Below are 55,070 nucleotides of genomic sequence, written 5' to 3' on the forward strand. Positions count from 1 at the left end.
TGGGCCAGCGGCAGAACGATCAGCGGCAACGCTGCCATCGAAATCCCGGCAAAGGCCGAGGGCACATATTGCTGGCCCCAGCTGAGCAGGGAAAAGGGCAGGGCGGTGTTAAATGCACCGATGGGAATGAGGTAGATCATCGCCGCCCGGCTTGGCAGGGGTCGCCCCATCGCCGCCATCAGGGACAGAAGGGCCAGCGCGCCCAGCGTGGTGCGGGCGCAGGCGACGGTCAGAGGGCCATAGCCTTCGAGTGCGATGGACACGACCATGAATGTCCCACCCCAGATCAGCCCGAGGGAGATCACGGAAAGCCAGTTCGCGGAGGTCGGTGCCTGTGTCATGCCGCGCCATATCGCGCCGCAAGGGGCTTGTCATCAGGGGATTGCAATATTGTAAGCATCGGCTTACCGTAAGTAATGTCTTACCAAGAATCACTCGCGGCGCTCGCCGATCCGACCCGCAGGCAGGTGTTCGAAACGCTGGCCCGCGCCCCCGGCCCGGTCGGTCAAATCGCCAAGAGCCTGCCGGTCAGCCGACCGGCCGTGTCGCAACATCTGAAGGTGTTGTCGGATGCCGGTCTGGTCGTGGCACGGCAGGACGGAACCCGCCGGATCTATAGCGTCGATCCAAAGGGATTGGCGGAACTGCGCCGCTGGCTGGACGGATTCTGGACCGACGTGATGGACAGGTTTGCAAGCGAAATCAATACTCTGGAGCCCAAAGATGACTGACCCCATTATCAAGACGGTGATCGTGAACTGCGATCCCGCCCGCGCATTCGATGTCTTTGCAAACCGGATTGCGGACTGGTGGCCGCTAGATGGGCATGCGGTATCGGCGGCGGCCGGGAAGGCGGCGCTGGCGGTCACGATCGAGCCGCGCGTGGGCGGCGCGGTCTACGAGACGATGCATGACGGTGGTCGTGCCGACTGGGGAGAGGTGCTGATCTACGATCCCGGGACGCGGCTGGCGATGACGTGGCACCCCGGCAACAATGGGGATAACCCGACCCGGGTCGAGGTCAGTTTTGCCGCCACCGACGACGGGCGCTGCGCCGCGACCCTGACCCACACAGGGTGGGAGGTCTGGGCCGATCAGGCGGGCCCGCGCCGGGACAATTACGACAAGGGCTGGGATTTCGTGCTGGGCGAACGGTTCGTCAACGCGATTTGACCGGGGCAGGTGGGGTGACGCACTCTATGCGCCCAGCAGGTAGATCATCGCCACAAGCCCAGCGAGGGCGCAATGGCACAGGGTGAAAGCCACACCGACCCATCGCCAGCCGCCGACCTGCGGAGTGGCCCGCGCCCGAATGAACACGGCGCGGGTCAAGGCCGCAAGATAAAGCGTCAGCCCAGCGGTCAGGAAACCCGACGATAGCGTTAACGCCCTTGGCCCAAGTGCCAGCTGAGGCAGCATCGGCAGCAGAACGGCGGCCGGAACGAAGATCAGCCCGACACCATAATTGCCGATCCAGAACGTATCGCCCAGCCCAAGCCGTCCGGCCAGCAGATCTTGGAACCAGCCGGGGGAGAAGATCCGCCGGCGCTCTTCCAATGTCTTGGCGAGGTCGTCGAATTCGGACATCCTGCTTTCCTGACTAGGCGGCCTTGAAGGCGGCATGTGCTTTGCCGGCGGCCACGCTGTCGGCGACAAAAGCCACAAGGGCGGCCCCCATTGCAAGGATAGACAGCCAGAAGGTATTGCCGAAAGAGGCGAAGGCCAGTGCAAGCCCGGCTACGACGGTGGCAATGATCGAGGCCTTTTCCCAGCCGCTGAGGTCGAGAAGCGCGAGGCTAGCCAGTTTCGGAATTCCAACCACCGCTCGCCCAAGCGAGAGCATCCGGGCAAAGCGTTCAAGATCGCTGCCTCTCTTGACTGCTGCGCCGATTGCGCCAACTTGCTTCGCTATCTTGCCGCCGCATTTGGTGCAGATATTAGCCCCGGCGCGGGCGACTGCTTTCTGGTTCAGCGACTGGTAGGCGCCGACGGCGGCCATGGCCATGGTTATCGCATCCGCAAGGCATTTGCAGACCGCTCCGATCAGCGTGTCAAGGCAGGCCTTCTTGCGCTTGGACATATTTGCCCCGAACGGCGCGGTCATCAGCACCTTTCCGTCCTGCATGAGGGTCAGCGCCTCTTCGGTTTCGATCAGGCTCATCGGGCTAAGCCCAATGTCCAGCCCCTGAGCGGTGAGTGCGGAAATCGGCTCTGGCGGGATCATGAACTGTGCCTTCAGCCTGTCCTGATCTTTGGGCGAAAGCGCGCGGATTTCCGCGCCTTCGTCGGACGCAAGCAGGTCATCCCAGGCCTGCCGCAGCACCGCGTCCGTCTCTGCGGGCGAAAGCGGGGCCTCGCGCGGGGCGGCGGCCAACAATGGCGCAGCCGTGTCGAGGCCTGCAAGGTCATCGGGATCGGGAAGGGCGGCCAACATATCGAAAAACTCCGGGTCAAACATTTCCGGGTCGTACTGAATTCCGCTTTGGGTGTGGGTAATCATTTTAGTCCCCTTTCGGGCGCTTTTTGAGAATAAATGCGTCAATCAAAGTGCCTTCAGGCTAGGATCTGGCCGCGCAGGGCGTCAATCCCGGTATTCCCGACCCCAAAACGAAAACAGCCCGCCGGATGGCGGGCTGTTCTGTTGATTTTGGACCGACTTAGTTCTTCGACTTGTCGACCATCTTGCCCTTGGAAATCCAGGGCATCATGGCGCGCAGCTTTTCACCGACCTGTTCGATCTGGTGTTCGTCGTTGATCCGGCGGGTTGCCTTGAAGAAGGGCTGACCCACGGCGTTCTCCTGCATGAAGTCACGCACGAACTTGCCGGTCTGGATGTCGGTCAGAACCGCCTTCATCCGGGCCTTGGTTTCGTCGTAGGGCAGGATGCGCGGGCCGGACACGTATTCGCCGTATTCGGCGGTGTTCGAGATCGAGTAGTTCATGTTGGCGATGCCGCCTTCGTAGATCAGGTCCACGATCAGCTTCACTTCGTGCAGGCACTCGAAATAGGCCATCTCGGGCTCGTAGCCGGCCTCGACCAGGGTTTCAAAGCCCATGCGGATCAGTTCGACCAGACCACCACACAGAACGGCCTGTTCGCCGAAGAGGTCGGTTTCGCATTCCTGACGGAAGTTGGTTTCGATGATGCCCGAGCGGCCGCCGCCGATTGCGGAGCAGTAGGACAGACCGATTTCCATGGCCTTCCCGGTGGCGTCCTGATGAACGGCCACAAGGCAGGGCACGCCGCCGCCTTTGGTGTATTCGCCGCGCACGGTGTGGCCCGGGCCCTTGGGGGCCATCATGATCACGTCAACGCCGGGCTTCGGCTCGATCAGGCCGAAATGCACGTTCAGACCGTGGGCGAAAGCAATCGCCGCGCCTTCGCGCAGATTGTCGTGCACGTATTTCTTGTAGGTCTCGGCCTGAAGTTCGTCGGGCATGGTGAACATGATCACGTCACACCAGGCGGCGGCTTCGGCAATCCCCATGACCTGCAGGCCTTCGCCTTCGGCCTTGGCGGCAGAGGGGGAACCTTCGCGCAGAGCGACGACGAGGTTCTTGGCGCCCGAGTCGCGCAGGTTCAGCGCGTGGGCATGGCCCTGCGAGCCGTAGCCCAGAATGGCAACTTTCTTGTCCTTGATCAGGTTCACATCGCAATCGCGATCGTAATAGACGCGCATCGGTTTCGTCCTTCATGCGGGTTTCGATTGGGGCGCACCCTAGAAGGGCGGCGCTGGAATGGCGAGGTGGGGCGGCGTGGTATTTTCGCGAATTGTGAAGTTGTTATTCGCGGAAATTTAAAATAGTGAAAAATTCATGCTTGATGACACCGACCGCCGCATTCTGCGCCTGCTTCAGGACGATCCCGCGCAATCCCTGCCGGACCTGGCCGAGGGGTGCGGGCTGACCGTGGGCCGCCTGACCCGGCGGATCGACAAGCTGCGCGCCGATGGCATCCTGCGGGGGCAGGAGGCGGTGATCGACTGGAGGGCGCTGGGGTTTGAGGTGGCGGTCTCCCTTCGGGTGACGCTGGACAAGACCGACCCGCGCGCCTTTGATGACTTCATCGACGGGGCCCGCGCCGTGCCCGAGGTGATCGAGATCCAGACCTTTCTTGGTCGCGTCGATGTGCGGCTGCATATCGTGGCCCGCGACCTTGCCCATTGGCAGGCAATCTACCGCGACCGGGTTCTGACCCTGCCGCATATCGCGGATATCGAGGCGCTGATGCTGGTGGCCACGGTCAAGGCAGAGGAGGCATTGCCGCTGTGATTGAGGTTGACGAGATTGACCGGACGATCCTGCGGGCCTTGCAGGATGACGCGGAGCTGACGGCCAGCCGTCTGGGCCGCCGTCTGGGCCTGTCGCAGCCCGCCACATGGCGGCGCATCCGCAGGCTTGAGGAGGCGGGGGTGATCGCGGGCCGCCGGCTGGTGCTGGACCGGGAAAAGCTGGGCTTTGGGGTGACGGTGTTTCTGGGGGTGAAGCTGGCGGCAAAGGGTCGGGTCAGTCTGGAGGATTTCGAACGTGCGGTCAGTGCCATCCGCGAGGTGCAGACGGTGGAACATGTTCTGGGGCTGTATGATTACCGCCTGCGGGTCGTGGCCCGCGATCTGGCGGATTTCGAACGGGTGCTGCGCCGCCGGATCATGACCCTGCCGGGGGTCGGCAATGTCGAGGCGAATGTGCTCTTGTCCGAGGAACGCCGCCCCGGACCTATCTAGGCAACGAACAGCGCCCGCGCCTCGCGTCCGGTGATTTCCGGGCGCGACAGCTCGCCCACCGCCTCGACCTCTTCCAGTTCGGGGAACAGGCGGATGATTTCCTCGCGGGCCTCTTCCTCGACCGCGTTCAAGGCGTAGCGGGCGGGGAACAGGCTTTCGGTTGGGGCGCCTTCGGCAAAGACGATCTGATGCCTGTCGAACAGGAAGTGGAAGTATTCGATTTCCGCCCGGGGTGCGCGCGTCACGCGGGCATCGTCGACCAGATGTTTCGCGGCGACCAGCACCTCTTCGGTGCCATACAGAAGTTCGGCCTGCGTGCCGAACACCAGCATCCGGTGATTGGGCGACACGTACAGATCGCGGTAGTTGCCGATACTGCCGGCACGGAACCGGATCGGGGCATTCATGCCGCTGGCGTCCACCTTGCGCGACCCGATCCAGCGGATCGGCTGAGCGCCCGCGTCAAGGGTGAGAACCAGATCGCCCTCGGTCAGGGTTTCTACGTATCGCGGCCCATCGGCTGTGTCGATCAGCGTTCCGCGTGCCACGCAAATCACGGCCAACAGGTTGTTTTCACCTGAAAACTGTCCGTCTGCCGGTTCTTCAGTCCCACCGTCGATCAAGCCGCTTTCATTGTAGTCGATGTCGGAAAACTGGTCGATCGTCAGGGTTTCGAGGCCCGCCGCGACATCGGTCAGGTCTTCGCCCGCGGCGATGAACAGCTGGCCAAGGTCTGGCGCGGTCGGGTCGTCCGAGGTCAGCGTATTGGCGTTGAACCCAAGGTAGGTATCGCCAAGGTCGGCGGTGGCGTTGTCGATGACGACCGACCCGCTGCTGTCGCTGGTGTAGCTGTATTTGACCGTTCCGGAGAGGTAGTCAGCGACGCTGTCATAGACCACGATCGAGGTGATCTCGCTGTCGGCGGTGATGGCGCCAGTGGGGCTGAGGTTGATGGCGGTGATGACGATGATGTCGTCGGGTTCGAACACCATTTCGCCGCCCGACACCGTGGTCTGGCCTTCGTTCAGGTAGCCGCCGTTCGGGTTGCCCTTGACCGACGCGTTGTTGAGGATGTTGTAGCCGTTAAGAACAAACTGCCCCTCCGACGGAGCAACCGCCGAAGTCCCGGTAAACCTTGCCATTTTCTGCCTCAATACCGCTGTGCGGCACATTATTAGAACCGGTTTTCCCGGCATTGTGCCCAATTTGGTGCGGAAAGATGGCATAAATAAGGCAGGTCTTTCAGGAAAGCCCTGAAACTCTTTGCCTTTGCAATTGCCCCGCGTTTGCGCCTAGCAATTGGCAACCAAGAAATGGAGAGCCCGATGACCCGCACCCCTGTCGATCCCGATGGCCTGATGGAATTTTCGGTCGTGTTCACCGACCGGTCCCTGAACCATATGAGCAAGGCATTTCAGCAGGTGATGCTGGATATCAACGCCATGCTGAAAGAGGTCTACAAGGCCGATCACGTGGCGATCGTCCCCGGTGGCGGCACCTATGGGATGGAGGCCGTCGCCCGCCAGTTCGGCAACGGGGCGCACGCGATGATTGTCCGCAACGGGTGGTTTTCCTTCCGCTGGAGCCAGATTTTCGACGCTGGCCAGTTCACCCGCGAAACCACCGTCTTCAAGGCCCGCCAGACCGGCAACGACAGCCGCGCGCCCTTTGCCCCGGCCCCGATTGAAGAGGTCACGCAGGCCATTCGCGACGCCAAGCCGGATGTGGTTTTCGCCCCCCATGTGGAAACCAGCGCCGGGATCATCCTGCCCGATGACTACGTGACCGCGCTGGCCGCCGCCGCGCATGAGGTGGGCGCGCTGATGGTGCTGGACTGCATCGCGTCGGGCTGCGCCTGGGTCGATATGAAGGCAACCGGGGTCGATGTTCTGATCTCTGCCCCGCAAAAGGGCTGGTCGGCGACCCCGTCTGCCGGTCTGGTGATGATGTCGGACCGGGCCAAGGCCCGGATGGCAGAGACCACGTCGAACAGCTTCGCCATCGACCTGAAGAAATGGCATTCGATCATGGAGGCCTATGAAAACGGCGGCCATGCCTATCACGCGACCATGCCCACCGACAGTCTGCGCGCCTTCCGGGACACCATGCAGGAAACCCGCGACTACGGGTTTGAAAAGCTGCGCGCGGCGCAATGGGCGCTGGGCAATGGCGTGCGCGCGATGCTGGCCGACAAGGGCGTCCGGTCGGTCGCCGCCGAAGGGTTTGGCGCGCCGGGCGTGGTGGTCAGCTATACCGACGATCCCGACGTCCAGAACGGCAAGAAATTCGTCGCGCTGGGGATGCAGATTGCCGCCGGCGTGCCGCTGGCCTGTGACGAGCCGGAAGATTTCCGCACCTTCCGCCTTGGCCTGTTCGGGCTGGACAAGCTTTATGATGTGGACGGCACCCTTGCCCGGCTGCGGGCGATCGTCGATCAGGTGATCTGATGGCGGGCGGCTGGGCCAAGGATGGCGCGGTATCCGAACAGATCGAAGCCTCGATCGAGGACGAACTGAAGCGGATGCAGGCCCGGCCCGCGCCGGTGGGCGACAGCCTGACCCATTGCGCGGAATGCGACGAGGAGATCCCCGAGAAGCGCCGTGTGGCGATCCCCGGCGTGAAGCTGTGCGTGGAGTGTCAGCAAGAGCGGGATGGACAGAAAAAGATCCGCGGCGGGATCAACCGCCGCGGATCGAAGGACAGCCAGCTGAAGTAGCGAGGTCAGCCTTTCACCGAGCCATCGCTTAGCCCGGAAACGAGGTATTTCTGGGCAATGAGGAAGACCACGGTGATCGGCACCCCGGACAGGATCGCCGCCGCTGCGAAGTCACCCCAGAGGTATTTGAATTCGTTCAGGTACAGCCGCGATCCGACGGCCAGCGTCATCTTGTCTTCGGACCGGATCAGGATCGAGGCCAGAGGGTAGTCATTGATCACCCCGATGAAGACCAGAACGAAGACAACCGCCATGATCGGCACCGCCAGCGGCAGGAAGATCATGCGGAAACTTTGCCAGGGCGTTGCGCCGTCGATTGCCGCCGCCTTGTCCAGCGCCGGGTCGATCGAGTCGAAGTACCCCTTGATGGTCCAGATATGCATCATCACACCGGACAGGTAGACCAGCACCAGCGACCAATGGCTGTCGATCCCGATGATCGGGGAAATGTCGCCCATGCTGTCGAAGATTGCGAACAGGGCGATCAGCGCCAGCGTGGTCGGGAACATCTGGACGATGAACAGGCTGTCCAGAAGCGCGGCCCGCCCCCGGAACCGAATCCGGCTGAAGGCATAGGCCGAGATGGTCGAGACCCCGAGAACCCCGAAGGCCGCGATCAGCGCCACCTTGACCGAGTTCCACATCCACAACAGGACGGGGTAGGGCGGTTCGATCACCGTCCCATCGGCGCGGGTATAGTCCAGCCCGAAGGCCAGATACCAATGTTCCAGCGTCGGGTTGCGCGGGATCAGTTCACCAACGGTGAAGTTCCCTTCGCGGAACGAGATGGAGATCACCACGAGGAAGGGGAACATGACCAGCGCGAGGAAGAACAGCATGAACCCATGGGCGAGGATCTTGCGGGTGCGCAGCGTGCCTTTGTGTTCGACGATCATGGGTCAGACCTTTGCTGTGGCGCGGCGCATGGCCACGAAATTGGCGTAGGCGATCAGCGAGACCAGAAGGAAGATCAGCAAGGTGATCGCCCCGGCCAGACCGAATTGGGTGCCGCTGTCGATAAAGGCGATCCGATAGGTGAAAGACCCCAGGATATCGGTTTCGCCCGCCGGGATGATCGTGCCGGGAATATCCGGCCCGCCCCGCGTCAGCAGAAGCACCAGCACAAGGTTGTTGAAGTTGAACGCGAAGGAGGCCAGCAGAAGCGGAAGGAAGGGCGGCAGGATCTGCGGCAGGGTGATGGTGAAGAATACCCGCACCGGACCGGCCCCTTCCAGATAGGCGGCCCTTTTTTGTTCTGCCGGGACCGATTGCAGGAACCCCATGGCCAGAAGCATCATATAGGGATAGCCCAGCCAGGTATTCACGGTCAGGATCATGATCCGCGCCAGCGTCCCGTCGGTGTTCCAGTCCGGCCGCAGGCCGAACAGCGCTTCGAGGATCATGTTGATCTCGCCGAAGTTCTGGTTGAACAACCCTTTGAACACGAGGATCGAGATAAAGCCCGGCACCGCGTAGGGCAGGATCAGAAGGATCCGGTAGGCGGCTTTGAACCGCATGTGTTCCCATTGCAGGATCACCGCCAGCGTCAGCCCGATCGCAAAGGTCAGCACGACCGAGGCAACGGCGAAAACCACCGTCCAGATGAAGATGCGCGCCATCGGGGCCCGGATCCCGTCCGAGGTGAGGATCCGTTCGAAGTTCGCGAAACCGATATTCGTGCGCCAGCCCGGCGGTACGGTTTCGCCCGCGTCGGTGACGTAGAACCCCGTGTCATGGTCCGGGGTGAGGATGGCGCCGGTTGCGACCTGCAGCAGCGATCCGTCCTGTTGCAGGGTGTATTCCGGGGTGACGCTGGCAAACTCGCGCAGACCCGCATTGCGCAGCGGCGTGCCATCGGGAAGGGTCACCTCGACCTCGGCCAGCCCGGTCCGCAGTTGCACCGCCGCCCGGCGTTCCAAGAGGTCGGCGGGTGGGGCGGGCACAGGCGATGCGGCGACGCTTGCCGGGGTGCCGTCAAGCGCGACCGGATCGGACAGAAAGCCGCCCGTGTCATCGCCGAAATAGATGCGGTATGCGTCGCCTTCGGCGGCAACGGCGAAGGGTTGTGCGGTCGCGGGATCAACCGTCTTACGTGACAGGATCACCTCTTGCGCCCGCTCAAACGTCAGCAGGTTGAACGACCCGTAATTCGTGAACCCAAGGTAGATCGTGTAGAGAATGGGGAAGACCACGAAGAGGGCCATCGTGGCGATGCCGGGAAAGATGAACCGCGCGAAGTAATAGCGCCGGAACCCGAAGATGAAGAACAAGCCCAGTGCAACCAGCGTCAGAACCACGCCGAACAGCGGTTGGCCGATCAGGTAGACCGTCCATGCGGCATAGAGCAAGACCAGTGTGAGCAGGCCCACGGCGGCCAAATAGGCCAGTGTGGCTACGGAAAACGGCCGGGCAGCCGGCTGTGCGCTATCAATCTGGGACATGGAACCATCCGTCTTCGGGAAGGGGGGCGGGCCGCGCTGGCCCGCCCGTTTGGTCGTGCCGCGCGGCTTATTCGCCGAGGATGCGGGCAGCGGCGTCGTTCAGCGCGTCTTCGACCGAGGCCGCACCCGAGGTGATGTTGCCCAGTGCCGGGCCCATCGCGCTCCAGAAGGCGCCCATTTCGGGGTTGGACGGCATCGGCACGCCGACGGCGGCGTTGGCCAGCGTCGCGGCGACCTTGGGGTCGGCCTGTGCGGAACCGGCAGAGATGTCGGCCAGCGCGCCAAGGTTGCCACCCGCGTTCCAGGTGGCCAGGCCTTCGTCGGTCAGGATGTAGTTTTCCAGCAGTTCAACCGCCAGATCCTGGTTCGGCGAAGCGGCGTTGACGGCGGCGGAATAGACGCCAAGGAACGCCGGGGAGACCTGACCGTTGACGGTCGGGATCGGGGCCACGGCGATGTTGCGGCCAGCGCCTTCGTAGCCGGACCACGACCACGGGCCGTTGATCACCATGGCGACCTCGCCATTGGCCATTGCGCCGTCCATGACGCCATAGTCCACGCCCTCGGGCAGAACGCCGTTGTCGAACAGCGACCGCAGCACGTTGCCGCCGATCATTGCGCCGTCGTTGTTCACGCCGGTGGTGGAGCCGTCATAGACGCCGTCGACCTTCTGGAAGGCAAAGCCGCCATTGGCCATCAGCATCGGCATGGTGAAATAGGTGTTGTTGTAGTCCCACAGGATCGGGGCCACGCCTTCGGGCAGGTCCAGCGCGGCGATCTCTTCGAAGGACGCCGGGGGCGTGTCGATCAGGTCGGTGTTGTAGACAAGGCCGATGGCTTCGACGGACACCGGGTAGCCCCAGACGTTCCCGCCCGAGGTCACGGCGTCCCATGCGGTCGGCAGGATGCCGTCAACGACGCCGGCCGAGGGGGTGACCGGGGAAATCAGGCCACCAGCGGCCCATTCGCCGAAGCGGTCATGCGCCCACAGGACGATATCGGGGCCGTCACCGGTGGCTGCGGCTTGCTGGAACTTCTCGGTCAGCGGGTCGACGACTTCGACCTTCACTTCGATGCCAAGGTCGGCGGTGAACGCCTCGGCGGCAAGCGCGAGGTTCTCGTTGCCCTTGTCGCCACCCATCCAGATGGTGATCACGCCATCTTCGAATGCGGCGGCCGGAAGGGCCGTGGTCATCAGCAGCGCGGCGGCTGCAAAGGTCTTGGTTGCGGGCTTCATGGTCTCTCTCCCAGAGTTGATAAGGTGCGGGCGGCTGCCCGCGGTCTGCACTTCAGCCTTTCGTTGCGGCGAGGGTGATCCCCGCCCCATCGAGATAGGCAAAGCCATTGGCACCAAGGGACAATTGCCCCCCGGCGATGGTGACATACTGCGACGGCCCCACTGGGGCGGCCGTGCCGGTGATCTTCAGCGTGACGGGCGTTGCCGACAGGTTGAACAGGCAGGTCAAGACCTGCCCCTTCGCAACCCGCCGGAAGGCGAGGACGGGTTCCGGCAGGTCCAGAAATTCGGTCTTGCCGCTGTGCAGGGCAGGGGCGGATTTCCGGAAGGCGATGGTGTCGCGATAGGCGTGCAGCACGCTGTCGTTTGCGGCCTCTTGCGCGGCGACCGTGCGGGCCAGATGCGGCGGTTTGACCGGCAACCAGGGCGTGCCGGTGGAAAACCCGCCATGCGCGCCGTCATCCCAGACCATCGGCGTCCGGCAACCGTCGCGGCCCTTCACCTCGGGCCAGAAACGCAGGCCGGGTGGGTCGGTCAGTTCGGAATATTCCAACTCTGCCTCGGGCAGGCCCAGTTCTTCGCCCTGATAGATGCCGATGGTCCCTTCGAAGGCCATCAGCAGCGCAACCGACTGCCGGGCCAGCGCGTCGTGATCGACGGAATGTTCGGCCCAGCGGGTCACATGCCGGGGCACGTCATGGTTGGAAAAGCTCCACGAGGGCCAGCCATCGGGGGCCGCCGCCTTATAGGCCTCGATCGCGCCCCGGAAATGCTTGGCCGAAAACCCGGGCGACAGCATTTCGAAGTTGTAGCACATGTGCAGCCGGTCGGTTCCACGGGTGTATTCGCCCATGATCTTCATGCCGGTTTCGCCGCCGTCCCCGACCTCGCCCACCATCATCCGGGCGTCATAGCTGTCGGTCAGGGCTCGCATCCGTTGCAGAAAGGCGATGTTTTCGGGCTGGTTCTTGGACCGGGTGTATAGCTGCCAGCCATAGGTTTCGCGCGGTGGGTTCTTGGCGGCGTCCGGGTTGGCGGGGTTGTCGCGCTGGGCGGCGTCGTGGAAGTAGTAGTTGACGGTGTCCAGCCGGAAGCCGTCCACGCCCCGGTCCAGCCAGAACCGCATCACGTCAAGGATCGCGTCCTGCACATCTGGGTTGTGCATGTTCAGGTCGGGCTGTTCGTTCAGGAAATTGTGCAGGTAGTACTGCTTGCGCCGGGGTTCCCATTCCCAGGCGGGGCCACCGAAGACGGACAGCCAGTTGTTGGGCGGGGTGCCATCGGGTTTCGGATCGGCCCAGACGTACCAGTCGGCCCGGTCGTTGGTCCGGCTGGCGCGGCTTTCGCCGAACCAGGGGTGCTTGTCCGACGTGTGAGACAGCACCTGATCAAGGATCACCTTCAGACCAAGGCCATGCGCCTTGTCCACCAGCGCGTCGAAATCATCGAGCGTGCCGAACAGCGGGTCGATGTCGGTATAGTTCGACACGTCATAGCCCATGTCCTTCATCGGCGAGGTGGCGATGGGGCTGAGCCAGATCGCATCCACCCCGAGAGAGGCGACATGATCGAGCCGCGAGATGATTCCCTTCAGGTCTCCGAGCCCGTCCCCGTCCGAGTCCTGATAGGACCGGGGGTAGATTTGATAGACAATCGCGCCGCGCCACCAATCGGACATTTTCGGACTCCTTCCCTCACTGATTCCTGCCGCTTTTAGCAGCGGAGGTTCAAAATTCAAAACGTTTTAAATTCTGCGCTGCAGCGTGGTGGAAAAAATTTGATGTGTGCAAAGAAAACAGGTGAAATGTAGTTTCAAAACGTTTTATAGAACTGTCCATGACAACGCTAAAGGACATCGCGAAAGAGCTGGGGCTGTCGCCTGCGACGGTCAGCCGTGCCTTGAACGGGTTCCCCGAAGTGGGGGCCCGAACCCGCGCGACTGTCGAAGAGGCCGCAGAGCGGATGGGATATCGCCCGAACCCGCTTGCCAAGAAGCTGGTGTCGGGGCGGTCGGGCATGATCGGGCTTGTCCTCAAGCCCGATGGCTCGTCGCAGGCGGATCCGACGTTGCACGAAATCATGTTCGGCCTGTCCGACCAATTGGCGCAGCGCGACATGGATCTGGTGTTTCATGCGTCGTCGTCGGACGACCTGCTGGAGCCTTATAAGCGGCTATTGGACAAGAACATCCTTGACGGGTTCATCCTGAACGCGCCCGAGGAGGATGACCCGAGGATCCGGTTCCTGCAGGAGCGCGATGTGCCTTTCGTGGTCCATGGCCGGGCGGCCGGGCATGACTATGCCTATTACGATATCGACAACCGGGGGCTGGCGCGGGACTCGGTCGACCTGCTTTTGAACCTTGGGCACCGGCGGATTGCGCTGCTGAACGGTCAGGCGGGCCGCAGCTATGCCCAGGACCGCGAAGCGGGCTATCGCGACGCGATGGGCCGCGCCGGGCTGACCGTGCCGGAGTTCGCGGTGCAATACGGACCAGCGAACGAGGACCACGGTTATACCAAGGGCCTTGCGCTGCTGTCGGGGCGGTTCGGGCCGCGCCCGACCGCGATTTTCTGCGTCTCGACCCCGGTTGCCGCGGGTCTGTACCGCGCTGCGCAGGACATCGGCCTGTCCATTCCCGGTGACCTGTCGGTCATCGCACATGACGATGCGGTGCCGCAGATGCGCGCCGTCAATTTCGAACCGGCGCTGACCGTCACCCGGTCGCCGCTGCGCGACGCCTGCAAGCCGCTGGCGGCCAAGATGGAGGCGCTGCTGAAAGGTGCCCCGGCCGATATCCTGCAAACCCTTGCCCCTGTCGACCTGATCGCCCGGAATTCCACCGGGCCCGTTCCCACCGAAGGAGAGACCCCATGGTAACCGACACAGCCCTGTCCGTGGATCACCTGTTCAAATCCTATGGCCCGGTCAACGTGCTGAAGGATATTTCCGTCAGCATGGGCAAGGGAGAATTCCTTGTCCTTGTCGGCCCGTCGGGTTGCGGGAAATCCACCCTGCTGAACTGCATCGCCGGGCTGGAGGAAACCACCGGCGGGCAGTTGCACATCAATGGCCGCGACGTGACCGAACTGCCGCCGCGTGACCGCGACATTGCGATGGTATTCCAAAGCTACGCGCTTTACCCGACTATGTCGGTGCGCGAAAACATCGGCTTTGGCATGAAGATCCGCAAGATCGCAAAGGCGGAAATGGATGCGAAGGTGGATGAGGTGGCCAAGCTGCTTCAGATCGATCACCTTCTGGACCGCAGGCCCAGCCAGCTGTCGGGCGGTCAGCGGCAGCGGGTGGCCATGGGCCGTGCCCTTGTCCGCGATCCGGCCCTGTTCCTGTTCGACGAACCCCTGTCCAACCTTGACGCCAAGCTGCGGGTCGAAATGCGGGCCGAGATCAAGCGCCTGCACCAGACCACCGGCGCGTCGATTGTCTATGTCACCCACGACCAGATCGAGGCGATGACGTTGGCGACCAAGATCGTGGTGCTGAAAGACGGGATCGTGCAGCAGATCGGCACGCCCGAAGATATCTATCACCGCCCGGCGAATACCTTTGTCGCGGATTTCATGGGCTCCCCGCCGATGAACCTGCTTCCGGCCGAGGTGGTGGGGGGCGACACGCTCAGGCTGGATGACAGCCATAGCATTGCCGGGCTGCCCCTGCCCGAAGCCGCGCGCAAGGCTGGCCGGGTCACGCTGGGCATCCGGCCCGAGACGTTCACTGCCGGGTCCGCCCTGACCGTGGCCCCGACCATGTCGGAAAACACCGGGTCGGATACCTATCTATCGTTCCGGCTGGGTCAGACCACGCTGACCGCGCGACTGCCCTGGCATTTCCAGGTTGCCGATCGGGTGGGTCTGGACCTTGATCCGGGGCGGTTGTGCTATTTCGACAGCACCACCGGCGAAGCGCTTTCGGCCTAGGCCGGGGCGGCGGGGCGCGCGGCGGGTCTGCGCGCCATAACCGCCGCAAGTCCGATGCCGGACAGGATGTGCCACATCCCCCAGAAGGCGGCGACAACGGCCATGCCCCCCAGCCCCCCGAAGAAGCCGAAGATCAGGATCAGCCCAAGGCCGGAATTCTGAATGCCGGTTTCGATGGTGATCGCGCGCCTATCGAAAGCGGACAACCCCGCGACGGTCGCCGCGGTATAGCCCGTGGCCAGCGCCAGCCCATTGTGCACCAGAACCAGCGCCGCGACCACGCCCGCATATTGCAGGAACAGCGCCCAATTGGCGGCCAGCGACAGGGCGACGAAGGCGATGAAGATACCCATCGACACATATTGCATGGGCCGCCGCAGCCGGGCCGACAGGTCGGGCCGCCGAACGTTGACCGCCATGCCCACACACAGCGGCAGCACCAGCATCAGCCCCACGGTGATCGCCACCGACATCGGGTCGATCGAGGTTTCCCGCAGGATCGCCCGCGTCGGAGCGTAAAGACTGCCCCAAAAGGCGATGTTCAGCGGGGTCATCACGATGGCGCTGACGGTTGAAAAGGCGGTCATCGACACCGACAGCGCTGCGTTCCCGCCTGCCCGATGGGTGATGAAGTTCGAGATATTCCCGCCCGGACAGGCGGCGACAAGGATCATGCCCAGTGCGATCGACGGCCGGGGCGCGGTTGCCATGACAAGGCAAAGCGTCAGCGCGGGCAACAACAGGAACTGCGACACGAGCCCGGTGATCAGCGCCTTTGGCGTTTGCAGAATCCGTTTGAAATCGACCGGCTTCAGCTCCAGCGCGATGGAGAACATGACGATGGCCAGCACCGCGTTCAGGATCGTCAGGCTGGTTGGTGAGAAATTCAGGACAACATCGTCAATGGCAAGATCGGTGGGGGTCATTGCCTCTCCTGTTCGGTCGTCTGCGACTTGTGTTTCGCCCGACTGTGATACAGCTTTGCCCAAAGTCCAAGGAAATCCGGGTATCGTCCTGTCTGGGGTGGTTTGTTCCCGGGAGGCAGGACAACAGACCAAAGGGGCAGGCGTGGCGGGCAAAGGGCAGGCACATCCGATCAACGAATTGCTTCAGGCCCGATTGCGGATGGCCGACCCGAACGATTGGCGGATCACCGCGCTGCGCCGTCTCTTGCAAGGGGTGGATGGTCTGTCGCGGGGCCTGACCGGGCAGCCGTTCTTTGCCCTGCGCGAAACCGCTGAAATCCTGACCGAACTGGATGGCCGCACCGGCGACGCGCTGATCCGCGCCCTGCTGGAGATGAAGGGCGGCACGACCGTCCGGCCGCATGGGCTGTCACATGTGCCAACCGTTGGCCCGGTGGTGATCGCGTCGACCCATCCCATCGGCACTTTCGATTTCATCGCCCATGCCGCCGCCCTTCTGGATCGCCGCCCCGACCTGAAGGTCGTCGCGGGCCGCGAGGCAGAGCGGTTTCTGGGCCCCGACCGCATCGTTGCCGTGGATTTCGACAAGCGCGACAAGGTGCTGACCGCGCGCCAGACCCGCGCCGGGATGCTGGCGCATCTGCAGGCGGGCGGGGCGCTTCTGGTGTTTGGCTCGGGCCGGGTGCCGGGGCAGAAACGGGGCCTTTTGGTCGAACGCCCGTGGCGCACCGGGGTGACCCATGTGTCCGACAAGGCGGGGGCGCTGATCGTCCCGGCTTCGGCCGATATGCGCAATTCGCGTCATTTCTACCGGACCCGGACGCTGGCAAAGGTGCTGAGCGGTGGCAACGAAGAGGTCGGCCACAGAGTTGCGACCCTGCGCTATGGGTCCGAACTGATCGCCAAGCTGGGGGGCACCTATGATGTGCACTATGGCGCGCCCCTGCCGCCGGGGACCGCGCCAGAGGTGCTGAAGGCCGCGGCAGAGGGGCTGGTTCCGGGGCTCTATGTGCCTGCTGACAGGCGTGTGTAGTCCGCCCGAACTACGGTTTGAACCGTCGACGAACAAGAGGCACGAGGCCGCCCGGGTGGGCGGGCGTGTACCGGGCCGTAAGCGTCCCGGCGGGGACAAAGTTACACCTAGCCCCGCGCCCCAAGCCCCATCTGCATCAGGGTCTTGCGGATCGGTGCAGCGCCGTAAAGCGCCTCGATCCCCTTGGCCCGAAGGTCGCGCAGCAGGGGGCTTCCGGCGATAGAGGCCCGGTTCAGCGCATCGACACCGCGCACCCGCAAGACCACCTCCGGATGCCTGCGCCGGTCATAAGCGGCCAGCATCTGCGCGTCGCCCAGACCCTCGGGCCGGGCCGCGGCAAGGTCCAGCAGGCAGATCATATCCGCCAGCGACATATTCAGCCCCTGCGCCCCGATGGGCGGCACCACATGCGCGGCCTCGGCCACCAGTGCGACCCGCTCGGCCACCATCCGGTCGGCGATCTGCCCGATGATCGGCCAAACCTGCCGGGGCGAGGCAAGCGTCAGCGGACCATAGACCCCGGCGGACCGTTCCGTGGCGGCGGCGTTGAAGTCAGCCTCGGACAGGGCTGCAAGGCGCAGCGCCTCGGCCCCGTGGTCCATCCAGACGACGGCAGAGCAGGGCCGCCCGCCATGGTCCGGCAGGGGCACAAGGGTGAAAGGGCCGCCGGTGCGGTGCACCTCGGTCGAGACATTGCCATGAGGCGCGTCATGGGTAACGGCAAAGACCACGGCCTTTTGGCCATAGCGCAGGGTCTTCACCCCGATGCCCACGGCCTGCCGCACCGGCGAGGCGCGCCCATCCGCCCCGATCAGCAGCCGGGCGCGGACCTGCGTGCCGTCGGTCAGGGTGGCAATCGCCTCTCCGGTCCGGGTCAGGACGGATTTGAACCCGGTGCCGGGGCGAAAATCGACGTTGTCCAATTCCGCCAGCCGCGCCGCCATTTCCCGGCGCAACAGCCAATTGGGCAGGTTCCAGCCAAAGGGCAGGTCCGAGATTTCCTCGGCCACGAAATCGCGGGTGACGCGGGGGGTGGGTTCTGCGCCGCCCGCATCGACGATGCGCATGGTTTCCAGCGGCATGGCATGGGGCGCCAGCCGGTCCCAGAGGCCCGCGCGGTCCAGAAAATCGCGCGACGGCTGCAAAAAGGCGGTGGTGCGCAGGTCCGCGCCCTCGGCATCGGCGGCCGTGACGGGCGGGGTAGGGTCGACGCAGATCACCCGGAACCCGGCCGTGCCAAAGGCCGCCGCGGCGGTCAGCCCGGCAACTCCGCCGCCGGAAATCAGGATATCGGTGTCGATGCGTGTCATGGGGCGCAGGTTACGCCCGCGCGGGGGCGGCTGAAAGGCCCGTCAGACCAGCTGCGACAGAAAAGCCGACAGGTCGGCGGTGTGGTGGTGGATATGCGGCGCGGGCAGGGGATCGGGGCCGACATGAACGGTGCGCATTCCCAGCGCATGGGGGACGGCAAGGTTGCGGATGTCGTCTTCGAACATCGCGGCTTCGACCGGGGACAGGCCATCAAGGGCAAAGACCGCCTCGAACGCGGCCTGTTCGGGCTTTGGGCGGTAGGCGGCATGTTCAATGCCATAGACCGCATCGAAGATCCCTTCGAGCCCGCGGGCGCGCAGCACCTTTTGCGCATAGGGCCGATCGCCGTTGGTAAAGACGACCTTGCGGCCCGGCAGGCCCGTGATCCGGGCCGCAAGGTCGGGATCGGCGGGTAGGCCGGAAAAGTCGATGTCATGCACCTCTTCCAGAAACGGCACCGGGTCCACCCCGTGTTCATTCATCAGCCCCGACAGCGTGGTGCCGTAGCGCGCCCAATAGTCGGCGCGCAGGCGATCGGCATGGGCCTCGTCCACCCCCAGTTCGCGCTGGATCCAGACCGACATCCTGGCCGAGATTTGGTCGAACAGGCGGGCGGAGGGGTGATACAGCGTGTTGTCGAGGTCAAAGACCCAGACACGGACATGAGAGAAGGAGGCGGCAACCATGCGCCAGTGATAGCGCCGGGCGTGGTGGGTTGAAACCCACCTTACGACATAGGATGGGTTCGGGAGGCGACGCGTTCTCGGCCGTAAGGTGGGTCTTGACCCACCCCCCTGACGTTTCGCCGCAACATCGCCGCTTGATCGCCGCGCCCCTTCGGGGCAACATCCCGCGACCTGTAGGAAGGGATGTCATGCAAGACCCGAAGCCCGCGCAAAAGGACGCCTATGCGCTGATCCTCGAAGCGATCGACAGCCATGTTTACAAGCCCGGTGACCGGCTGGTGGAAAGCGATCTTGCCGACCGCTTTGGCGTGTCCCGCACTCCGATCCGCGAGGCGCTGCAGCGGCTTGAGACCCAAAGCCTGCTGACCCGCGACGGGCGGTCGCTGATCGTGGCCTCGCTGGACCATACCCAGATGGCCGAACTTTACGTGGTCCGGGGCGAGCTGGAGGGGCTGGCGGCCCGACTTGCCGCCTCCCACGCCACGCCCGAAGAGGTCCGCGTGCTGCGCGACATGCTGGAGGCCGACCGGGCGCTTCTGGGCGATCCGTCGGCGCTGAGCCGGGCCAACAAGCGGTTCCACAAGCAGATCCATCTTGCCAGCCACAACCGGTTTCTTGTTCAGCAGTTGGACCTTGTGCACCGGTCGATGGCGCTTCTGGCCACTACATCGCTGGCGGCGGAAGGCCGGGGCGAGGATGCGCTGGCCGAACATGAATCCATCGTCGCGGCCATTGAGGCAGGCGACGGCGATGCCGCCGACAAGGCGCTGCGGGCCCATATCTCGAAGGCCTTCGTGACCCGGCTGAAGCTGGACGCGGCGGCGGTCGAGCGCAAGGGCTGAGGGGGCAGGGGGCGCTGCCCCCGGCCTTCGGCCTCCCCCGGGATATTTATTGACCCAAAGAAGGGGGGCGTCAGGGCGCCTTGCCGGGAAATATCCCATGGCTGGTCTTGTCCCAGTAGAAGGGTTTCCAAAGGAGTTCGCCCAGCCCTTTCCATGCGGCCAGCGCGGCCAGCGGGAAGTAGAAATGCAGGGTCGGCGCCCATTTGATCAGCCACGGCTTGTCCGCGCGGGTGACGGCCGTTGCCGCAGTTGCGATGTTCAGCACCTCGGCCATCAGGAACACCGACCCCAGCACGACAAAGGCCCAGCCGGGGATCAGCCCCAGAAGCGGATGACCGAAGCCCAGAGGCAAGAGCCAGAACGACCAGAGCACCGGGGCCAGCGCGAATTGCGTGAGCGTGCCGAGAAACAGCAGTTGCACGCCGAAGAACCGCCAGGCCCCAAGATCGCGCCAAAGCTGCCGGGGGCTGCGCATATGCACCGCATAGGTCACGGCATAGCCCTTGAGCCAACGCGACCGTTGCTTGACCCAGGGCCAGGCGCGGCAGTTCGCCTCTTCCCCGGTGACGGTCTGGATCAACTCGGTCCGGTAGCCGTGCCGTGCCAGCCGGATGCCAAGATCGGCGTCCTCGGTCACGTTATGCGCGTCCCAGCCACCCAACTCCTCGAGCACATCGCGCCGGAAGAACAGGGTTGTGCCGCCCAGCGGGATCACCAGCCCCAGCCGTTCCAGACCGGGCAGGACGATGCGGAACCATGTGGCGTATTCCAGCGCGAAACAGCGCGACAGCCAGTTGGTGCCGGCATTGTAGAAGTCCAGCACCCCCTGCAGGCAGGCGACGGACCGGTCGCGCTGGGCAAAACGGGCGACGATCCGGCGGATCTGGTCGGGGGCGGGGGCGTCTTCGGCGTCATAGACCCCGATGATCGAGCCGCGAGCGAACCCCAGCCCATAGTTCAGCGCCCGTGGCTTTGTCTTCAGCGTGCCCGGCGGCACCACGATGGACCGCATCCAACGGGGCAGGTTGGTGTCCCGCAGCACGCTTCGGGTGGTCTGGTCGTCCTCTTCCAACAACAGGCAGATGTCGAGAAGTTCGCGCGGGTAATCCAGTTTTGCCAGCCGCGCGACAAGGTGCCCGGCGATGTCCTCTTCCTTGAACAGGGGGACCAGCACGGTGACGATGGGTAGCCGCAGCGGTTCGGCGGCGGGGGCCGCATCGTCACGCCGGTCCCGCCGCATCACCAGAAGGGCGGCCAGTTTCAGCCACATATGCAGCACGAGCGTCAGCACCGCCCAGCCGTAAAGCAGCGCCACCGACAGACCCGGCGCGACCAACCAGAAGCCGAGGCAGGCCAGAAGGCCCCCCGCGGTCCAGAGCGTCGCCCGGCGCGGGTTCCACGTCCGGCAGCTTTCGGGATCGGGGACAAGCTGTTCGGCCCGGTCGATCAGCGTCCCGCTGGCGATCTGTTCCAGGGCCGCATCCAGCGCCTCGTCCGTGGTGACGGCGCAACGGACCGTCCCGAATGCTTGCCGCAGAAGGTCGCCATGCCGGTCGAGCAGATCCGGCTGGCTGGTCAGCACCACCACCTGCCCGCCGATCCGCCGCCAGGGCAGGATGCGGGTGGTCTGGCAGGCCTCGGGCGAGAACTGGTGCAGAAGGCGCGGGTCGGGCGGGGTTTCGGTCGGGTCTATGACCCCGGTGCCGGCGACATCCGCCTCGGCCGCGGCGATGGTAGCGGCGGGGATGTAGAGCCCGAGCCGGAAGGCATCGGCCAGTCGCGCCTCGCGCCGGACCGCGTCCCGTTCGGCATCCGCGATCTTGCGCGCCGAACTTCCGCCCTGCCGCAGCACGGCCCGGCCAAGCGCGGTTGCGGGCTGCGGCCCCTGCGCCGTGCCTCGTCGTTCGCCGATTGTCGTCAGAAGATGCAGCATTCTGCCGCGCCCTTTCGCCTGTCCCGGCGGCAAGGTTTGCGCAAGCTTGGTTAACGGGCGGTTAAGACGGGTCTCGAAGGGCTTTGCACCCTGCCGTCTCTTGCTCCGCCCCGTCCTGCGCGTTAAACGCGGGCGGAACGCGAAATCGACACATAAGGGATGCCCCCATGTCCATCGACATCGAAACCGCCCGCCGGGTGGCCAAGCTGGCCCGGATCAAGGTGGAAGAGGATCGCCTGCCGGCGCTGGCGCAGGAGTTCAGCGCGATCCTTGGCTTTATCGAGCAATTGAACGAGGTGGACGTGGACGGCGTGGAGCCGATGACCAGTGTGACCCCGCAGCGGCTCAAGCGGCGCGATGATGTGGTGACCGACGGCAATCAGCAGGCTGCCGTTCTGGCCAACGCCCCCGATGCCCGCGAAGGGTTTTTTGCCGTGCCGAAAGTGGTGGAGTGAGCCCCATGTCCGACCTGACCAAACTGAAGATTTCCGAGGCCCGGGACGCGATGCGCAAGGGCGACGTGACCAGTGTCGAACTGACCGAGGCCTGCCTGTCGGCCATCGACGCCGCGGATGCGCTGGGTGCCTTCGTGCACAAGACCCCCGAGATCGCGCTGGAGCAGGCCCGCGCCGCGGATGCCCGCAAGGGTGCGGATGCCCCGTCGCTGAACGGCATTCCCCTTGGCATCAAGGATCTGTTCTGCACCAAGGGCGTCGCCAGCCAGGCGGCAAGCCGGATTCTGGAAGGGTTCAAGCCCGAGTATGAATCGACCGTCAGCAGCCAGCTGTTCGCCGATGGCGCTGTCATGCTGGGCAAGCTGAACATGGACGAATTCGCCATGGGCTCGTCGAACGAGACCTCTTGCTATGGCAATGCGGTCAACCCGTGGAAGGTGGACGACGTGGCCCTGACCCCCGGGGGGTCGTCGGGCGGGTCCGCTGCCGCCGTGGCCGCCGACCTGTGCCTTGGCGCGACCGGGACCGACACCGGCGGCTCGATCCGCCAGCCTGCCGCCTTTACTGGCATCACCGGGATCAAGCCGACCTATGGCCGTTGTTCCCGTTGGGGCATCGTCGCCTTTGCCTCGTCCCTGGATCAGGCCGGCCCGATGACCAAGGACGTGCGCGATGCGGCGATCATGTTGCAGGCCATGTGCGGCCATGACCCGAAGGACAGCACCAGCGCCGATCTGGCCGTGCCGGATTTCGAGGCCGCGCTGACCGGTGACATCAAGGGCAAGACCATCGGTATCCCCAAGGAATACCGGATGGACGGGATGCCCGCCGAGATTGAAAAGCTGTGGGCCGATGGGGCCGAGATGCTGAAGGACGCCGGTGCCAATCTGGTGGATATCAGCCTGCCGCACACGAAATACGCGCTGCCCGCCTATTACGTGATCGCCCCAGCCGAGGCATCGTCGAACCTTGCCCGCTATGACGGGGTCCGCTTTGGCCACCGCGCCAAGCTGGCGCAGGGCGACGGCATCACCGAGATGTATGAAAAGACCCGCGCCGAAGGGTTCGGGCCAGAGGTCCAGCGCCGCGTGATGGTTGGCACCTATGTGCTGTCCGCCGGGTTCTATGACGCCTATTACAACCGCGCCCGCCGGGTCCGCACCCTGATCAAGCAGGATTTCGAGACGGTCTTTGCCGAAGGCGTGGATGCTATCCTGACCCCGGCCACCCCCTCGGCGGCCTTCGCGCTGGGCACGACCCACGCCGATCCGGTCGAGATGTACCTGAACGACGTGTTCACCGTCACGGTGAACCTTGCCGGTCTGCCGGGGATCAGCGTGCCGACCGGGCTGGACGCCAAGGGGCTGCCGCTGGGCCTGCAACTGATTGGCCGCCCGTGGGAAGAGGCCGATTTGCTGAACATCGCCTATGCGCTGGAAGGCGCAGCAGGCTTTGTAGCCAAACCGCAGAAGTGGTGGTAAAGGCAAAGGTCAGAAAATTCCGAGGTAGGAAAGACCGGTGAAGAAGTTCTTGATGATGGGGGCAGCCGCGCTTGCGCTGGCAGCCTGTGACACGGCAGTGCCCGACAGTGGGCGCGGCGTGGGGTTTGACGATTACACCGCCTACGAGCTGGAGCGCGCCGCCGCCGAAGGCCGGGGTGCCCTGCCTGCCGCGCCTACCGTGTCCGAAGGGGCGATCCCGTCGTCCGATCTTGCCAGCGCCGGGATCGGCGCTCAGATCGACGAAGTTGCCGCCGCAACAGGCCGGACGCAGGGCATTGATGCCTCGCCCACCAATGCGGCGCCTGCGGTCATCAACAATTCCGGCATTTCCGACGAACAGGATTTCGACGCGGTTGCGGGTCGCGAAAGCATCGAATCCGATGCCGAGCGCCTGAGCCGCATGGCTGATCAATACCAGATCGTCGATCCCGGCGCGGTGCCCACGCGGCACGGCGATGCGGGCCCGAACATTGTCGAATACGCATTGAACGCGCCGAACGCGAAGGGGCAGGAATGGTATTCCCGCTTCGTCATGTCGGGGCAGGGCCGGTTCCAGCGGAACTGCGCCAAATATGCGTCCCCCGACGAGGCACAGCGCGATTTCCTGTCGCGTGGCGGTCCGGAACGTGACCCGAAGGGCATTGACCCGGACGGTGACGGCTTTGCCTGTGGCTGGGACCCGGAACCCTTCCGCGCTGCTGTGCGCGCCGCCCAGCAAGAGGCCGGGAACTGACCCTGCGCAGGGTCGATAGCCCGAACTTTGGGCCCCGGCGCGACGGGGCCACGCCGGACATGGTCGTGATCCACTATACCGCGATGGCCGATTGCGCCGCCGCGGAACGGGCGCTGTGTTCGCCCGAGGCGGAGGTCTCGGCCCATTACCTGATTTCGCCGCAGGGCGCGGTGACCCAACTGGTGCCCGAGGCCGCCCGCGCGTGGCACGCAGGTGCGGGGGCATGGGGCACGGTGACCGATATCAATTCCCGGTCGATCGGGATCGAGCTGTCCAATACCGGCGCCACCCCCTTTGCCGCGCCGCAAATGGACGCGCTGGAGGATCTCCTGCGCGGGATCATGGCACGCTGGCCGGTGCCGGCCGGGCGGGTGATCGGCCATTCCGATTGCGCGCCGGGCCGTAAGATCGACCCCGGCGCGCGGTTCGACTGGCGCAGGCTGGCGCGGCAGGGGCTGGCGGTGTTGCCCGAGGCGGTCGACATCGACGGCCCGCCAGACGATCTGGTCGGGGCGACCGACGCCGCGCTTGTGCGGGCCGGATACACGGCCGATGTTCCGCCCGAAGTGCGGCTGGCCGCCTTTCGCCTGCGCGCCCGACCGGCGGCGTCCGGCCCTTGTGACCTGACCGATCTGGCGCTGGCCCACGACATGGCCACCCGCTTTCCCGTTGACGTGGACCAGACAAGCGCCTAGCAGTCGGGCCGCGCGGATGGCCGGATGGCCGCGGCAGGGCGCAAGCCCGGTCGAGGAAAGTCCGGACTCCAAAACGGCAAGGGTGCCGGGTAACGCCCGGCGGGGGTAACCCCAGGGAAAGCGCCACAGAGAACAGACCGCCCCGGTTTGGCCGGGGTAAGGGTGAAACGGTGGGGTAAGAGCCCACCGCGCGATGGGCAACCAGAGCGGCACGGCAAGCCCCACCCGGAGCAATGCCAAATAGGGGCCTCGCGCCGGTGTGATCGGGCAACCGATATCCCGGCAGGGACGCCTGACCCGAGAGGCCCGGGTTGGCAGCCAGAGGCGGCGTGGCAACACGCCGTTCAGACGAATGGCCATCGAACCGGGGCAACCCGGGGAACAAAATCCGGCTTACAGGCCATCCGCGCGTTTTTGCCTGCCAATTTTGCCCTGCTTGCCGGGTTTCGTGGTTGACTCCGCCCCGCGCGCCGGTAAAAGGCGGGCTTCATACGAGATTTACGCGATGTGCCCGCGACGGGCCCGCGATCAGGAGAGATGAGACATGGCGAAGCCGACCACCATCAAGATCCGCCTGAACTCCACCGCGGGGACCGGGCATTTCTACGTCACCAAGAAGAACGCCCGCACCATGACCGAAAAGATGGTCGTCAAGAAATACGACCCGGTGGTGCGCAAGCACGTTGAATACAAGGAAGGCAAGATCAAGTAAGATCGCGCCGATCCCGGTAACGGATCAGGGCCGCGCCGCAGGGCGCGGCCTTTTTCGTGTCAAGAGATCAGCAGCGCCGCGCCGGTCAGGATCAGCCCCGCCTGCGCCAGAAGCGTCGCCAGCATCCCCCAGAATCGCAGCCGCCAGTGCAGCCCGTGAATCGCGAAATAGGCGCCGTGGGACATTCGTCCCAGCGTGAACAGACCCGCCAGCCCCCACAAAAGGCCGGGGGCGGCCCCGTTCATTTCGGCAAGGCCAAGCAGGATCAGGGCGATGGGCATCTGTTCGGCGGCATTTGCCTGCCCCCGGATTGCCTTGGCCATGGCCCGGTCGTCGCCATCGCCCAGAACGATCTTGTGTCGCCTGCGCCCGCGCACCACCCGCCACGTCAAAAGCTGGAACAGCGCCCCGTTGATCACGGCGGCGCAAAGGGTGACGGGGAGGGCGAGGTGTTCGATCATGGGGCCGAGCGTGCGCCACGGCCGCCCCTCTGGCAAGCGGCGACGCTGCGTCAGGGGATGGTGGGTTGAAACCCACCTTACGTTTCAGGGGCTCTGCCCCTCTGGCCCTTTGGGCCATTCACCCCGGGATATTTACTGACCCAAAGAAGGGGGCTGGACTGAGGGTCGATTCTTCTTTGGGTCAAAAATATCCTCTGGGGGCCATGAGTTTTCAGGATGGGGGGGCGAAGCGCCCCCGGGTAAGGTGGGTCTTGACCCACCGCCCTGAAACGAAAAGGGCCGCCCCGAAGGGCGGCCCGATTTTGTGCGTTCAGGTCGGGATTATTCCCGGTTCCCCAGCAGTTGCAGCAGGAACATGAACATGTTGATGAAGTCGAGGTAGAGGTTCAGCGCGCCCGAAATGGCGGCCTTGCCCAGCCACTCCTGGTCGCCGTGATGGGCGTGGGCCAGGTAGGTCACCTTGATCTTCTGGGTGTCATAGGCGGTCAGCCCGGCGAAGATCAGCACGCCGATCACCGAGATGGCAAAGGCCACGGCCTCGGAGGCGAGGAAGATGTTCACCACCATGGCCACCAGAAGTCCGATCACGCCCATGATCAGGAACGCGCCCCAGCCCGAGATGTCTTTCTTCGTGGTGTAGCCGTAAAGCGACAGGCCGCCGAAGGCGATCGACGTGATCAGGAAGACCTGAATGATCGAATAGCCGGTGAAGACAATGAAGATCGAGCTGAGCGAGATGCCCATCAGCACGGCGAAGACATAGAAGGCGATCTGCACCCCGGCTGCGGACAGTCGGTTCATCGCGGCGCCCATGCCGAACCACAGGAAGGCCAGCGGCGCGAACATCACGACCCATTTGAGCGGCGAAATGTAGAGCGCCTCGCCCAGACCGGTCAGGTATTGGCCCGGCCGCAGCATCGCGGTGGCCCCGGTCGGGTCGGTCGTCACGGCCAGTCCGGCAATCGCCCAAGCGGCAAGAAAGGTGATGAACATGCCGACGGACATGGTGCCGTAGACCTTGTTCATATGGGCGCGCAGCCCTGCATCGATTTCGGCGGAGCGGACGCCTACACCCGCCCGGACCGTCTGAAAATCAGCCATGGAAACCTCCGGTTAGCCTTTTGTTGTCAGGGCCCCGCCCGGATGGGCAGGGCCTTCGGCTAAGATATTGGCTGTATGGCCCCGGTTTTCAAGTTGTTCCGGCCCGAAATCGGCAGGAATCGTTAGCGCTGCCAATGGGTGGGAACATCCCAGACGGGGCGGCGTGCCTCTGCCTCGGCCTCGGCGCGGGTGATCCCCATGTCGCACAGCCGCGCATCGTCGAGATCGCGCAGCGCCGACCGCTGCCGCCACAGGGCGATCATCTGGGACAGGCGGGCCACCAGCCCGAGCGGTGCCGCACGACGGGGGGCGGGGGCGCAATGGGTAATGATATGGGTCATGGCATTCTCTTTCGTGATGCTGGAAAGCTGACGCTTCAGAATGCTTGATATATCCTTCAATCAGCGACATAATGAAAATGAATGTTTTTGGATTTATATATCACAGGCGGTGATGAATGCCCCGAAACCTTGACCTGACCGCGTTGCGGTCTTTCGTGACGGTCGCCGATTGCGGTGGGGTCACTCGCGCGGCGGGCCTGATGAACCTGACCCAATCGGCGGTGTCGATGCAGTTGAAGCGGTTGGAAGAGGCGCTGGACCTGCCGCTTCTGGACCGGTCGGGCCGTGGTATCGCCCTGACCCCGGCCGGAGAGCAGCTTTTGGGCTATGCCCGCCGGATGCTGCAACTGAACGACGAAGCGCTGCGGAAGATGACCGGCAGCGATTTCGAAGGCGTGCTGCGGCTGGGTGTGCCGCATGACATCGTCTACCCGGTCATCCCGAAGGTTCTGCACCGCTTTGCGACCGATTACCCCCGGGTAAAGGTGCAACTGGCCAGTTCCTTCACCCGTGTGTTGCGCAGCCAGTTCGAACGCGGCGAGCTGGACGTGATCCTGACCACCGAAGGCGGGGTCGATCAGGGCGGCCAGACCCTGACCACCTTGCCGCTGGTCTGGGTCGGAGCGCCGGGCGGGCAGGCGTGGAAGCAGCGCCCGCTGCCGCTGGCGTTCGAAGAACGGTGCCGGTTCCGGCAAGAGGTGCAGGCGCAGTTGGACCGCGCCGGCGTGCCGTGGGAAATGGCCGTCGAAAGCGAATCCACCCGGTCGATCGAGGCGACGGTCAGCGCCGATCTGGCGGTTCACGCCATGCTGGAAGGCACCGAGGGCCAGATGTTCGAACAGATCTCTCACAACGGCACGCTGCCGGACCTGGAGCGGATCAACATCAATATCTACGTCGCGGAAACGCTGGGCGGAACGGTGCAAGAGGAAATGGCGGATCAGATCCGCCACGCCTATCGCGCCATGGGCAGCGGGCCGGACCTGCGCGCCGTGGGCTAGCGGACTGTGGGCCCCCTTAACATCCCGCCCAAAACCGACTAGACCCCGGCCAGTTCAGCGTCAGGAGCCAGCCATGATCCCCACCTCGTTTCCCCAGAAAGATGAAATCGCCCGGTTGACCGCCGGAATGCTGATCGAAGTGGGGGCGATCCATTTCAACGCGGCAGAGCCCTTCACCCATGCCAGCGGCAAGAAGGCCCCGACCTATGTGGACTGCCGCAAGCTGATCTCTTTCCCGCGCATCCGGTCGACCCTGATGGATTTCCTGTCGGTTACCATCATGCGCGAAGCCGGGTTCGAGGCCTTTGACAACGTGGCGGGCGGCGAGACCGCGGGCATTCCCTTTGGCGCGCTGGTGGCCGACCGGCTGGCCCTGCCAATGACCTATGTCCGCAAGAAGCCCAAAGGCTATGGCCGCAACGCCCGGATCGAAGGGGTGATGACCGAAGGTCAACGGGTGATCCTGGTCGAGGATATGACCACTGATGGCGGGTCGAAACTGTCATTCGTGGATGCGATCCGCGAGACCGGCGCGACCTGTTCGGCCACGGCCGTGATCTTCTTCTACGGGATCCATAAGGGGGTCGAGGAAACGCTGGCCGATCACGGGGTTCAGCTGATCCATCTCTGCACCTGGTGGGACGTGCTGGAAGAGGCCCGGCGGCGCGGGGCCTATGATGCGGAAACGCTGGACGCGGTCGAAGCCTACCTGCGTGACCCGGCGGGCTGGTCGGCGGCGCACGCCTGATATTTGGCAGCACTGGCCTTCTGCAAGGGAGGCCACGCGGCCTGTGGCCCAGTTGTGAGAGTAGCAAGCCACTGGCGTAATGACGGGGCGTTCCGCGCCACCTGCGGTCGGCTTGCATCCAAATGACAAAGGTTGCCAAATCTTTTCCACAGCCCTGTGCACAAATCGGACCGGGGAATCGCCCAAGCGCGTCCCGCCCTCGTGCATCTTGTGACAAATGCGGTGGGGTCTGCTATATCTGGTGCTGGGATGGTACGGCCCGAGTTGTCCACAAGACTATCCATAGGGCTATCCACGAGAATACCAAAGTGGCGCAAGCGACATCCGCCCGCTATGACACGCCCAAGGAAAGTCGGGGCAGGACATGAACGAGATCACAGTCTTCAATGCGAGCGGCACGGGCGAGGCAAGCGCGGATTCGATGCCCCATTCCATTGAGGCGGAACAGCAGCTTCTGGGCGCGATCCTGACCAACAACGATATTTTCGACCGGGTCGCGGCGATCATCGGGCCAAAGCATTTCTACGAACCCGTCCATGCCCGCATCTTTGAGACCGCCTCGGCGCGGATTTCCAAGAACGCGCTGGCGTCCCCGGTCACGCTCAAGACTTTCCTTGAGGACGACGAGGGGCTGAAGGAACTGGGCGGCCCCGCCTATCTGGCCCGTCTTGCGGGGGCCGCGATATCCGCCTTCGCCGCGCGCGACTATGCCCAGATGATCTATGACCTTGCCGTGCGGCGCGAGCTGATCCGGCTGGGGCAGGACATTTCCGGACGCGCCGCCAAGGTCGAGGTGGCCAGCGACCCGAAAGAGCAGATCGTCGCCGCCGAACAGGCGCTGTACCAACTGGCCGAGCAGGGGACCTCCGAGGGCGGGTTCCAAAGTTTTCTGAAGGCGGTGACCGATGCGGTCAATGTCGCCAACGCGGCTTATCAGCGGGAAGGCGGGCTGGCGGGCGTCTCCACCGGCCTGATCGACATGGACAAGATGCTGGGTGGTTTGCACAAGTCCGACCTTCTGATCCTTGCCGGCCGCCCATCGATGGGGAAAACCTCGCTTGCCACCAATATCGCGTTCAACGTGGCCAAGGCCTATCGCAAGGGCAAGTTGCCGGATGGGTCCGAGGGAGCCGTGGATGGCGGCGTGGTCGGGTTCTTCAGCCTTGAAATGAGCGCCGAACAGCTGGCCGGCCGGATTCTGGCCGAGGCGTCGGAAATCTCGTCGCACAAGATCCGGCAGGGCGATATGGACGAAGGCGAGTTCCGCCGCTTTGTCGATGCCGCCAAGCAGTTGGAAGCCTGCCCGCTGTTCATCGACGACACCGCCGCGATTCCGATTGCGCAACTTGCCGCCCGGGCGCGGCGGCTGAAGCGGACCCACGGGCTGGACCTGCTGATTGTCGACTATTTGCAGCTGGTGCGCGGCATGTCCGACAACCGGGTGCAGGAAATCGGCGAGATTTCCATGGGTCTGAAGGCCATCGCGAAAGAGCTGAACATCCCCGTCATCGCCCTGTCGCAGTTGTCGCGTCAGGTGGAAAGCCGCGACGACAAGCGCCCGCAGCTGTCCGACCTGCGGGAATCCGGGTCGATCGAGCAGGACGCCGACGTGGTCATGTTCGTGTATCGCGGCGAATACTACAAAGAACGCGAAAAGCCCGATGACAACAATCTTGAGGCGATGGCGACCTGGCAGGAGGATATGAACCGCCTGCATGCCAAGGCCGAGGTGATCATTGGCAAGCAGCGTCACGGCCCGATCGGCACGGTGGAGCTGTCGTTCGAGGCGCAGTTCACGCGCTTTGGTAATCTGGTCAAACCCTGGCAGGCACAGGGCGGTGGCGACTTCGGCTAGTCGCCACCCGACCGTTTTCATCCCCAAACGTTAGACAGGATACCGTGCCCGGCACGGTCCGTTCGGCGCGTGGCCCGCGCCCATCCTCCATTTGCAGGAGTCACTACTCCGGTTTTCCGCCCCGCGATTCTCGGGGGCGGGCTGTTTTTCGTGAACACGGGAAGCACAAATGTTCACAGAAAATGTGCAAAGTTTGGCGATGCCCTGTCGCTCTCCCTTAGGTGGTGCGCGGCCTGACATCCACGCCGCCAACTCCGAAACATTCTTAAAAGTGAATTATAACAAATGATTATATGCAATTGCCGTTTTGATATTCGTCGGGTTGTCGCGACCTCTGGCGCTGAAATTCTGGCGCCCTGAACATCTCTTCGCCCAAAAGAACAAATGTATTGACAGATGTGGCAATGTTCACGATGCTGCATCGTCAAAGAGGGTTACTGCCGGGAAGTGATGCTGGAAACCTAGGAAAATAGGCCATCAGCGGAACCTTCCACGCCGACCGACCGTCTAGAACAAACGAGCGTCTACTTGTTCAAAATGTTCGTTTGATCTGGTCGAGGCCGGCAGTGAGGGAAAAGGAGACGCCAGATGGCAGAGATTTTCGATCACGCGGGAAATCCGGTGAAACACGGGCGGGCCCGGGTCAACGGTATCCGCATGCACTATGTCACCGCGGGGCAGGGCGAGCCGCTTCTGCTGATCCACGGCACGCCGAAGACCAGCTTTTACTGGCACAAGCTGTTCCCGCTGCTGACCGAGCATTTCACCGTGGTGGCCCCCGACTTGCGCGGGTTCGGCTATACCGACAAGCCGCCGGTTGCCGAGGGCTATGACAGCGGCACCAACGCCAAGGATCTGGCCGAACTGATGACCTATCTGGGTCACGATACGTTCCATGTGCATGGTGAAGATCGCGGGGCAGAGTTTGCCTATGTCCTAGCGGCGACCGAACGCGAACGGGTCAAGACCCTGTCGTTCTGCGAAATGCTGCTGTCCGGCGAGGGTCTGGAAGAGGCATCTTTCTTCACGCCCGACAATATCTCGGCCCAGTTCCGCCAGAACGGCGTCTGGGTCTGGCACATCCCCTTCTTCTGGATCCCGCACCTGCCCGAGATGCTGATTCAGGGCAAGGAACGCGCCTTCTGGGAATTCTGGATCAAGGCCGAAACCTGGAACCCGAACGCGATCACCGAAGAGGCGATGAACGAATGGGTTGCCTGCCTTCAGGCCCCCGGCGGGCTGCGCGGCACGCTGGAAACCTACCGCGCCGCCTTCAAGAACGCCGAGATTGTGCGCGAGTTGCGCAAGACTAAGCTGACCCTGCCGATCATGACCGTCGGCGCGCCGGAATTCTTCGGCCCGCTGGTCGAGGCGCAGATGGCCCGCCTGTCCGAAGGCGTGGAACGCGCCGCGGTCTTCGAGGAATGCGGCCATTCGCTCGCGCTCGAAGCCGAAGGTCGGCTGGCAACCATGCTTCGCGAATTCATGCTGGGCCGCTGACGCGGCGGCCCGGACACGGAAAAGACCAAACTTCGAACCCGAGGAGGAACAGATGAAGTTTACCCGCAGAACCCTTATGTCGACCGCCGCCGCCGTGGCGCTGTCGGGACTGGCCCTGCCGACGCTTGCGCAGGACAACATCGGCGATGTGCGCCACCCGCTGTGGTACACCCCGCCGACCGAGCGGACCCTGGAGTTGGCCAAGATCGACGACCTGAGCCAGACCGTGGTCAGCCACGGCCCCCGTGGCGAGGAAGGCGTGCTCTACACCGAGATCACCCTGACCGACGAGCAGATCGAGAAGATCCGCGCCGGCGAATTCACCGCCGCCATCTCGATGGGCTGGCTGGGCGATGACTGGGCCTCGCAGCAGCTGATCGGCCTGAAAGAAACCTTTGAAAACCTTGGCATCGAAGTGGTTGCCGAAACCAACGCCAACTGGGATGACGCCCGCCAGATCGCCGACCTTGACGCGATTTCGGTCCTCAAGCCCGACCTGCTGGTGTCGATCCCGCTGAACACCGCCACCACGGCCAACGCCTACCAGAGCATCGCTGATGCGGGCACCAAGGTGGTCTTCATCGACCAGGCCGCCGACGGGATGCAGCCGGGCGAGGACTATGTGTCGGTGATTTCGTCCGACAACCTTGCGCTGGGCATGTATCTGGCCGACCTGCTGGCCGAATCCATCGGTGGCGAAGGTGACGTGGCTGCGATGTTCTACGCCAACGACTTCCACGTCGTGAACCTGCGCTACATCGGCTTCATCGCCCGTCTGATGGTCAAGTATCCCGACATGCAGCTGATCGCGACCGCCGGTCACGACAACCCCAACAAGGGGCAGGAAGTTGCTCAGGCCCTGCTGGCCCGTTACCCCACGCTGGAAGGCGTCTACGGGTCCTGGTCGATCCCGGCCATGGGTGCCGCTACCGCCGCCCGTATCGCGGGTAAGGATCCGGCGACCTTCCACATCGTGAACGAGAACTTCGACCAGATCGTCGCGGCCGACATGGCGTCGAACGGCTACATTGCCGGGATTTCGACCCAGCAGCCCTACACCCAGGGTGTGACCGAAGCGACCGCCGGTGCGCTTGCCCTGATCGGGGAAAGCCTGCCGTCCTATATCTCGGTGCCGCCGCTGGCCGTGTCCCGCGATAACCTGGCAGAGTCCTACGAGACGATCTATCGGACCCCGCTGCCCGACGTGATGATGGCCGACCTCAACAATTGATGCGGCTGGCCGGGCACCCCCCTCCCTTGGTGCCCGGCCCATTTTCCTTTCAAGACGCAGGAGGCAGAGATGCAACCGGACGTTCTGACCATGCGGGACATCGACAAGTCCTTCAACAACGTGCCCGTCCTGCGCCGCGCCGGGTTTTCGCTGCGCCGCGGTGAATGCCACGCGCTGATGGGCGAAAACGGTGCGGGCAAGTCGACGCTGATGAAGATCCTGACCGGCGTCTATCGCCGCGACGCGGGCATCGTCGAAATCGACGGGGAAGAGGTGACATTTCACGCCCCGCGCGACGCCGAAGCCGCCGGGATCGCGATGATCTTTCAGGAATTCAGCCTGATCCCCACATTGACCGTCGCCCAGAACATCTTTCTTAGCCACGAACCGAAGCGCGGCCGTGGCGCCTTTATCCGCGATGCGGAAATGGTGCAGCGCGCCCGCGCCATCCTTGAGGAATTCGGCGAAGACATCGACCCCCGCGCCCGCGTGGAAGAGTTGAGCGTCGGCGCCATGCAGATGGTCGAGATTGCCAAGGCCCTGTCCAAGAACGCCCGGATCATCGTCATGGACGAGCCGACGGCGTCGCTGTCCGAAAGCGAGGTGGAAACCCTGTTCCGCCTTGTGCGCCAGCTAAAGGCGCAGGGCATTTCCATCGTCTATATCTCGCACCGCATGGCCGAGATCTTCCAGATCTGCGACCGGATCACCGCGATGCGGGATGGGCGCGACATGCTGGTCGCCGAGACCGCCGAGGTCACGATGGAAGAGCTGATCCGCGCCATGCTGGGATCGGATAGCAGCGCGACCCTTGAATGGATCCCGCGCGAGGTCGATCAGACCAGTCCGCCGGTTCTTGAGGTGGAAGACCTGAGTGTTGCCGGAAGTGTCCGCAATGTAAGCTTCAACGTCCGTCCGGGTGAAATCCTTGGCCTTGCCGGGCTGACCGGATCGGGCCGGACCGAGATCGTCGAGGCGATCTTTGGCGTCCGCACTCCGACCGGTGGATCAGTGCGGATCGACGGCCGCCCGGTGCGCAGCAACCGCGATGCGATCCAGGCCGGGGTCGGGCTTGTTCCCGAAGACCGGCGGACGCAGGGGCTGGTTCTGGACCATAGCCTGAAGGACAACGTGATCCTTCCGAACCTGCGGCGCTTTACCCGCAGGGGACTGGTGCAGGACAAGGCCGCGCGCCGCGCCTCGGAAGCGCAAATTCATGACCTGAAGATCAAGTCCGAACATACCGAACAAGAGGTCCGCCTTCTGTCGGGCGGCAATCAGCAAAAGATCGTCCTGTCGAAATGGCTGGAACGCAATCCCAAGGTTCTGATCCTCGACGAACCGACCATCGGTGTCGATATCGGGGCGAAATCGGACCTTGTCCGCAAGATCCGCGAAATCGCCGACGCCGGAACCGCGGTCATCGTGATTTCCTCCGAGTTCGAGGAACTTCTGGCGATCAGCGACCGGCTTCTGGTCATCTATGATGGCGCCGTGATCGACGACATCCCCCGCAACGACGTGCAATCTGAGGAGGCTCTTCACCATGCAGTCCAAGGCTGAACCCATGCCGCAGCAGCGGCGCCTGCCCACGCTGGGCCGTATCTCGTGGCGCGAGAATATCGTTTACATCTGTTTCGCGGGCGTTCTTGTCTTTTTTGCCCTGACCATCGGCGACAAGGGGTTCCTGACGGTTTCGAACCTGTTCAACATCGCCCGGACCACGGCGATGATCGCGGTGATCTCGGTCGCGATGACCTTCATCATTTCGTCAGGCGAATTGGACCTGTCGGTCGGATCGACGGCGGCACTGTCCGCGCTGGTTTCGGCGCTGGCGATACAGGCCGGTTATGGCTTTGTCGGCGGCGTTATTGCCGGGCTCTTGTGCGGCGTGGCTGTCGGGCTGGTCAACGGGTTCTTCGTGACCGTGATCTCGATCCCGTCGTTCCTTGTGACGCTGGGGATGATGCAGCTGGTCCGCGGGATCGACATGCGCATCACCTATACCAACCCGGTTCCGGTCCGGAACGAGATGTTCGACGCGGTCTTCGGCCCCGGCACGATCGGAGTGGTTCCGATCCTGTTTCTTTGGGCGCTGGGTGTCGCGGCGGTTGGCCATATCGTGCTGCGCTATACCCCCTTTGGTCGTCAGGTTCTGGCCAGCGGCGGCAACCGCGTCGCGGCCCGCTATTCCGGGATCAACACCAACCGGACCAAGGTCATCTGCTTCCTGATCACCGGGATGGGCGCCGCACTGGCGGGGATGCTCTGGACCGGGATGATGGGCACGGCCCGCTACAATTTCGGCGAAGGGGCAGAGCTTGCCGCGATTGCCGCCGTGATCCTTGGGGGCACCAGCCTGTTCGGTGGCAAGGGCACGATCGTCGGCACCTTTGTCGGCGCCCTGCTGATCGGCACGATCAACAACGGCCTGATCATCATGGGCCTCGATGTGTCCGAACAGATGATGGTTGCCGGTGCGATCATCGTGCTTGCAGTGGCCTTTGGAAGGAAACCGGCCCGGTAACACGGGCCGGCCAGGCCGGAACAGGATCGGGCGCGGAACCGTGGGTTGGTTCCGCGCCCGTTCTCGTTCCAGGCGGTCAGGAAAGGGTGGCGATCTCGGCCTCGGTCTGTGCCTTGGTCCAACCCAGCGGCGGGCCGATCAGGGCGGCCACCTCTGCCGCGACCTGCGGTGTCAGGTCGCCCGACAGCGCCACAAGGGTCCGGCGGCGCAGCAGATCGGCCAGCGTGGCGACCCGTTCATGCCTGACGAGCCAAAGCAATTCGCGGTCCGAATAGCCGGGCAGGCTGCGTAACGGGGTTTCCCCCGACAGGGTCGCGGCCATGTCTTCGGCCCGCGTGCCGTAGCGGTCCAGCAGCGCGGCCGCCCGCGCCCGATCAAGACCAGCGTGCGTGGCGACGCGGTCGATCCAGTCCGCGCGGGCTTTCTCTGTGCGGGGGTATCCCTTGCCGCCACCGATCTGCATCTCGCGGGTGTTGCATTTGCGCGGCCGGCCCAGAAGGGCCAGAATCTTGTCGGTCTCCTGTTCGGCAAAGCCCCGGAAGGTGGTCCATTTGCCGCCGATCAGGCAATGCACCGGCGTGCCGCCCGGCAGGGTCAGCTCGGCGATGGAATGGTCGCGCGTGACCGCGCCCACGTCCGAGGCGGCATTTGGCAGGGGCCGGACCCCGCTGAACCGATAGTGGATCTGATCCTCGGTCACCGGGATATCGGGAAAGACCTCGGCCACGACGGCGCAGAGATAGGCGGCCTCGGTCGCGTCGCAATGCGCCGCGTCGGGGTCGTCGATGCGGATGTCTGTCGATCCGATCATCACCCGGCCCTGAAAGGGATACAAAAGGTTCACCCGCCCGTCGCCCGACCCGAAATAGACCATATGGCCATTCAGGGCGTCGAACAGGGCGGGGTTGTCCACCACCAGATGCGCGCCCTTGGACCCGCCCATCAGTCGGGCGTTGATCCCCAGGGTCGCGTTGACCCGGTCGATCCAGGCCCCGGCGGCATTGATGATGATCCTTGGCCGGACGCTGCGGGTTTCGCCGCTGTGGCTGTAGCGGATGATATCGCCCTCGGCCCCCAGAAGCGTGACATGATTCAGGGCGCGTGAGGCGGGGTGCAATGCCTCGCCATCGAGGACCAGTTCCAGCCCAAGCCGTTCCGCATGGCTGATCTGGCCCTCGTAATAAAGGCCCGCGCCGATAATGCCGCGATCCATCCCGGCGATAGCCTTGTCCAGACCACGGCGTGACAGCATCCGGTGCGCGGGCATGGCGCGGAACCGCCGCCCATAGATATCGTACAGGGTCAGCCCCAGCCGGGTGATGATCGCGCCCCGGTCATTCAGCTTTGCCTCGCGCCCGAAGAAGCGCAGGACCGAAGGCAGGATGCCGCCAAACCGGCTGCGCACCGGCAAGACAGAGGGCAGGGGGCGGACGTAGTGGGCGGCGTTCGACAGCAGCCTGTTGCGTTCCTCGGCGCTTTCCCGGACCAGCCGGAATTCGCCGGTTTCAAGGTATTTCAACCCGCCGTGCATCAGCCGCGACGACCCGGCCGAGGCCCCGGCGCAAAAGTCGGTCCGTTCCAGAAGAAGGCAGTCTATTCCTTGCGCGCAGAGATCGCGGAAGGTGCCACAACCGTTGATGCCACCGCCAAGGATCAGGACATCGACGTCCTGCACCTCACTCATCGCTGATCGCAACCTTGATGGCTGCGCCGCTTTCGGCGGTTTCAAAGGCGGTCCCGATATCGTCCAGCGGGTAGCGATGGGTGATCATCGACCCAAGGTTCAACCGTCCGGTCGCGATCATGTCGAAGGCGCGGTCATAGTCCTTGCGCGACAGGCCGAAGGCCCCGGTCACGATCAATTCGTTGTAGTGGATGGCGTTCACGTCCATCTCGGCAGTTTCGCCTTTCGAAAAGCCCGCGAAAAGGCTGATTCTTCCACCCATGGCGGCAAGGTCGGTTGCCTGGCGGGCAAGGGCAGGAATGCCGATGGCGCAGATCACCACGTCGGCCCCGGCGCCGCCGGTTTCGGCCAGAACGCGGGATTTCACGTCTTCCGCAGTCGGGTCGATGGTCGCGTCGGCCCCTGCGGCCAGCGCCGCGTCCCGCCGATGGGCGTTCGGGTCGGATGACAGGATGCGGCGGGCGCCCCGCAGTCGGGCAAGATGGACATGCAGCAGCCCGATCGGCCCGGCGCCGAGGATCACCACGGTGTCGGCGCTGGACAGGCCCACCTTGTTCTGGCCGTTCAGGACACAAGCCAGCGGTTCCACAAGGGCCGCCTCGGCACAGGACATGTGATCGGGCAGTTTGCGCAGGTTTCCGGCGGCAATCGCCGCGGCGGGAATGCGGATGTATTCGGCGAAGGCACCGTCGATCTGATAGCCGATGGCGGTACCGTCAAGGCAGAGGTTCTCGCGGCCGGTCTTGCACAGGTGGCATTGGCCGCAGCCGATGAAGGGGCACAGCCCGACCCGGTCGCCCATGGTCAACCCGGCATGGCCGCCGGTGTCGACGATCTCGCCCGCGAATTCATGACCAAGAACCGAGGGGTAGCGCACCCCGGCGGTCTTCTTTCCGCGATAGATCCGAATGTCCGTGCCGCAGATCGTGGCCGAACGCACCCGAACAAGGACGTCGCCGTCCTCAAGCGCGGGCCGGTCTGCCGAACGGAGGCTCATTTCATTGGGGGCTGCTAGGATGGCGGCTTTCACAATTGTAATCCTCACGACGAGACAGATGTGTGTAGATGTATACAAATGTCCGGCACGTGCAACAAAAATATTGCGTATCTGGCTGAAACTGTGCCGATAGGGCGCAATGCGCGCTGAAAATCCATGATAATGGGGGCTTACCGTGCAAACAAAAGTTATAACAGATAAATAAATGTGTTGACGCAGGGTTAGAATCTTCGGATAGTGCCCAGCAGACGACATGCCGGAGACCGAAATGCGCTACGATTATGCATCCACTGGGTTCTACACCTTCGATTGCCTTGGCTGGCCGGTCACGGCGATCCCCCCGGGTGGCGGCACATATTTCGTGGACGAGCTGACGCTGGCCGTTTCGGGTGCTGCGGGCACTGCGGCGATCGTTGCGGCGAAGGTTGGCCTGAAGACGCTTGCCGTGGGCGGTGTCGGCGATGACCTGATGGGCAAATGGGCGCTGGAGCGGATTGCGGAACTGGGCGTGGATGCCTCGCAGATCGAGGTTTGCAAGAATGCCCCCACCTCCAGCTCTATCGTGTTGACCCGCCCGGACGGATCGCGCCCGGCCCTGCACCTGAAAGGGGCGACGGGGGCGTTTGTCGTGGAGGAAAGCCGTTTTGACACGGTGACCGACGCCAAGGTGTTCCACCTGGGCGGGGTTGGCCTGATGGATGCGATGGACGGGGACCGGAACGCGGCCCTGATGAAACACGCCAAGGCCCGTGGCTGCATCACCACTGTCGATGTCTTCGCGGGGTCGCAGGACGATCTGCCCGACGTGCAGGCGGTGCTGCCCTATACCGACTACTTTATCCCTTCGATTGAAGAGGCCGAGGCGCTGAGCGGACTGACCGACCGGCGGCAGATGGTGGAGTTTTTCCACGATCTGGGCGCGACCTGCTGCGTCTTCACCCTTGGTGCCGAAGGAGCCTATTACCACCATGTCGACGGGACCGAATTCACCCTTCCGGCCTTTGACATCGACGTGAAATGCACCTGCGGCTGTGGCGATGCCTTTAACGCGGGCTTTGCCGCCGGTGTTGTGCGCGGCCTGTCGCCCCGCGACGCGGTGCGCTTTGCCCAGGCCTGTTCGGCGCTGAATGCCACTGGCCTTGGATCGCAGGCCGGGGTCGTGGACCGCGCCCAGGTCGAAACCTTTCTGAAGACCCAACCGCTGCGCGCCCCCGCGCGCGAGATGGCCGAGGCCTGAGCCCCGGATGACCGACTACCAACGCCGACTGATTTCTGGAGGAGAAAACATGAAAACCAGTCTCAAGACCGGCCTGCTGGCCACCACCTTTGCGGCGATGTTGCCGTTCGCCGCTGCCGCGCAGGATCAGGTCGACCTGATCACGCCGGTCGAAGACGAACTGACCTTTGTGTTCGTACCCAAGGTCATTCACCCCTGGTATGACGTCGTGGCCGCTGGCGCGGAATACGCCGTTGCCGAATTCGCCGAGCGCGGGATCGAGATCAAGGTGATCTGGGACCAGCCGCCGCAGGCCGACGTCGCCGACCAGAACCAGCGGATCGAAGCCAACATCGGCCGCCAGCCTGACGGTCTTGCCGTGGCCTGTCTTGACCGCGCGACCAACGTGCAGCTGATGAACGAGGCCGTCGAGGCTGGGATCAACGTCATCAACTTCAACTCTTTCTGCGACGACGCGTTCCCCTTCATCGGGCCGAAAAGCAGCGTCCAGGATGGCTATGACCTTGGCATGTATCTGGCCGAGGAACTGGGCGGCGAAGGCAAGGTGGCAATCCTGTCCGGCAGCCTGACCGCATCGGACCACGTCGAGCGGATCACCGGTTTCAAGGACGCGCTGTCGGGCTTCCCGAACATGGAAATCGTGTTTGAACAGCCCGATGATGACATCCTCGAAAAGGCCGTCACCCTGACCGAGAACCTACTGCAGGCGCATCCGGACATCGACGGCATCTTCGCGTCCAACGCCTCGAACCCGATCGGTGCCGCACGCGCTGTTCAGAACGCGGGCCGCGCCGGTGAGATTGCCATCGTCGGCATGGACGACCTGCCCGAAGCGGTGGAGTTTGTCTGCTCTGGCGTGATCGACGCGCTCAAGGCGCAGCGCCAATGGGATATGGGCTACTGGGCGGTTTACTACATGGTGGCGATGAACGAAAATCACACCATCCCGATGTTCCACAACACCGGGTCGCGTTTCCTGACGCAGGCCGACTGCAACTAAGATCATGGCCCGGGGCGCGTGACACATGCGCCCCGGATCACCCCTCTGACCCGGACCACCGACATGACCGATCAGCCCCTCTTCGAAGCGCGCAACATCACCAAAACTTTCGGCCCTGTCCGCGCCCTGAATGATGTGTCGCTGACGCTGTTCCCGGGCGAGGTGCATTCGATCATCGGCGAGAACGGTGCGGGTAAATCCACCCTGATGAACATCGTCTGTGGGCGGCTGCGCCCGACCGAAGGCCAGCTGTTCGTCAATGGCGCCGAGGTGCAGTTTCACTCTCCGCTCGAGGCGCAGACCCACGGCATTGCCATCGCGCCGCAAGAGATCAACCTGGTTCCGCATCTGAGCGTGGCCGAGAATATCCTGCTGGGCGCCCAGCGTGGCCGCGCGGCGGCGATCGACTGGAAGGCGACGGTGCGTGATGCGACCCACTACCTGCACGAAGTGGACAATTCCATTGATCCGCGGGCCCGTGTGACAAGCCTGTCGAAGGCGCAGCAGCAGCTGGTGCAGATCGCCCGCGCCGCCGCGACGCAGGCCCGGATCATCATCTTCGACGAACCCACCGCGATGCTGACCTATCGCGAGACCGAGATGCTGATGGATTACATCCGCCGCATCACCGCCGAAGGCCGGTCCGCCTTTTACATTTCCCACCGGTTGGACGAGGTCCGCGACCTGTCGCACCGGATCACCGCCTTGCGTGACGGCGTTCATGTCGGCTGTATCGGCCCCGAGGAAGCGACGCGCGAAAAGATGGTGACGATGATGGCGGGGCGGCCAGCCAAGGTCGGCGGCCATTCACTGCGCGACATGAGCGACCGACCCACGGTTCTGGAAGTTCGGAACCTGTCGCGCGATCACGAATTCGAAGACGTCTCTTTCGACCTGCGCGAGGGCGAGATCCTTGGTGTGTCCGGCCTGATCGGATCGGGGCGCACCGAGCTTGCCAAATGCCTGTTCGGCGCGACCCGTGCCCGGTCGGGCGCGGTGCGGCTGGATGGCAAAGACGTCGCCTTTCACGCGCCGATCGACGCGATCCAGGCCGGGCTGATCTATCTGCCCGAAGAGCGCAAGCAAGAGGGGATCTTTCCCCTGCTGTCGATTGCCGAAAACACGGCGCTGCCAACGATTGACCGCTTCGGCGGACTTCTGACCATCCGCAACCGCGAGATGATGGAAGAGGTGGGCAAGCTGGCCGCGCAACTGAAGGCGAAGTTCAATTCGCTGCGCGATCCGATCACCAGCCTGTCCGGCGGCAACCAGCAGAAATTCATCATCGCCCGCTGGCTGATGCGCGATGCCCGTGTCCTGATCATGGATGAGCCGACGCGCGGGATCGACGTGAACGCCAAGCTGGAGATCCAGACGGTGCTACGCCGCCTGACCGAAGAACGCGGCCTGTCCATCATCCTTATCTCCTCCGAGATGGAAGAGCTTCTGGACGTGGCGGACCGGATCCTCGTGATGCACGAGGGCGAACTCAAAGGCATCGTGGATCGCCGCGATGCGACGCAGGAAGGCCTGCTTGAACTGGCGATGAGCTGACGCCGGAAGGGATTTGATATGATGCAGGATGTGAACATGGATACCCCCCTGACCGAAACCCCGGCCCGTCGGGAAAAGTCCCTGATGGCGCGGTTCTGGCAATGGGAGGCCAGCGGCATTCTTGTCGCGCTGGTGGTGCTGACCGTGGCGCTGTCGATTGCGGCTGACAACTTCCTGTCGTCCTACAACATGACCGTTGTGGCCCGGCAGGCGGCCTTTGTCGGTTTGGTCGCGCTGGGTCAGACCCTTGTTCTGCTGGTGGGCGGGATTGACCTGTCGGTCGGCGCGGCGGCGGGGCTTTCAGCCATTGTCGGCTCCATCGCCCTGACCCAATGGGGCATTCACCCGTATCTGATCATTCCTTTCACGATGGGGTTCGGGTTCCTGCTCGGGTCGATCAATGGGGTGTTTGTGGCCGGGCTGCGGCTCAATCCCTTCATCGTGACCCTTGCCACCTGGGAAATCTTTGCTGGGATGACCTTGGTCATCACAAAAGGCTATCCGATCCGACCCTTGGGCGAAAAGTTCACCGTCTTCGGGCAGGGGGAACTGTTCGGGGTGCCGCTGCCGGTCCTGATCTTCATCCTGCTGGCCGCCGTCCTTGTCTGGATGCTGCGCCAGACCCGGCTGGGCCGGAACATCTTTGCCGTCGGCGGCAACCGCGACGCGGCAGTGCTGGCGGGTATCCGTGTGGGCCGGGTCGAATTCGTGGCCTATGGCATGGCCGGGATGCTGGCCGCGCTGGCGGGCATCCTGTTTGCCAGCCGCATGGACGCGGGTCAGCCCTCGGTCGGTGAAGGCTGGCTGATGGGTGCGATCACCGCGGCGATCCTTGGCGGCACGTCCTTGCGGGGCGGGCAGGGGTCCATCGTGGGCACCGTGCTGGGTGCGCTGCTGCTGGCGGTGCTGGCCAACGGGACGGTGCTGATGAATGTCTCGGGCTTCTGGCAACGCGTGATCGTCGGTTGTGTCGTGCTTGTCGCGGTGCTGGTCGACCTGCTGCGAAGAAAGGACTGACTATTCCTTTCACTGTTGCTAAGAAGAACGCCACGGCGGGCGCATTCCGCAACGAGGCGAGGACGGGACCGCAGATGAGTGACGCGGACAACGGGGAAGACCTGAAGACAAGGGTCGCATGGCTCTACTATGTCGAAGGGATGACCCAGGACGAGGTCGCGCAGCATGTGGGGCTGAACCGCGCGCGGGTGTTGCGCATCCTTGCCAACGCCCGCAATGACGGAACGGTCCAGATCCGTGTCACCACCCGGCTGTCACACTGCGTTGAACTTGAACGCCGGTTGGAGGACGTCTGGGGGCTGGAGCGCGCGGTCGTCGTGCCCACGCCGCAGGATGCCGCTGATACCTCGCGGGTGATCGGGCGCGAGCTGGGCAATTTCATCTCGACCAGCGTGACCCCGGATATGTCCATCGGTCTTGGCTGGGGCGAGACGCTGACCCGCGGCGTGCCCGCAATCGAACCGATGACCGTCGATGGGATCAAGGTCATCTCGCTTCTTGGTGGGCTGACCCGCGTGGAAAAGGTGAACCCGTCCGAATTCGCCTGGCGGGTGGCTGACAAGCTTCAGGCGGAATGCTTCATGATGGCCGGGCCGGTCTTTGCCCCGGACGCCACGACCCGCGACGCGCTGATGGCCCATTCGGGCATTCGCGAGGTGCTGGGCAAATCCGCGAACCTTGACATGGCGATCCTGTCGCTGGGCGACCTGACCCCGCATTCCATCTTCGTGCGCTACGGGCTGCTCAGCGCCGAGGAAATCGCCTCGCTTGAAATGGCCGGGGCGGTCGGTGACGTGCTGTGCCGCTTTGTCGATGCCGAAGGGCATATCGTAGACCATCCGGTAAACGACCGGGTCTTTGCGGTGCACCCGCACGATCTGCGACGGGCGCGCAAGATCGTCCTTGCCTCGGGCGGTTGGCACAAGGTGAAGATCCTGCGCGCGGCGCTGCGAATGCTGTCGCCCGCCGTGCTGATTACGGATGAAGAGGCGGCCAGCCGCCTTGTGATGGACGTCTGACCGGGCCTAGCCCGGCTTCTTGTCGACTTCCATCGGGCGGGCCGCCGCGGCAAGGCGCGGATCGTCCCGGTGCGGTTTGAATACCGATGGCATGGTCCAGTTCGGCGTTTCCCCGGCGAAAAGCTCCAGAAAGGCAATGGCGCTGTCCACGTCGTCCTGCACGTTTTCGCGGAAGGACCACCATGTGCGCAGGTCGCCCATTTCCGGGGCGGTGTCTTCGTGCAGCTGGAAATCCTGTTCCAGCACCGCGTCGCGGACCGCAAGGCAGAAACGGACATAGACGAACCCTTCGGGCCAGAACTCTGACGGGGCTTCGCTCTGCTGTGCCTCGGGCGCGCTGCGCAGGGTCAGGGGCGCGTGCCGCACCAGTTCCCGCAGCATCAGCCCTGAGGCGAATGTGACATAGTCGAACCGGTGATCGCGGGCGCTGTCGCGCTGTGCCTCGAACGCCCGATACCAGGCCGAGAAGGCCGCCATCAGCTTTTGATCGTCCAGCGCGAAGCGGGCGCCGGTTCCGGCCTCTGCCTCGGTCACGAAATCGCGGAAGGTCGACAGGAACCAGCGGGCGCGGCGGATCGCCCGGCGGACCGGCTCGCCGCCCTGTTTGAGTGTGCTGAGCGTTCCCGGCATGTCAGATCCGCCCCGCGCCGGACACCAGCAGCGCCTGCAAGGTCGCGGGATCGGTCCAGCAGGCACTGGCATCGGGTTCCAGATCGGTGGCGATGCCGGCGGCGATGTGCAGAAGATCGGCCTCGGTCACGTCGCCCCCGGCCCGGTCGGCCAACAGCCAGAGGATCGCGGACAGCAGGGTCCTGCGCCGCGCCGCCGTGGCATCCGGCGCGGTGTCCGACAGGAAACCCGGTGCCTCGCCAAAGGGCGGGTGGTCATCCATCGCGGCAAGGAACCGGGCGGCCGCATCGGGCCCGCCACGGGCCGAACGCCAGCAGAGCGCGACAACCGTTTCGCTGACCAGCGGGGCCGGGGATTGCGCGGTGATCGCATGGGACAGGGCCGCGGCCATATCCGACGACGCCCCGTTCCCAGACCGCAGGGCGGCTGACGCGCGTGCAATGACGTCAGCCGGAAGTTCGGCATCTTGCGCCTCGGTCCCGGTGATATCCTCTAGCGCGTGGCGCAGGGGCGGGGGCAGGGCATCCAGCGCCGGACCGACCACGGACCGCGGCAGCAGCCCGGACTGCCGCACGCCGCGCAGCAGGTCGCGCAGGGGCAGGGCAAGGGTCCGTGGGCTGGGTGGCGTCGGCAAGGGTTTCATCCGGTCAGTGATCCTGTGTCCCAGTCTAGGTCCGAACCGGCGTGTTTTCCATGAAGGAAATCGTTGCGGCCAGGTCGGTGATGACGGCCTGCGATCCAAGGCCAAGGGCGTTCTGGGCCGCGCTGGCCTGCCCGAAGCGGATGCAATCCTCGATCGACCGGTCTAGGTGCAGCCCGGTCGCGACGCCGGCGTTAAAGCAATCGCCACAGCCACAGGTGCACACGACGTTGATGTCATAGGCGGGGATATCGACCTTGCGGCCCTGCGCGTCGCGATACATGGCCCCCTGTGCGCCCAGTGTCATGATGATCGCGCCCACGCCCTGATCCAGCATAAAGCTGCAGATGTCTTCGAAATCGGTCAGGCCGGACAGGGCCATGGCCTCTTCCTCGGACGGCATGAAGTAATCCGTATGGGCCAGAAGCGGGCGGATCTTTGCAAGGTCGTCGCCGGTCGATGCAAAGACGTCCAGCGTCGTGACACAGCCGCGCGCCTTGGCCGCCGCCAGAATCTCGGCGTTGCGGCCGTTGTCCATCCTGTCCATGAGCCCGACCCCGCCGATGTGCAGGATCTTGGTGTCCAGCACCCGGTCGATCCGGTCATCGCCGATATAAAAGCCGCCGGTGGCCCCCTTCTTGTGCAGCGCCGGGCGCGCGCCGTCGGGCCGCGTCGTGACGATGCTGGAGGAGGTGGCGAATCCCTCGATCCGCTGCATCTGGTCGGTGTCGATTCCGTAATGGGCCAGTTTCATCATCACCCAATCGCCCATGTCGTCATGGCCGACACCGCCCACCGCCTGAACGTTCAGCCCGTGCTTGGCGGCAACGATGGCGGCACAGCCCGCAGCGCCGGATACCGCCAAAGCGAAATCCTCGACGAAATAGGTCCCACCGCCGGGGGGGATCTGGGTCACCGGGCGGCACAGTGCATCAAAGGTATAGAAGCCCAGTGATGTGTAATCGAACGTCATTTCCAGTTCCTCCACGCAGATCAAGGGCTGTTTGCCCCCGATCAAAGCGCGAGTCCAGCCTTAGAACAGATGACATGAAAATGAACGAATGTGCAACAATGAAGGTGTGAAATTGGGGAAATCTTTGCCTATGTCGAACATAATGTTTGACATAAGAACGAAAGTTCACAATGGTGACCACAAGTTCAGAACGCATCCGATATGCTGAAAGGGTCCACAGAATGGCTTCAAACATTGCACTTACCGGCCTTGCGAAGGATCTGGCCGCCCGCGCCGATTCGGGGCGCCCGGTCCGGATTGGCCTGATCGGCTCCGGTGAAATGGGAACCGACATCGTTACTCGCGCCGGGATGATGGACGGTGTCGATGTGGCCGCGATTTGCGACATCAACCCCGCCGCCGCCCATAAGGCGGTTCAGATCGCGCGTCAGGGCGCGGGCCACAGCGCCGACGCCAACACCGCCGACGCGCTGAACGCCACCATCGAAGGCGGGCTGACGGCCATTGCCGACAACGCGGATGCCATTCTTGAATCCGGCCTGATCGACGTTGTCATTGACGCGACCGGTGTTCCGGCCGTCGGGGCCGAGATCGGCCTGCGGGCGATGGAGCGCGGCAAGCACCTTGTCATGATGAACGTCGAGGCGGATGTGACCATCGGTTCTTACCTGCGGCACGAGGCGGAGCGGCTTGGCGTCGTCTACAGCCTTGGGGCCGGGGACGAACCGTCGTCCTGCATGGAACTGATCGAGTTCGCCACCGCCATGGGCCACCGCATCGTCTGCGCCGGCAAGGGCAAGAACAACCCGCTCAACATCGACGCGACCCCGGACGCCTACGAGGAAGAGGCGGTTCGCCGTCACATGAACCCGCGCCTGCTGGTAGAGTTCGTCGACGGGTCCAAGACGATGGTGGAGATGTCGGCGATTGCCAATGCCACGGGCCTGATCCCCGATTGCGACGGGATGCACGGACCGGCGGCCGGGCCCAAGGATCTGGCCAAGACCCTGATCCCGGCGCGCGATGGCGGTGTCCTGTCGGATATCGGCCGGGTCGATTTCTCGATCGGGAAGGGGCTGGCCCCCGGCGTCTTCGTCGTGGTCGAGGCCCAGCATCCCCGCGTCCATGAACGGATGAGCGACCTGAAGATGGGCGATGGCCCCTACTTCTCGTTCATCCGGCCTTATCACCTGACCTCGCTCGAGGTGCCGCTGACCTGCGCCCGCGCCGTTCTTTACGGCAAGGCCGACATGGTCCCGCTGGATCGCCCTGTGGCCGAAGTGGCCGCCGTGGCCAAGCGCGACCTGAAGCCGGGCGAGAAGCTCGATCAGATCGGGGAATACACCTATCGCGCCTGGGCGATGGAAGCGAACCGGGCCCGCGGGCTGAAGGCGCATCCGGCCGGTCTTCTGACCGGGGCCACCGTGACCCGCGCAATCCGCAAGGGCGAGTTGCTGACCCAGGACAACGTGGCGCTGCCAGCCGGATCGAAGATCGCCGAGCTGCGCCGCCGCCAGGATGAAATGCTGTTCGGCAAGGAGCTGGCACATGCCTGATACCGCGAATTCCGATACCAACCTGCCCTATGCCCTGCGCGCCTATTCGCGCGAGGATCTGGTCGGCGCCCTACGCAAGATGTTCCTGATCCGCAAGTTCGAGGAAGGCGCCGAGGACAGCTATACCCGCGGGTTGATCCACGGCACCATGCACCTGAGCATCGGGCAAGAGGCGTCTGCGGTCGGGTCCTGCATGTCGCTGACCGACGCGGACAAGATCACCTCGACCCACCGGGGGCATGGGCACTGTGTGGCCAAGAACGCCGATCTGGGCCGCATGTTCGCCGAATTCTTCGGCAAGGAAACCGGATACTGCCGGGGCCGGGGCGGGTCGATGCACATCGCCGATGTGGAAAAGGGCAACCTTGGCGCCAACGGGATCGTGGGCGGTGGCCTGCCCATCGCAGTGGGCGCGGCACTGACCGCAAAGCGGCTGGGCACTGGCGCGGTGACGATCTGTTTCTTCGGCGACGGCGCGAACAACGAAGGCGCGTTCCACGAGGCGCTGAACATGGCGTCGGTCTGGAAACTGCCCGTGGTCTTTGTGTGCGAGAACAACAAATACGGCATGTCCACCTCGATCGAGCGGTCGACCTCGGTCAAGAATATCGCGGATCGGGCGGTCGCCTATTCGATGCCGGGCGTCACCGTGGACGGGAACGATTTTTCCGCCGTGACCGAAGCCGTGGACGCCGCCGTGGCCCGGGCCCGCGCAGGCGAAGGCCCGAGCCTTGTCGAGAACCTGACCTATCGCTGGCGCGGCCATTCCAAGTCTGACCGCAACCGGTATCGGACCAAGGAAGAAATCGCCGAATGGATGGAGCGTGACCCTATCCGCCGCATGGCCGATCTTCTGGTGTCGCACGATATCCTGAGCGAGGCCGAGGTGGGTGCGCTGGAGGCCGAGACCGAACAGGAAATCCGCGACGCGATCGCCTTTGCCAATCAAAGCCCCGCACCGCTGATCGAAGACGCGACCCGCTTTGTCTATACCGAGGAGATGGCGTGATGAACGCGATGGACACCCCCGAAGCCCGCGAACTGTCCTATGCCGAAGCGATCCGCGAGGCGATGGACATCGCGCTTGAAAGCGATCCGCGCGTGGTCCTGATGGGCGAAGATATCGGCGTCTATGGCGGTGCGTTTCAGGTCACCGGCGATCTGGTGCACAAGTATGGCACCGACCGGGTCATGGACACGCCGATTTCCGAACTGGGCGGCGCGGGTGTTGCCGTGGGTGCGGCCCTGACCGGCCTGCGGCCAATCTTCGAGTTTCAGTTTTCGGACTTCGCGGCGCTGGCGATGGAACAGATCGTCAACCAGGCGGCCAAGCTGCGCTATATGCTGGGTGGCGCGGTATCGGTGCCGCTGGTGATGCGGTTTCCGGCCGGGTCCGGCACGGGTGCCGCGGCCCAGCATTCCCAAAGCATCGAAGCCTGGCTGGCGCATGTGCCCGGCCTGAAGGTGGTCCAGCCCTCGACCCCCGAGGATGCGAAGGGCCTGCTTCTGGCGGCGCTGGAAGACCCGGACCCGGTGATGATCTTCGAACACAAGATCCTTTACAAATCCAAGGGTCTGGTCCCCGCCGGCCACTACACCACACCCATCGGCAAGGCCGCGATCCGGCGCGCGGGCACGGACCTGACCATCGTCGCGACCTCGATCATGGTGCACAAGGCCCTTGCGGCCGCCGAAACCCTTGCTGCCGAGGGGATCGAGGCCGAGGTGATCGACCTGCGCACCGTCCGCCCGATGGACCGCGAAACGGTTCTGGCGTCAGTCCGCAAGACTGGCCGTCTTTTGTGCGTCTACGAGGGGGTCAAGACCCTTGGGGTCGGGGCAGAGGTGTCGGCTATGGTCGCCGAAAGCGATGCCTTCGATTTCCTTGATGCTCCCATCGTCCGGCTGGGCGGGGCGGAATGCCCGATCCCCTATAACCCGGATCTGGAAAAGGCCGTGGTGCCGCAGGTGCCGGGCATTCTGGACGCGGCGCGCGCTTTGGCCAAGGGGCGGATCTGATGCCTACCGAAGTCATCATGCCCAAGGTCGATATGGATATGACCGAAGGCACCATCGTCACCTGGCACGTGGCCGAGGGCGAGGCTGTCGAGAAGGGACAGCCGCTGTTCGACATCGAAACGGCCAAGGCCGCGATGGAGGTTGAAGCCCCGGCCGATGGCCTGTTCCATCATCCGGTTGCAGAAGGCACGGTGGTGCCGATCGGTCAACCCGTTGCCTGGCTTTACGCCGCCGGGGAAGAGGTCGGGCCGCCGCCCGCCGTTGCCGCGCCTGCCGCCGCTGCTGCCCCTGCTGAACCGGCGCTTGCCGGGGCCGAGGTTTCGGCACCGTCCGAGCCGATGCGCGCACCCGAGCCGCCGATGTCCCGGCCCGCGCCGGTCGCCGACCGGCCCCGCGCCACCCCCGCGGCCCGGTCGCTGGCGCGGCAGGGCGGGATCAGCCTTGACCGTATCCCCGGAACCGGACCGTCAGGCCGGGTGCAGGCGGGCGACGTTCGGGCATGGCTCGACTCGGCGGCCAGCCCGTCACCGACCCTTCCCGCCGTGTCCTACGAAACCGGGGCGCTTGCGGTGCATCGTTCGCGGGGCGGGACCGGCACGCCGGTTCTGCTGATCCACGGCTTCGCCAGTGACAGCACGTCCTGGGTCCCGCTCGAGGCGCATCTGAAGCATCGGCCCCTGATCCGGATCGACCTGCCGTCGCACGGCAAGTCGCCGCGTCTGCGCATCGACAGCTTTGCCGACCTCGCCGCCGAGATCCGCCGCGCCTTCGACGGGCTTGGGGTCGAAAAGGTGGACCTGATTGGGCACAGCCTTGGCGGGGCGCTGGCCCTGTCGCTGGCCGACACCCGGCCCCGGTCCATCGCCTCGTTGACGCTGATTGCCCCCGCGGGCCTTGGCCCGCAGATCAACGGCGACGCCCTGACCGGGATTTGCCGCGCGACGCGGGTTGAAAGCCTTAAACCCTGGCTGGGTGCCCTTGTCGCCGACGACAGCCTGATCTCGGACGCCTATGCCCGCGCGGCGATGGCGTCGCGCAACGATCCCGCCCAACGTGCGGCGCAGGCCCGGCTTGCCGATGTGGTCTTCCCCGATGGGGTGCAAAGTTTCGACCTCAAGGCGGCGCTTGACCGGCTGGACATGCCGACCCGGATGATCTGGGGCAGGCAGGACGCGATCCTGCCGTGGAAGCACGCGCTGCGGGCACCGGGGCAGGTGGCGCTGCACTTCTTTGATGGGGTCGGCCACATGCCGCAGTTCGAATGCGCGGAGGAGGTTGGAAAGTTGCTGCGCGCCGCACTATGATGGCGCGCAACACCGCGAACCCGGAACGGAGCCACGATGCCAGACGACCTGAACCCAGCGCAGGAACGCGCCGCGCTCGATCCGCATAACCAGACCCGGATTCGCGCCGCATGGCTGTATTACATCGAAGGGCTGACCCAATCAGATGTGGCCAAGCGGATGGGCGTCAACCGGATCATGATTACCCGGCTTCTGTCCGAGGCCCGTCGCCGGGGCGAGGTGATGATCCGCATCGAATCCGAACTGACCCCGCTGATCGACCTGCAGGGGCGGCTGGAAGACAAGTTCGGGCTGGAACGGGCCATCGTCGCCCCGATGAACGACCCCGAGAGCGACCCGACGCGGGTCATCGCCGCGGCTGCGGGCAGCTATGTCTCGGGGTTGATGAAATCGAACATGACTATTGGTGTGGGCTGGGGCCGCACCCTGCATGCGATGCTGCCCTATGTCGAAGGGCAGTCGCTTGAGGGGGTGCGGATTGTCTCGCTTCTGGGCGGGATCGCGCAGGCCCGGCGGTTCAACCCCGCCGAATTCGCCTGGCAATTCGCGGAGCTGTTCGATGCCGAAGGCTACCTTATCCCGGCGCCGGCCATCGTCGACTCTCCCAAGACCAAGCACGCGCTGCTGGAACATTGCGGGCTTGAGCAGATCATGTCGATGGCCGAAAACTGCGACGTGGCGCTTCTGTCCTGCGGCGGGATTTCCAGCATGACGACGTCCTACCGGCTGGGCCATGTGTCCGAGGCCGAACGCCTGTCCCTGATCGACGCGGGTGCCGTGGGCGATGTGCTGTACAATTTCCTCGACAAGGATGGAAAGCTGGTCGACCACCCGGTGAACCAGCGGGCGATTTCGATTTCAGTCGACCGGTTGGCGCGGATCGAAAGCAAGGTGCTGATCTCGGGCGGGCCGGAAAAGGTCGAGATGATCCGGGGCACGATGAATTCGCTCCGCCCCAGCGTGCTGATCACTGACGAGCTGACCGCCGCGACCCTGCTGGAGTAGGGGCCTTCGCGGTCGCGTCGCGGCCGGGGCGATGTTGGTGCGCGGCGGGCACCCAATCGGCCGTGTCACGGTTCCAGAACCGGTTGGGGTTGTCCTCGTCCTGTCCCCGGCGATGCAGGGTTCTGCTGGCGGGCCACAGGGTTATCACCGGTTCCTCATAGGGATGGGTGGCGTAGATCGCGGCGACGACGGCGGGGGCTTGTTCCGTCTTCAGGAATATCCGCAGTTCGATGCAAGGCACGCTGACCGGGGTCTGCGTGGCCGCGTTCCGCCCGCTGCCCAAGGATCGGAAGTCCTGCCGCCCTTCGGCGCTGGCAAAGCTGACCGCGTCATAGTCGCCCCAGGTCAACGGGGCCGCGTCCCGGATGGCGGCCAGAACCCGCGCTTCGCTTTCAGCCGGAACCTGACAGGCCAGCATCAGCCCGGTTTCGACCGCATAGCGTTGGGTTGCGGGGATCATGCCCGGATTCCCAGTTCAGCGTCGAACCAGTGCCGCCCGCTGTCCGTCACGATGATTTCGCGCCCGGCGCCGCGTGCGACCTGTCCTTGCTCCAGCAAGTGCCGCAAAAGCGTGGTCGCGAAGGGGCCGGACAGGTGATACCGGCGTTCCGACCAATCCAGACAGGGCCGCATGGACCCGGGTTTGAGGCCCTGTCGGGCGGCCCAGTCCCGGCCCTTTTCGGTCAACGCCGGGCTGGTCAGGTCGGTCAGATATGCGCGCGCAACCAGCGCATCGGCCATCGCCACCCCCAGCCGACCGGCAAGGTGATTGTAACAGCAGCGCGCCGCCAGTTCGGCCGCAGGGGCGCGGCGCAGGGCAGGGCGGGCGTCGGGCCGGGCCAGCGGCAGGGCAGACAGGGTTTCAAGCATCTCGGCCACCTTTGACCCCGCGATCCTGTGATAGGTGAACCGCCCCGACCGTTTCGTGATCACCAGACCGGCGGCGACCAGATGGGCAAGGTGCCCGCTGGCGGTTTGTGGGGAAATCCCGGCACCATGGGCGAGTTCCTTGTTCGTATGGGCGCGGCCGTCCATAAGCTGGCACAGCATCCGGGCCCGGCTTTGGTCCGATAGGGCGGCGCCGATGCGCACGATCTGCGGGTCTGTGTTCATGGGAGGACCCTAGCACCCGACCGGGCCAGGGTTGCAGCCGAATTGATACGGTCCGGGCCGAAGCGTCAGCGATGCGCGGGCCGCGCGCAGCTTCCCCCTTGCCGCCCCGTGCCCTGCCTGCCAAAAGGCGGACCATGACTTCTGGTATCCTTTCGATTGATCTGGACGCGATTGCCGCGAACTGGGCCGCGCTTGACGCCAAGACCGGGGTGGAAACCGCCGCCGTGGTCAAGGCCGATGGCTATGGGCTGGATGCGGGCCGCGTCGCGGGCCGCCTGTTCCACGCGGGCGCGCGCCGGTTTTTTGTCGCCGTGGCCGAGGAGGGCGCTGCCGTCCGCGCCGCTGTTGGCGATGATGCGCATATCTACGTCTTTTCTGGCCATTGCCGGGGCGACACGGAAATGATCGGCGATCTGGGCCTGATCCCGATGCTGAATTCCATGGACCAGATGACCCGCCATTTCGAAAGCCTGCCGGGCCACCCGTTCGGGGTGCAGCTGGACACGGGCATGAACCGGCTGGGTATGGAATGGGACGAATGGGCTGCCGTCGCCCCGATCGCGCTGGAACAGGGGCCGCAGCTTCTGATCAGCCATCTGGCCTGCTCGGACGAACCCGACCATCCGATGAACCCCTACCAGCTGGACCTGTTCCGCCGGATGACCGACGGTAC

56 protein-coding genes and 1 other RNA gene (2 of these 57 cut by a window edge) are annotated in these 55,070 nt (G+C 64.3%); 34 read left to right on the forward strand and 23 right to left on the reverse strand.

Going from position 1 to position 55,070, the window contains the following annotated elements:
• Positions 1-341: the beginning of a DMT family transporter gene (locus tag EU803_RS02740; RefSeq protein ID WP_129679508.1), read on the reverse strand. 562 nt of this gene lie to the left of the window's left edge; the window shows 341 of its 903 coding nt (coding positions 1-341); its start codon is at positions 339-341; its stop codon lies off the left edge, out of view.
• Between the two features lie 75 nt (positions 342-416).
• Between EU803_RS02740 and EU803_RS02745 the strand changes: the two genes are divergently transcribed.
• Both EU803_RS02745 and EU803_RS02750 read left to right on the forward strand, forming a co-directional pair.
• Positions 417-731, forward strand: coding sequence for a metalloregulator ArsR/SmtB family transcription factor (locus EU803_RS02745; protein ID WP_129679510.1), 315 nt, complete (start codon positions 417-419; stop codon positions 729-731).
• The gene (locus EU803_RS02750; protein ID WP_129679512.1) at positions 724-1,173 is read left to right on the forward strand and encodes an SRPBCC domain-containing protein; all 450 of its coding nucleotides are present in this window, start codon (positions 724-726) and stop codon (positions 1,171-1,173) included. The genes EU803_RS02745 and EU803_RS02750 overlap by 8 nt, the downstream gene beginning before the upstream one ends.
• Positions 1,174-1,197: 24 nt before the next feature.
• Here EU803_RS02750 and EU803_RS02755 read toward each other — a convergent pair whose 3' ends face one another.
• The 3 genes from EU803_RS02755 to ilvC form a co-directional block, all read right to left on the reverse strand.
• Positions 1,198-1,587 (reverse strand): hypothetical protein, encoded by a 390-nt coding sequence (locus tag EU803_RS02755; protein WP_129679514.1) that lies wholly within the window; start codon positions 1,585-1,587, stop codon positions 1,198-1,200.
• 13 nt (positions 1,588-1,600) lie between these two features.
• Positions 1,601-2,500, reverse strand: a complete 900-nt coding sequence (locus EU803_RS02760) for a hypothetical protein (RefSeq protein WP_129679516.1) — start codon at positions 2,498-2,500, stop codon at positions 1,601-1,603.
• A 157-nt stretch (positions 2,501-2,657) separates the two neighbouring features.
• A complete protein-coding gene (gene ilvC / locus EU803_RS02765) occupies positions 2,658-3,680 on the reverse strand; it encodes a ketol-acid reductoisomerase (protein WP_129679518.1) in 1,023 nt (340 codons plus the stop codon).
• A 136-nt stretch (positions 3,681-3,816) separates the two neighbouring features.
• Between ilvC and EU803_RS02770 the strand changes: the two genes are divergently transcribed.
• On the forward strand, positions 3,817-4,272 hold the full coding sequence (locus EU803_RS02770; RefSeq protein WP_129679520.1) for an Lrp/AsnC family transcriptional regulator: 456 nt from the start codon (positions 3,817-3,819) through the stop codon (positions 4,270-4,272).
• Entirely contained in the window at positions 4,269-4,724 is a 456-nt protein-coding gene (locus tag EU803_RS02775; RefSeq protein WP_129679522.1) for an Lrp/AsnC family transcriptional regulator, read from the forward strand. Before EU803_RS02770 ends, EU803_RS02775 begins: the two co-directional genes overlap by 4 nt.
• On the opposite strand, the gene EU803_RS02780 is transcribed toward EU803_RS02775, so the two are convergent.
• A complete protein-coding gene (locus EU803_RS02780; RefSeq protein ID WP_165352759.1) occupies positions 4,721-5,866 on the reverse strand; it encodes a Hint domain-containing protein in 1,146 nt (381 codons plus the stop codon). The genes EU803_RS02775 and EU803_RS02780 overlap by 4 nt on opposite strands.
• Positions 5,867-6,049: 183 nt before the next feature.
• Between EU803_RS02780 and EU803_RS02785 the strand changes: the two genes are divergently transcribed.
• Positions 6,050-7,171 carry an aminotransferase class V-fold PLP-dependent enzyme gene (locus EU803_RS02785; RefSeq protein ID WP_129679526.1) on the forward strand — a complete coding sequence of 374 codons (1,122 nt, stop codon included), beginning with the start codon at positions 6,050-6,052 and terminating at the stop codon, positions 7,169-7,171.
• Positions 7,171-7,440, forward strand: coding sequence for a DksA/TraR family C4-type zinc finger protein (locus tag EU803_RS02790; RefSeq protein WP_129679528.1), 270 nt, complete (start codon positions 7,171-7,173; stop codon positions 7,438-7,440). Before EU803_RS02785 ends, EU803_RS02790 begins: the two co-directional genes overlap by 1 nt.
• A 5-nt stretch (positions 7,441-7,445) precedes the next feature.
• On the opposite strand, the gene malG is transcribed toward EU803_RS02790, so the two are convergent.
• The 4 genes from malG to EU803_RS02810 form a co-directional block, all read right to left on the reverse strand.
• Positions 7,446-8,336: a maltose ABC transporter permease MalG gene (gene malG / locus EU803_RS02795; RefSeq protein WP_129679530.1), complete on the reverse strand. Its 891-nt coding sequence runs from the start codon at positions 8,334-8,336 to the stop codon at positions 7,446-7,448.
• 3 nt (positions 8,337-8,339) lie between these two features.
• Positions 8,340-9,881, reverse strand: a complete 1,542-nt coding sequence (gene malF, locus EU803_RS02800; RefSeq protein ID WP_129679532.1) for a maltose ABC transporter permease MalF — start codon at positions 9,879-9,881, stop codon at positions 8,340-8,342.
• Between the two features lie 67 nt (positions 9,882-9,948).
• A complete protein-coding gene (gene malE / locus EU803_RS02805) occupies positions 9,949-11,118 on the reverse strand; it encodes a maltose/maltodextrin ABC transporter substrate-binding protein MalE (protein ID WP_129679534.1) in 1,170 nt (389 codons plus the stop codon).
• 52 nt (positions 11,119-11,170) lie between these two features.
• Positions 11,171-12,796 carry an alpha-glucosidase gene (locus EU803_RS02810; RefSeq protein WP_129679536.1) on the reverse strand — a complete coding sequence of 542 codons (1,626 nt, stop codon included), beginning with the start codon at positions 12,794-12,796 and terminating at the stop codon, positions 11,171-11,173.
• A gap of 158 nt (positions 12,797-12,954) precedes the next feature.
• Here EU803_RS02810 and EU803_RS02815 point away from each other — a divergent pair, with 158 nt between their 5' ends.
• Positions 12,955-13,998, forward strand: coding sequence for a substrate-binding domain-containing protein (locus EU803_RS02815; protein ID WP_129679538.1), 1,044 nt, complete (start codon positions 12,955-12,957; stop codon positions 13,996-13,998).
• Positions 13,992-15,056, forward strand: coding sequence for an ABC transporter ATP-binding protein (locus EU803_RS02820; RefSeq protein WP_129679540.1), 1,065 nt, complete (start codon positions 13,992-13,994; stop codon positions 15,054-15,056). The genes EU803_RS02815 and EU803_RS02820 overlap by 7 nt, the downstream gene beginning before the upstream one ends.
• Here the strand turns inward: EU803_RS02820 and EU803_RS02825 are convergent.
• Complete coding sequence (locus EU803_RS02825) at positions 15,053-15,982, reverse strand: bile acid:sodium symporter (protein WP_129679542.1); 930 nt, start codon at positions 15,980-15,982, stop codon at positions 15,053-15,055. The two genes, EU803_RS02820 and EU803_RS02825, sit on opposite strands and share 4 nt — an antisense overlap.
• 142 nt (positions 15,983-16,124) lie before the next feature.
• Between EU803_RS02825 and EU803_RS02830 the strand changes: the two genes are divergently transcribed.
• A complete protein-coding gene (locus EU803_RS02830; protein WP_129679544.1) occupies positions 16,125-17,015 on the forward strand; it encodes a 1-acyl-sn-glycerol-3-phosphate acyltransferase in 891 nt (296 codons plus the stop codon).
• Between the two features lie 107 nt (positions 17,016-17,122).
• Here the strand turns inward: EU803_RS02830 and EU803_RS02835 are convergent, their stop codons facing one another.
• Positions 17,123-18,325, reverse strand: a complete 1,203-nt coding sequence (locus EU803_RS02835; RefSeq protein WP_129679545.1) for a UbiH/UbiF family hydroxylase — start codon at positions 18,323-18,325, stop codon at positions 17,123-17,125.
• 42 nt (positions 18,326-18,367) lie between these two features.
• A complete protein-coding gene (locus tag EU803_RS02840) occupies positions 18,368-19,012 on the reverse strand; it encodes a pyrimidine 5'-nucleotidase (RefSeq protein ID WP_129679547.1) in 645 nt (214 codons plus the stop codon).
• Between the two features lie 188 nt (positions 19,013-19,200).
• Between EU803_RS02840 and EU803_RS02845 the strand changes: the two genes are divergently transcribed.
• The gene (locus tag EU803_RS02845) at positions 19,201-19,854 is read left to right on the forward strand and encodes a GntR family transcriptional regulator (RefSeq protein WP_129679549.1); all 654 of its coding nucleotides are present in this window, start codon (positions 19,201-19,203) and stop codon (positions 19,852-19,854) included.
• A gap of 70 nt (positions 19,855-19,924) precedes the next feature.
• On the opposite strand, the gene EU803_RS02850 is transcribed toward EU803_RS02845, so the two are convergent.
• The gene (locus tag EU803_RS02850; protein WP_129679551.1) at positions 19,925-21,787 is read right to left on the reverse strand and encodes a glycosyltransferase; all 1,863 of its coding nucleotides are present in this window, start codon (positions 21,785-21,787) and stop codon (positions 19,925-19,927) included.
• Between the two features lie 167 nt (positions 21,788-21,954).
• On the opposite strand from EU803_RS02850, the gene gatC reads away from it, so the two are divergent.
• From gatC to rpmG, 6 genes are all read left to right on the forward strand, one after another.
• The gene (gatC, locus tag EU803_RS02855) at positions 21,955-22,242 is read left to right on the forward strand and encodes an Asp-tRNA(Asn)/Glu-tRNA(Gln) amidotransferase subunit GatC (RefSeq protein WP_129679553.1); all 288 of its coding nucleotides are present in this window, start codon (positions 21,955-21,957) and stop codon (positions 22,240-22,242) included.
• Between the two features lie 5 nt (positions 22,243-22,247).
• Positions 22,248-23,723, forward strand: coding sequence for an Asp-tRNA(Asn)/Glu-tRNA(Gln) amidotransferase subunit GatA (gene gatA / locus EU803_RS02860; protein ID WP_129679555.1), 1,476 nt, complete (start codon positions 22,248-22,250; stop codon positions 23,721-23,723).
• 37 nt (positions 23,724-23,760) lie between these two features.
• Positions 23,761-24,477 (forward strand): hypothetical protein, encoded by a 717-nt coding sequence (locus tag EU803_RS02865; protein WP_242494257.1) that lies wholly within the window; start codon positions 23,761-23,763, stop codon positions 24,475-24,477.
• 2 nt (positions 24,478-24,479) lie between these two features.
• Complete coding sequence (locus EU803_RS02870; protein ID WP_347400076.1) at positions 24,480-25,172, forward strand: N-acetylmuramoyl-L-alanine amidase; 693 nt, start codon at positions 24,480-24,482, stop codon at positions 25,170-25,172.
• Positions 25,173-25,184: 12 nt separating this feature from the next.
• An RNA gene (gene rnpB, locus EU803_RS02875) (RNase P RNA component class A) lies at positions 25,185-25,584 on the forward strand.
• A 132-nt stretch (positions 25,585-25,716) separates the two neighbouring features.
• Positions 25,717-25,884 carry a 50S ribosomal protein L33 gene (rpmG, locus tag EU803_RS02880; RefSeq protein WP_058315632.1) on the forward strand — a complete coding sequence of 56 codons (168 nt, stop codon included), beginning with the start codon at positions 25,717-25,719 and terminating at the stop codon, positions 25,882-25,884.
• Between the two features lie 59 nt (positions 25,885-25,943).
• Here the strand turns inward: rpmG and EU803_RS02885 are convergent, their stop codons facing one another.
• The 3 genes from EU803_RS02885 to EU803_RS02895 form a co-directional block, all read right to left on the reverse strand.
• A complete protein-coding gene (locus EU803_RS02885) occupies positions 25,944-26,345 on the reverse strand; it encodes an MAPEG family protein (RefSeq protein WP_129679559.1) in 402 nt (133 codons plus the stop codon).
• A gap of 321 nt (positions 26,346-26,666) precedes the next feature.
• Positions 26,667-27,446, reverse strand: a complete 780-nt coding sequence (locus EU803_RS02890; protein WP_129679561.1) for a Bax inhibitor-1/YccA family protein — start codon at positions 27,444-27,446, stop codon at positions 26,667-26,669.
• A gap of 122 nt (positions 27,447-27,568) precedes the next feature.
• Complete coding sequence (locus EU803_RS02895) at positions 27,569-27,787, reverse strand: DUF1127 domain-containing protein (protein ID WP_129679563.1); 219 nt, start codon at positions 27,785-27,787, stop codon at positions 27,569-27,571.
• A 116-nt stretch (positions 27,788-27,903) separates the two neighbouring features.
• Here EU803_RS02895 and EU803_RS02900 point away from each other — a divergent pair, with 116 nt between their 5' ends.
• From EU803_RS02900 to EU803_RS02930, 7 genes are all read left to right on the forward strand, one after another.
• Entirely contained in the window at positions 27,904-28,788 is an 885-nt protein-coding gene (locus EU803_RS02900; RefSeq protein WP_129679565.1) for a LysR family transcriptional regulator, read from the forward strand.
• Between the two features lie 73 nt (positions 28,789-28,861).
• Positions 28,862-29,536, forward strand: coding sequence for an orotate phosphoribosyltransferase (locus EU803_RS02905; protein WP_129679567.1), 675 nt, complete (start codon positions 28,862-28,864; stop codon positions 29,534-29,536).
• A gap of 364 nt (positions 29,537-29,900) precedes the next feature.
• Positions 29,901-31,391 (forward strand): replicative DNA helicase, encoded by a 1,491-nt coding sequence (locus EU803_RS02910; RefSeq protein ID WP_129679569.1) that lies wholly within the window; start codon positions 29,901-29,903, stop codon positions 31,389-31,391.
• 588 nt (positions 31,392-31,979) lie between these two features.
• Positions 31,980-32,891 carry an alpha/beta hydrolase gene (locus EU803_RS02915; RefSeq protein WP_129679571.1) on the forward strand — a complete coding sequence of 304 codons (912 nt, stop codon included), beginning with the start codon at positions 31,980-31,982 and terminating at the stop codon, positions 32,889-32,891.
• A gap of 52 nt (positions 32,892-32,943) precedes the next feature.
• Positions 32,944-34,122: a substrate-binding domain-containing protein gene (locus EU803_RS02920; RefSeq protein WP_129679573.1), complete on the forward strand. Its 1,179-nt coding sequence runs from the start codon at positions 32,944-32,946 to the stop codon at positions 34,120-34,122.
• 69 nt (positions 34,123-34,191) lie between these two features.
• Entirely contained in the window at positions 34,192-35,685 is a 1,494-nt protein-coding gene (locus EU803_RS02925) for a sugar ABC transporter ATP-binding protein (protein WP_129679575.1), read from the forward strand.
• Positions 35,686-35,689: 4 nt separating this feature from the next.
• The gene (locus EU803_RS02930; protein ID WP_129679577.1) at positions 35,690-36,649 is read left to right on the forward strand and encodes an ABC transporter permease; all 960 of its coding nucleotides are present in this window, start codon (positions 35,690-35,692) and stop codon (positions 36,647-36,649) included.
• A gap of 76 nt (positions 36,650-36,725) precedes the next feature.
• Here the strand turns inward: EU803_RS02930 and EU803_RS02935 are convergent, their stop codons facing one another.
• Entirely contained in the window at positions 36,726-38,333 is a 1,608-nt protein-coding gene (locus tag EU803_RS02935; RefSeq protein ID WP_129679578.1) for a glycerol-3-phosphate dehydrogenase/oxidase, read from the reverse strand.
• Complete coding sequence (locus EU803_RS02940; RefSeq protein ID WP_129679580.1) at positions 38,326-39,330, reverse strand: alcohol dehydrogenase catalytic domain-containing protein; 1,005 nt, start codon at positions 39,328-39,330, stop codon at positions 38,326-38,328. The genes EU803_RS02935 and EU803_RS02940 overlap by 8 nt, the downstream gene beginning before the upstream one ends.
• 268 nt (positions 39,331-39,598) lie before the next feature.
• On the opposite strand from EU803_RS02940, the gene EU803_RS02945 reads away from it, so the two are divergent.
• The 5 genes from EU803_RS02945 (at position 39,599) to EU803_RS02965 (ending at position 45,157) form a co-directional block, all read left to right on the forward strand.
• A complete protein-coding gene (locus EU803_RS02945) occupies positions 39,599-40,567 on the forward strand; it encodes a sugar kinase (protein WP_129679582.1) in 969 nt (322 codons plus the stop codon).
• A 49-nt stretch (positions 40,568-40,616) separates the two neighbouring features.
• Positions 40,617-41,567: a substrate-binding domain-containing protein gene (locus tag EU803_RS02950; protein WP_242494258.1), complete on the forward strand. Its 951-nt coding sequence runs from the start codon at positions 40,617-40,619 to the stop codon at positions 41,565-41,567.
• A gap of 18 nt (positions 41,568-41,585) precedes the next feature.
• A complete protein-coding gene (locus EU803_RS02955) occupies positions 41,586-43,121 on the forward strand; it encodes a sugar ABC transporter ATP-binding protein (protein ID WP_242494259.1) in 1,536 nt (511 codons plus the stop codon).
• Positions 43,122-43,157: 36 nt separating this feature from the next.
• Positions 43,158-44,138 carry an ABC transporter permease gene (locus EU803_RS02960; RefSeq protein WP_242494260.1) on the forward strand — a complete coding sequence of 327 codons (981 nt, stop codon included), beginning with the start codon at positions 43,158-43,160 and terminating at the stop codon, positions 44,136-44,138.
• 74 nt (positions 44,139-44,212) lie between these two features.
• On the forward strand, positions 44,213-45,157 hold the full coding sequence (locus EU803_RS02965; protein WP_129679584.1) for a sugar-binding transcriptional regulator: 945 nt from the start codon (positions 44,213-44,215) through the stop codon (positions 45,155-45,157).
• A gap of 6 nt (positions 45,158-45,163) precedes the next feature.
• On the opposite strand, the gene EU803_RS02970 is transcribed toward EU803_RS02965, so the two are convergent.
• From EU803_RS02970 to EU803_RS02980, 3 genes are read right to left on the reverse strand one after another with little or no spacing between them, the layout of a single operon-like run.
• A complete protein-coding gene (locus EU803_RS02970; RefSeq protein WP_129679586.1) occupies positions 45,164-45,787 on the reverse strand; it encodes a hypothetical protein in 624 nt (207 codons plus the stop codon).
• A gap of 1 nt (position 45,788) precedes the next feature.
• A complete protein-coding gene (locus EU803_RS02975) occupies positions 45,789-46,430 on the reverse strand; it encodes a hypothetical protein (RefSeq protein WP_129679588.1) in 642 nt (213 codons plus the stop codon).
• A gap of 25 nt (positions 46,431-46,455) precedes the next feature.
• Positions 46,456-47,400, reverse strand: a complete 945-nt coding sequence (locus tag EU803_RS02980; protein WP_129679591.1) for a PfkB family carbohydrate kinase — start codon at positions 47,398-47,400, stop codon at positions 46,456-46,458.
• Positions 47,401-47,621: 221 nt separating this feature from the next.
• Between EU803_RS02980 and EU803_RS02985 the strand changes: the two genes are divergently transcribed.
• From EU803_RS02985 to EU803_RS03005, 5 genes are read left to right on the forward strand one after another with little or no spacing between them, the layout of a single operon-like run.
• A complete protein-coding gene (locus EU803_RS02985; RefSeq protein ID WP_129679593.1) occupies positions 47,622-48,956 on the forward strand; it encodes an SAF domain-containing protein in 1,335 nt (444 codons plus the stop codon).
• Complete coding sequence (locus EU803_RS02990) at positions 48,949-49,965, forward strand: thiamine pyrophosphate-dependent dehydrogenase E1 component subunit alpha (RefSeq protein WP_129679595.1); 1,017 nt, start codon at positions 48,949-48,951, stop codon at positions 49,963-49,965. Before EU803_RS02985 ends, EU803_RS02990 begins: the two co-directional genes overlap by 8 nt.
• Positions 49,965-50,975 (forward strand): alpha-ketoacid dehydrogenase subunit beta, encoded by a 1,011-nt coding sequence (locus EU803_RS02995; RefSeq protein ID WP_129679597.1) that lies wholly within the window; start codon positions 49,965-49,967, stop codon positions 50,973-50,975. The genes EU803_RS02990 and EU803_RS02995 overlap by 1 nt, the downstream gene beginning before the upstream one ends.
• Complete coding sequence (locus EU803_RS03000) at positions 50,975-52,279, forward strand: acetoin dehydrogenase dihydrolipoyllysine-residue acetyltransferase subunit (protein ID WP_129679599.1); 1,305 nt, start codon at positions 50,975-50,977, stop codon at positions 52,277-52,279. The genes EU803_RS02995 and EU803_RS03000 overlap by 1 nt, the downstream gene beginning before the upstream one ends.
• 36 nt (positions 52,280-52,315) lie before the next feature.
• Positions 52,316-53,284, forward strand: coding sequence for a sugar-binding transcriptional regulator (locus tag EU803_RS03005; RefSeq protein ID WP_129679601.1), 969 nt, complete (start codon positions 52,316-52,318; stop codon positions 53,282-53,284).
• On the opposite strand, the gene EU803_RS03010 is transcribed toward EU803_RS03005, so the two are convergent.
• Both EU803_RS03010 and EU803_RS03015 read right to left on the reverse strand, forming a co-directional pair.
• Complete coding sequence (locus EU803_RS03010; RefSeq protein ID WP_207209153.1) at positions 53,247-53,744, reverse strand: hypothetical protein; 498 nt, start codon at positions 53,742-53,744, stop codon at positions 53,247-53,249. The genes EU803_RS03005 and EU803_RS03010 overlap by 38 nt on opposite strands.
• The gene (locus EU803_RS03015; protein WP_129679603.1) at positions 53,741-54,397 is read right to left on the reverse strand and encodes a winged helix-turn-helix domain-containing protein; all 657 of its coding nucleotides are present in this window, start codon (positions 54,395-54,397) and stop codon (positions 53,741-53,743) included. Before EU803_RS03015 ends, EU803_RS03010 begins: the two co-directional genes overlap by 4 nt.
• A 134-nt stretch (positions 54,398-54,531) precedes the next feature.
• Between EU803_RS03015 and alr the strand changes: the two genes are divergently transcribed.
• Positions 54,532-55,070, forward strand: the 5' portion of a protein-coding gene (gene alr, locus EU803_RS03020; RefSeq protein ID WP_129679604.1) for an alanine racemase. It continues 499 nt past the right edge of the window; the window shows 539 of its 1,038 coding nt (coding positions 1-539); it begins with the start codon at positions 54,532-54,534; its stop codon lies beyond the right edge, outside the window.

This window comes from Loktanella sp. IMCC34160 (assembly GCF_004145845.1).
In the GTDB taxonomy this organism is placed as follows: Bacteria; Pseudomonadota; Alphaproteobacteria; order Rhodobacterales; family Rhodobacteraceae; genus SELP01.

What these genes read in the sequence shown, in the direction of transcription:
- EU803_RS02745 (WP_129679510.1), top strand. Translation starts at nt 417, where the DNA reads ATGTCTTACCAAGAATCACTCGCGGCGCTCGCCGATCCGACCCGCAGG.
- EU803_RS02750 (WP_129679512.1), top strand. Translation starts at nt 724, where the DNA reads ATGACTGACCCCATTATCAAGACGGTGATCGTGAACTGCGATCCCGCC.
- EU803_RS02755 (WP_129679514.1), bottom strand. Translation starts at nt 1,587, where the DNA reads ATGTCCGAATTCGACGACCTCGCCAAGACATTGGAAGAGCGCCGGCGG.
- EU803_RS02760 (WP_129679516.1), bottom strand. Translation starts at nt 2,500, where the DNA reads ATGATTACCCACACCCAAAGCGGAATTCAGTACGACCCGGAAATGTTT.
- ilvC (WP_129679518.1), bottom strand. Translation starts at nt 3,680, where the DNA reads ATGCGCGTCTATTACGATCGCGATTGCGATGTGAACCTGATCAAGGAC.
- EU803_RS02770 (WP_129679520.1), top strand. Translation starts at nt 3,817, where the DNA reads ATGCTTGATGACACCGACCGCCGCATTCTGCGCCTGCTTCAGGACGAT.
- EU803_RS02780 (WP_165352759.1), bottom strand. Translation starts at nt 5,866, where the DNA reads ATGGCAAGGTTTACCGGGACTTCGGCGGTTGCTCCGTCGGAGGGGCAG.
- EU803_RS02785 (WP_129679526.1), top strand. Translation starts at nt 6,050, where the DNA reads ATGACCCGCACCCCTGTCGATCCCGATGGCCTGATGGAATTTTCGGTC.
- EU803_RS02790 (WP_129679528.1), top strand. Translation starts at nt 7,171, where the DNA reads ATGGCGGGCGGCTGGGCCAAGGATGGCGCGGTATCCGAACAGATCGAA.
- malG (WP_129679530.1), bottom strand. Translation starts at nt 8,336, where the DNA reads ATGATCGTCGAACACAAAGGCACGCTGCGCACCCGCAAGATCCTCGCC.
- malF (WP_129679532.1), bottom strand. Translation starts at nt 9,881, where the DNA reads ATGTCCCAGATTGATAGCGCACAGCCGGCTGCCCGGCCGTTTTCCGTA.
- malE (WP_129679534.1), bottom strand. Translation starts at nt 11,118, where the DNA reads ATGAAGCCCGCAACCAAGACCTTTGCAGCCGCCGCGCTGCTGATGACC.
- EU803_RS02810 (WP_129679536.1), bottom strand. Translation starts at nt 12,796, where the DNA reads ATGTCCGATTGGTGGCGCGGCGCGATTGTCTATCAAATCTACCCCCGG.
- EU803_RS02815 (WP_129679538.1), top strand. Translation starts at nt 12,955, where the DNA reads ATGACAACGCTAAAGGACATCGCGAAAGAGCTGGGGCTGTCGCCTGCG.
- EU803_RS02820 (WP_129679540.1), top strand. Translation starts at nt 13,992, where the DNA reads ATGGTAACCGACACAGCCCTGTCCGTGGATCACCTGTTCAAATCCTAT.
- EU803_RS02825 (WP_129679542.1), bottom strand. Translation starts at nt 15,982, where the DNA reads ATGACCCCCACCGATCTTGCCATTGACGATGTTGTCCTGAATTTCTCA.
- EU803_RS02835 (WP_129679545.1), bottom strand. Translation starts at nt 18,325, where the DNA reads ATGACACGCATCGACACCGATATCCTGATTTCCGGCGGCGGAGTTGCC.
- EU803_RS02840 (WP_129679547.1), bottom strand. Translation starts at nt 19,012, where the DNA reads ATGGTTGCCGCCTCCTTCTCTCATGTCCGTGTCTGGGTCTTTGACCTC.
- EU803_RS02845 (WP_129679549.1), top strand. Translation starts at nt 19,201, where the DNA reads ATGCAAGACCCGAAGCCCGCGCAAAAGGACGCCTATGCGCTGATCCTC.
- EU803_RS02850 (WP_129679551.1), bottom strand. Translation starts at nt 21,787, where the DNA reads ATGCTGCATCTTCTGACGACAATCGGCGAACGACGAGGCACGGCGCAG.
- gatC (WP_129679553.1), top strand. Translation starts at nt 21,955, where the DNA reads ATGTCCATCGACATCGAAACCGCCCGCCGGGTGGCCAAGCTGGCCCGG.
- gatA (WP_129679555.1), top strand. Translation starts at nt 22,248, where the DNA reads ATGTCCGACCTGACCAAACTGAAGATTTCCGAGGCCCGGGACGCGATG.
- rpmG (WP_058315632.1), top strand. Translation starts at nt 25,717, where the DNA reads ATGGCGAAGCCGACCACCATCAAGATCCGCCTGAACTCCACCGCGGGG.
- EU803_RS02885 (WP_129679559.1), bottom strand. Translation starts at nt 26,345, where the DNA reads ATGATCGAACACCTCGCCCTCCCCGTCACCCTTTGCGCCGCCGTGATC.
- EU803_RS02890 (WP_129679561.1), bottom strand. Translation starts at nt 27,446, where the DNA reads ATGGCTGATTTTCAGACGGTCCGGGCGGGTGTAGGCGTCCGCTCCGCC.
- EU803_RS02895 (WP_129679563.1), bottom strand. Translation starts at nt 27,787, where the DNA reads ATGACCCATATCATTACCCATTGCGCCCCCGCCCCCCGTCGTGCGGCA.
- EU803_RS02900 (WP_129679565.1), top strand. Translation starts at nt 27,904, where the DNA reads ATGCCCCGAAACCTTGACCTGACCGCGTTGCGGTCTTTCGTGACGGTC.
- EU803_RS02905 (WP_129679567.1), top strand. Translation starts at nt 28,862, where the DNA reads ATGATCCCCACCTCGTTTCCCCAGAAAGATGAAATCGCCCGGTTGACC.
- EU803_RS02910 (WP_129679569.1), top strand. Translation starts at nt 29,901, where the DNA reads ATGAACGAGATCACAGTCTTCAATGCGAGCGGCACGGGCGAGGCAAGC.
- EU803_RS02915 (WP_129679571.1), top strand. Translation starts at nt 31,980, where the DNA reads ATGGCAGAGATTTTCGATCACGCGGGAAATCCGGTGAAACACGGGCGG.
- EU803_RS02920 (WP_129679573.1), top strand. Translation starts at nt 32,944, where the DNA reads ATGAAGTTTACCCGCAGAACCCTTATGTCGACCGCCGCCGCCGTGGCG.
- EU803_RS02925 (WP_129679575.1), top strand. Translation starts at nt 34,192, where the DNA reads ATGCAACCGGACGTTCTGACCATGCGGGACATCGACAAGTCCTTCAAC.
- EU803_RS02930 (WP_129679577.1), top strand. Translation starts at nt 35,690, where the DNA reads ATGCCGCAGCAGCGGCGCCTGCCCACGCTGGGCCGTATCTCGTGGCGC.
- EU803_RS02935 (WP_129679578.1), bottom strand. Translation starts at nt 38,333, where the DNA reads ATGAGTGAGGTGCAGGACGTCGATGTCCTGATCCTTGGCGGTGGCATC.
- EU803_RS02940 (WP_129679580.1), bottom strand. Translation starts at nt 39,330, where the DNA reads ATGAGCCTCCGTTCGGCAGACCGGCCCGCGCTTGAGGACGGCGACGTC.
- EU803_RS02945 (WP_129679582.1), top strand. Translation starts at nt 39,599, where the DNA reads ATGCGCTACGATTATGCATCCACTGGGTTCTACACCTTCGATTGCCTT.
- EU803_RS02950 (WP_242494258.1), top strand. Translation starts at nt 40,617, where the DNA reads ATGAAAACCAGTCTCAAGACCGGCCTGCTGGCCACCACCTTTGCGGCG.
- EU803_RS02960 (WP_242494260.1), top strand. Translation starts at nt 43,158, where the DNA reads ATGGATACCCCCCTGACCGAAACCCCGGCCCGTCGGGAAAAGTCCCTG.
- EU803_RS02965 (WP_129679584.1), top strand. Translation starts at nt 44,213, where the DNA reads ATGAGTGACGCGGACAACGGGGAAGACCTGAAGACAAGGGTCGCATGG.
- EU803_RS02970 (WP_129679586.1), bottom strand. Translation starts at nt 45,787, where the DNA reads ATGCCGGGAACGCTCAGCACACTCAAACAGGGCGGCGAGCCGGTCCGC.
- EU803_RS02975 (WP_129679588.1), bottom strand. Translation starts at nt 46,430, where the DNA reads ATGAAACCCTTGCCGACGCCACCCAGCCCACGGACCCTTGCCCTGCCC.
- EU803_RS02980 (WP_129679591.1), bottom strand. Translation starts at nt 47,400, where the DNA reads ATGACGTTCGATTACACATCACTGGGCTTCTATACCTTTGATGCACTG.
- EU803_RS02985 (WP_129679593.1), top strand. Translation starts at nt 47,622, where the DNA reads ATGGCTTCAAACATTGCACTTACCGGCCTTGCGAAGGATCTGGCCGCC.
- EU803_RS02990 (WP_129679595.1), top strand. Translation starts at nt 48,949, where the DNA reads ATGCCTGATACCGCGAATTCCGATACCAACCTGCCCTATGCCCTGCGC.
- EU803_RS02995 (WP_129679597.1), top strand. Translation starts at nt 49,965, where the DNA reads ATGAACGCGATGGACACCCCCGAAGCCCGCGAACTGTCCTATGCCGAA.
- EU803_RS03000 (WP_129679599.1), top strand. Translation starts at nt 50,975, where the DNA reads ATGCCTACCGAAGTCATCATGCCCAAGGTCGATATGGATATGACCGAA.
- EU803_RS03005 (WP_129679601.1), top strand. Translation starts at nt 52,316, where the DNA reads ATGCCAGACGACCTGAACCCAGCGCAGGAACGCGCCGCGCTCGATCCG.
- EU803_RS03010 (WP_207209153.1), bottom strand. Translation starts at nt 53,744, where the DNA reads ATGATCCCCGCAACCCAACGCTATGCGGTCGAAACCGGGCTGATGCTG.
- EU803_RS03015 (WP_129679603.1), bottom strand. Translation starts at nt 54,397, where the DNA reads ATGAACACAGACCCGCAGATCGTGCGCATCGGCGCCGCCCTATCGGAC.